Below are 57,671 nucleotides of genomic sequence, written 5' to 3' on the forward strand. Positions count from 1 at the left end.
AACACCCACGAAGCCACCCGCATCATCGAGGACTTCAAAACAACGCTCGGAAACGAAAACTACGAAACCCTCCTAAACCTCCTCGAAAAAATACTCAAAACAAAAACCTAAACTAAAAACGTGGCAGATTTGTCAGCTACACAGCCGGCTCCAACAGCTTTTTGGACATCATCATGTGCACCCCTTTTTCGCGATTTACTGTCTGCGTGATCCGCAAATCCCCGGCAAGCGAACACAACATGTAAGCTTCTTCTCGGCTTATACCTGCCCGTTCAGACACCAGCGAGATCATTCGGCGCAAGGCAATTTCAACGCACCTGTCCAGATCGGCATGCATCCCCATCGTAAGCAGATGCTCAACTGTCTCTGCCTGGGGATAGGTCAGGTCGAGATCACGGCGGACGGTCAGGCGAAAGCGTCCCTGCAACCCCGTTTCAATCGCAGTGACACAGACCTCACCATCGCCTTGCGCCCCGTGCCCGTCGCCGCAGGAAAAGAGCGCCCCTTCGTTGAAAACAGGCAAATACAAGGTCGTTCCGGCAACCAGTTCCTTGTTGTCGAGATTTCCTCCGTGGGCGCGCGGCTCAATCGTCGAGATGCGGCCCCAGCCCGGCGGAGGAGCAACAGCCATCACGCCAAAGAATGGGGCAAGCGGTAACCTCAAACCCCAGGGCATAACGGCTTCGTTACGGGCGGCATCCAATGGGATCGTGGTCGCATGTGTTTCCGGGAAATCCTGCGGCAATGTCCCCACAAGCGGGCGTATGACATTGTACCCCCAGTCCTGACGCAATTGCACATCAAGGATGTCAACCTGCAAGACGTCTCCCGGCATGGCACCGGCAACAGCAACCGGACCGGTCAGAAGATGCCCCGGCATCGCGGGCACGCCGGACGCATGAATTTCAAGCAGTTCGGGCGGCACATGGTATCCAGCACCCGGCAGGACCTGCGGTGCTCCTGAAACCGTGTTGATGGTAACTTCCTGCCCGCTCTCGATTGTCATCACCGGTGTGAGCGCCGCGTCGAAAAAGCCCCAATGGCAAGTCGCAGGACTGGCTTCGATGATCATGCCGGCATCCTTTCTTCGACAAGACTGACCCAGTAAGAGCATCCCGTCGGGATCACCTCATCGTTGAAATCATATGCCGGATGATGCAGTCCCGGCCCTTCGCCAATTCCAAGCTGGATGTAAGCGCCTGGACAGGCTTGCAACATATAGGCGAAATCCTCGCCACCGGTCGTGCGCGGCGCGTCCGTGATGCAGGTGCCCGCCACGGTTCGTGCGGCGGCCACACAATGCGCCGTTTCTGCCGCGTGATTGGCCATGACAGGATAGGGCTCTTCGTCAAAACCCAATTCGGTCTCAGCGCCGTAACTTGCGGCAGTAAGCTCTGCAACACTTCTGATCCTTTCGAGCGTCTGGGCGCGCACATCCATATCGAAACTGCGTACCGTTCCACGCAAAACGACATGTTCCGGGATCACGTTGAAAGCTTCGGATTCAGTGCGAAACGACGTTACCGAAACGACCAGTGGCTGCTGCGGATCGGTGTTGCGCGAGACGACGGACTGCAACGCCATGACGATAGCAGAGGCTGCCAAGGTCGTGTCGATAGTGTTATTGGGGCGCGCGGCATGCCCGCCTTTGCCGCGAACGTTTATATGAAAGCTGTCAACGGCTGCGTAAAAAGCACCGGGCCGGATGGCGAATTCGCCAAACGGCAGCAGGGGCGAATTATGCAAACCGTAAATTTCGGAGATGCCGAATTTCTCAATCAGACCATCCCTGATCATCGCTTCGGCCCCTGCCCCGCCTTCTTCCGCAGGCTGGAACACCACCGCCACGGTACCATCAAAATTGCGCGTCTCTGCCAGGTATTGCGCGGCCCCAAGCAGCATCGCCGTATGCCCATCATGTCCACACGCGTGCATCTTGCCGGGGATCGTTGAAGCGTGATCGGCACCTGTGGCCTCAAGGATTGGCAGCGCGTCCATATCGGCCCTCAAGCCGATCACCTTGCCCGATGCCGTTCGCTTGCCATGGATCAGCCCGACGACACCCGTTTGGCCAAGGCCGGTAACAACCTCATCACACCCAAACGCGCGCAATTTTTCCGCCACGATCCCGGAGGTGCGCGGCAGATCGTATTGCAGCTCCGGGTTTTGATGCAGATCACGGCGCCAGGCGGTAATATCGGCGTGCAGCTCGGCAAAACGGTTTCGAATGGGCATGACGGGGGCTCCTGTAGACTTGGTGCAGTTAAAACGGTGATTTCATGCGATGCGCGGATCAAGCACATCCCGCAGGACATCGCCAAAGATGTTCAGGGCTAAGACCGTTATGGCGACAGCCGCGCCGGGCACAAGCGCTGTCCAGGGCGCGATATCCAGGTAGTCGCGGCTGGCCTGTATCATGAGGCCCCAGCTGGCATCGGGCGGTTGCGTTCCCAGCCCGAGAAACGACAGCCCCGCTTCGGCGAGGATGGCAAAAGCAAGGCTGATCGTCGCCTGCACAATGATCGGCGGCATGATGTTTGGCAGTATATGGCGCAGGATCATCTTGGTATGGGAGGTGCCCAGTGACCGCGCGGCTTCGACGTAAGGCATTTGCGCCACGCGCAGCGCCTCCCCCCGGATGATCCGCGCCAGATAGGGCGTGAATGCTATCCCGATGGCGATGATCGTGTTGGTCAGGTTCGGCCCCAACACAGCGGAGATGGTCAGCGCCAAAAGCAGCGCAGGAAAGGCCAGCAGAGTATCGACAAGACGCATCAGCACGTTGTCAATCCAGCCGCCAAAATATCCCGAAATGACACCAAGCGGCAGGCCGATCACGAGGCTCATGAGCACTGCCGTCCCGGCGATCATTATGGAGGTTTGCGCGCCCAGCAGCATCCGGTACATCAGATCGCGACCCAATTGGTCGGTGCCGAGGGGGTGCGCAAATGTCGGCCCTGAAAGCCGGGCGCGCATATCCATCTGCGTCGCCCAGGTCTCGGGGACCAACAAAGGCGCAAAAAGCGCTGTGGCAATCACCAGCAGCAGGATGCTGCCGCCAAATACACCCTTGCCGGTCAGAAATCGTATCATGATAGTTTGATCCTCGGATCAACCAGCACGTAGAGCAGATCGACGATCAGATTGGTCAGCATCACCACCGCGGCAATCACGAAGACAGTGCTCTGGATCAGCGGAATGTCACGATTCAGCAGGGCCTGATAGGTCAGCCATCCCATTCCGGTGAAGTTGAACAGGCTTTCGATCACGATAATCGACCCAAAAAGGTAGCCCACCTGCAACCCGGCAACGGTCATCACCGGCCCGATGGCATTGGCCAGTGCGCAGCGCCAGATGACGGTGCGTTCGCGCAGCCCTTTGGCGCGGGCCATACGAATAAAATCCTGACCCAGCACAGACATCATGGTCGAACGGGTCATCCGGGTCAGATGCGCCATCAAGCCCAGACCAAGCGCCAGAGAGGGCAGGAAGGCATGACGCACGGCCCCGAGGAAATCATCCGCGGGATGCACGAAACCCGAAGACGGCAACCATCCCAGATAGCGCGCAAAGAGCAGTATCAACATGATGCCAAAGAAGAAATCCGGCAAGCTGACGCCAAAGAGTGCCGTGGTAGAAGCGGTATTGTCCTGCCATTTGTCACGATGAACAGCCGCCCACACACCCAAGGGGACCGCACAGGTCAGCGCGATCGTCATCGACATGACCACAATCAGGGACGACGCCACGACCTTATCCGCGATCAGCGGACCAATGGCCTCCTTGAACACCAGTGAATTGCCCCAGTCCCCGGTCAGTAATCCGCCAATCCAACGTCCGTATTGCAAGATCAGCGGATCGTTGAGCCCAAGACTTTCGCGCAGACCAGCCAAAGCTTCTGGGTTCGATTGCGTCCCCATGATCACCATCGCCACGTCACCGGGCAAGATGTTGGTGACCATGAAAGTGATCAACGAGATCAGCAGAAGTGTCAGCGCCACTGACAGCAATCTGTTGACAAGGTAGGTCATGGGCCCCTCCGAAAAGTTGGCTCCGGGGAGCGGCAAGCCCCCCGGAGCCTGGGTATCAGGACTTCAGCCAGACCTTGTGGAAATTCATCTCTGAACCATTCGGCTGCACCACTGTATCCAAACCCATGACGTTTGGCTGCGCGCCAATGGTACCATTGCGGAACCACAAGATCACATCGAGCGTATTTTCGTTGATGTATTTCTGCACGTCTTTGTAGATCGCCATGCGCGCGCCATTGTCCACGGTCACGCGCGCCTTTTCGAGCATTTCGTCCAGTGCCGGCTCCGAGATCTTGCGATAATTGAACCCGCCCGTGGAATGGTAAAGCGAATAGTAGAGGAAATCCGGCTCCCAAAGGGTGAAGAAGTTCATCATCGTCACCTGGAAATCCTTGTCCACCCAGACCTGACTGAGCCAATCGGACCATGTGAGCTGCTCAATTGTCATGTCGACACCCCCGGCACGGAACCACTCCAGCATAATCTGCGCGCTATCCACGTGGTAGGGATAGTTGGTGGTGACCTTGAAGACGATTTTCAGGTCGCCCGGGCCATAACCGGCCTCTTGCAACAAGGCCTTCGCCTTCTCGAAATCCTGCGGACGTTGACTGATCGCGTCATTGTAGGACGCAGATGTCGGGAAGCTCGGCGACGCGGATGTCGAACCTTGACCCCATAGTGCGCCCAGCATCAGGGTTTCCTTGTCGATCATCAGATCGAAGGCTTCGCGCACGCGCGCGTCCTTGAAGGGCTCAAAAGTATGATTGAAGTTCACGAAATCCCAATTGAGCGGGAACCAAGCGACAGTCTGGAAATCATCATTGCCTTGGAATTCGCTCATCCGGTCAAGCGGGATGTCATTGATCATGTGCAATTCGCCGGTACGCAAACCGGTCAGGCGCACTGTGGGCTCTGTGATTTCGCGCGAGATGACCTTGTCGAGATAGGCTGGCCCCCCGAAATAGTCGTCAAAGCGCTCCAGCTCCACCTCGTTACCAAATTCGCGCCGGACGAATTTGAAAGGGCCTGCGCCAATCGGTGTCTCGCCCTGTATGTCACCGGTGCCAGCGGGCATCACCACCCCGGCACCGTTTTCAGCAAGGCGCGACAGGAAGGGTGCATTAACCGATCCTAATGTCACTACGACGGTCAGGTCATCCGGTGTCTCGATGCTTTTCACGGCATTGAAAACCTCGAAATTCACCGCCCCGGTCTCGGGGTTCATAACCCGCTCGAAAGAATACTTCACATCAGCCGAGGTCATCTTTGACCCGTTGTGAAACACCACATCGTCACGAAGCGTGAAAGTATATGTCAGCCCGTCGTCAGATTGCGCAAAACTCGCGGCGAGATTGGGGATGATGTTGAAATCCGCATCCGCTGACACAATGCTCTCATGGACATTCTGCAACAGACGCCCAGTGGAGGCCGTCCCGGTCTGGTGCATATCGAGGTTCTGGGTTGTCTCCGAATGCCCCCAGATCAGCGTGCCACCGCGCACCGGTTCCTCCGCCGCAACCGCAAGGGGGGCACCAGTCATAACAACCGCCCCCATGATCGCTGTTGTGGATTTCAAAAATTCTCTGCGTTTCATCTTGTTGTCTCCATGTCAGGCGCAGGGTCTGCGCGGTTTGCAAGTAAAACGGCCTGCTTTCTGCAGGTCTTCTTTATTCGGGAAAATTCGGGCGCTCCGCAGCCACGCCAAGAGCCGCCTCCAGCGCCATGCCAAGGTTTAAAACTGGCCCCTCGTCGAACAGCTGCCCCCATAGGGATATCCCCTGCGGCACGCGGAAGGAACGTACGCCTTCCGCTTCACCAGTGGTCAGCTTGCCCGCGCCCAAAGATGCAGCCGAACGGGTGGCGATCTGCTCAAATCCTGCGCGCAAATGAAGACAGGGGTGCCCGGTGAAATTGCTCGCTACCAACATCGGTCCGGTCATAAATGGGCCGATCAGTGCATCGACCTCGCCCATCATTTCACCCACAGCCTGCATGACTCGGTACCGCAAGCGATCAAGGTTCACATGATCAACCGCAGACAGGAAACGCGCCTTGCGCATGGTGTTGGGCCAGGCACCGTCATCCTGCCATTTGAGCGTGTCATCGGCGTCCGTGAGTGTCAGCTCTTCGAAAGCGGCTGCCGCTTCGGCATAGACCACATTCATCAAAGCACCATAGGGTAGATCTTCCAGGCTCACCTCTTTGACCTCGATGCCCAGTGTCTTAGCTGCTTCCAGCGCAGCCCGGTCGATATCGGTTGCGCCTTCTTCGAAGGCTTCGGGCAGGTATCCTAGTTTCATGCCGTCAATGCCGCGCGCGGCATCAAAGACGAAAGGCGCATCTATCGATCCGCGATCCGTGGCGTCGTGGCCATTTAACGCCGCCAAAACCACGGCGGTGTCCTCTACCGACCGGCAAATCGGCCCGACCTTGTCCAGTGACCAACAGAGCGCCATGGCACCTGTCCGACTGACCCGCCCGAACGTCGGCCGCAGCCCGGTTGTGCCACAACGTTGTGACGGCGAGGTAATCGAACCGAGCGTTTCAGTGCCAATGGAAAATCCACACAGGCCCGCTGCCGTTGCAGAGGCAGACCCCGCGCTCGATCCGCTCGATCCTTCGTTCAGGTTCCAGGGGTTGCGGGTCCAGCCATCGTACCACAGGTCGTTATAGGCCAAAGCGCCAAGCGTGGTTTTGCCCAGCAGCACCGCGCCTGCCGCCCGCATCATCCGGGTGACCATAGCATCCGCGTCTGGCACACGGTCGCGGAATGGTTCCGCCCCCCAGCCTGTTGTTATGCCTTTTGTATCGAAGAGATCTTTGAGGCCATAGGGGATGCCGTGCAAGGGGCCAAGAGACACACCCGCCCGTGTGAGACTGTCCATCGCATCGGCCTCCGCAAGGGCAAGCTCGGCGGTAACGGTGGCAAAACACTCCAGCTTCGGGTTGAGCGCCGATATCCGCGCAAGGTAAATCTCTGTCAACCGGCGCGAGGTGATCTGTCCGCTTGCAACCCAATGAGAAAGACTGGTCAACGGCGCAAAGGCAATGTGCTCTTCCTCCTGGGGTAAACCGTCGGAGACGATCGACAGTCGAAGGTCACTGGCCCCATGCGGCATCGCGAACCCGGGCAAGCGTGGATCGAAACGACTTGCCATCGGTGTCGCATTGTCCAGCGCCACCTCTCGTCGGGCTTGCGCAGACAACAACTGTCCCTCCAGGTTGTCCAGCATCTGCGCACGTTCTTCTGTCGTGTAACTGACGCCCAGCAGTTTTTCAGCCGCTGCAATGTCAGAGGGCGATATCTCGTTTGTCATGTCTCTGTCTCCGCTGCGAAGAAGGTGTTTCCTTCGGTCTTGACGGCTCTGTCTATCTCTCCGGCAAGGGCCTTGAAACGCGTCTCCAGATGATCCCGCATGGCCTGCCGCGCCGCATCTGCGTGTCCCAGACCAATGGCGTCAATGATGGCCAGATGTTCAGAATGGGTGACTTCCAGCGACGCCCCGTCCCGAGCCCGAGCCCGGATCGTCACCCAATCAGGATTGGAACGTATTTTGTCGAGCAACGCATAGGCCGTCAGCAGCGGGCGGTTACGGGCACATTGTGCGATCAGGCGGTGCAATGCGCCATCCCATAGTTCGGTCGCCTGTGCATCTGTCGCTTCGAACTGACGCTGTGCCAGATGCCGCAGCCGCGCCACTTCATCCGACAACATCCGCACCGCGCACAATGCGGCCAGTTCCGGCTCAATGCACAAACGCGCCTCCATCACTTCCAGTGCATTCGTCTCACCGGTAATTTTTGCTGCCAGATCGCCCATGGGGTCCGCGGGCTGGCCAATGAAGGTGCCTTTCCCCTGACGACGCCACACCAAGCCTTCTGCTTCCAAGGCATCAAGGGCCTGACGCACATGTCTGCGACCGACGTCGAATCTTTCCGACAGTGCCCGTTCGGTTGGCAACTGACCATCGGCCCGCCATTCACCCGACTTGATCAGCGCCAAGAGCTGGCTCCGTACTTGCATCGATGTCTTGTTCAGCACCGTTTCGCCCTCACTTACCCAAATTCCACCGCATGTGATCTGCTGCCTCTGCCTTCCGCTTTGCGACGCGCCTCAGCCATCGCAATTTCTTCGTCAATCTGATGGCGCGTCGGCGTGCCGGAAAATTGCGCCCTGTCCGGCATCGCATTGGCGAAATGAACGAAGCGTTCTTGCGCGACATCCCAGAGTCGAGAAAGCTCGTTCAAAGGGTCGGCGTGGTCGTCCACGCGCAAGTCAAGCCAGGCATGGGACTGGCCACGGTGTATGACGAGCCCCGCCGCCTGACGACCACGCTTGTCTCCGCCTGCTGCTTCTCCGGCTTGCATTGCACCGATTAAACGTGCGGCAAAAGGCAAATCTGCGCCCGCCAGATAAGCGGCCGACGTGGCTTCAATCACGTCCGGACCCGCCAACATGTTCCCCGCAACCGAATGCTTTACTCCCAAAAGGTGGCCGGCCCAGTCTATGCATTCCGAACCTGTATGAGCCGCAAATTCCCCGTATTTATCCATCATGTGAGCTTGCCGAATGGCCTGTCCCCTGTCTCGACGCACAAAGTCGGTCAGAACTCCGGTTGAGGCCTCACCAACCGACAGGCGCAAGCGTCCTTCTGTACCCCAAAGCGGGTTGCAAAACGCTTGGGTGGCCACGGCGGTTTCGGCATCCAAATAGGGAACAACGGCACCGCAGGCGAAAAACTTGCTCGCCACGATCACTCCGATGCTGCCATCGACATCCTTTGCAATCAGCGACCAGGTCATCGACCCACCGCATAAGCCTGCATCAGACGCGGTGTTGCCGCCGCGCGCAGAAGGCCATCCTTTTCACGCATTGCCGCAGTCATACGGCCCACCGTCCAGGGTTCAGCGACGGTCACGCTATGCCCGCGCGCCCTGAGTTCCGCGATCACCTTTTCACCAACATTCGGTTCAATCATCATCTCACCCGTGCGCACCTCTCGGGGAAAGAAGGAGCCTTGAAAATGCATCGAGTGGAATAGCGGGGCATCCATGCATTCCTGCAAGCCCAGGCCGAAATGCACCAACCGCAAAAACCAGATAAGTTGCCATTGGTCCTGCTGATCGCCACCGGGCGTTCCAAAGACCAACCGCGCGCCATCCTTTTCCGCAAGACTGGGCGTGAGGGTCGTACGCGGTCGTCGGCCGGGGGCCAGCGAGGTTGGCAGACCCTCTTCCAGCCAGAACATCTGCGCCCGTGAATTGAGTGCAAATCCCAAACCCGGAATTACCGGACTGCTTTGCAGCCATCCCCCGGAGGGCGTCGCGGCGACCATGTTCCCCCACCGGTCGATCACATCCAAATGCACGGTATCGCCGCGTTTTTCGGTCAAGTGGGACATCGTGGGTTCCTGCGCAGCCACGGCGCCTACGTTGAAATCCCGCTGACTGCGTTCGATATAGGCATCCGCGAGATGCTCAAATCCCGGAACGCGCCCGGGGCGTTGCTCCAGCGACGCCCTACTGGTGATCAATTTGCGCCGTGAAGCATTGTATTCATCGCTGAGCAACACATCCATCGGGATGTCACTTTGCGCGGGATCGCCATAGTAGGCCTCGCGATCTGCATATGCGAGTTTCATTGCTTCGATAACCGTATGGGTGAAATCCGCGCCCGTCGGATTCATCTTGGAGAGATCAAAACCTTTGAGGATCGCCAGCGCCTGCAGCATGACCGGTCCCTGGCTCCAGGCATGTGCCTTGTGCAACCTCCAGCCATGGTAGTCGTAGCTGAGCGTTTCTTCGTAGCTTGCCCGCCAATCGGCCATGTCATCCGGTGCCAGAACGGCAGAATGCGGCGCGTGGGAGACATCCATCACATGCGCGTCCTTGAGATAATCAAAGATCGCCTCAGCCACGAAACCTTCGCGCCATTGACGCCGCGCCTCGTCGATTTGAGCTTCGCGCGTCGCGCCTTCGGAAGCGGCCAGCCGGTCATAGGTATCGGCCAGATCGGGGTTGGCGAACAACGCATGGGGCTCCGGCGCTGCGCCGCCGGGCGTCCAGACTTCCGCAGAACTGGGCCATTCCCTCGCAAAGAAATCCGCAAGCCCCGCGATGGTATGCGCGACGCGTGGCAACACCGGATGCCCATTGCGCGCATAGTCAATTGCAGGCTGCATCACGTCACGCAGGGACATGGTCCCGTGATCACGCAACATCAACATCCAGCCATCAAAGGCACCGGGCACCACCGTTGCCAAAAGACCGGAGCCCGGCACCAGGGTCAGCCCCTGCTGCCTGTAGCTCTCGACCGTTGCCGCCGCCGGGGCCACCCCCTGCGCGCACAGCACTTCTGTCTGACCGGTTTTTGCGGAATGGAAAATCGCAGGCATGTCGCCAGCAGGCCCGTTCAGATGCGGCTCGACCACCTGCAAGGTCAACGCGCAGGCAACGGCCGCATCAAACGCGTTACCCCCCTTTTCAAGGATCGACATCCCGACGGCGGATGCGATCCAATGGGTCGATGTCGCCACGCCAAACGTCCCTCTGATCTCGGGTCTTGTGGTAAAATCGGACATATCTACTCCAGACTGATCAGTGTTCTCGGGGATCGAGCGCATCGCGCAAACCATCCCCAAGGAGGTTGAACCCCAGGACCACAAGAAAAATGGATACCCCCGGCCACATGGCCATCCAGGGGGCTTGATTCAGGAAGTTTTTCGCCGTGTTCAGCATCGATCCCCAACTGGGTGCCGGGGGTTGCTGGCCCAGACCCAGAAACGATAGCGAGGCCTCCGCTATGATCGCGGTTGCGATGGTCAACGTGGCCTGCACCAAGATTGGTGGCAGCACGTTGGGCAGAATATAGCGGCTGAGAATGCGGTAGGTGGGCAGACCAATGGCGCGGGCGCTGTCCACATAATCTTCGGATTTGATGTTGATCACCTGACCGCGTGTCAGCCGAATGAAAATAGGGGTTGCCGAAATACCGATGGCAATCATGGCATTGGTGAGAGAAGGACCGAGAAAGGCGGCAAGAGCAATGGCGAGGATCAGAAAAGGGGCGGCCAGCAAGGCTTCGGTACAGCGCGATATTACAGCATCCGTCCAGCCACCGAAATAACCCGCCACAAGCCCTAAAGGCACACCCATCATCACCGCAATACCGACCGAAACCACACCTGCCAGCAATGATGCCTGCGCCCCCCAGATCATCCGTGCCAAGACATCACGCCCGATCTCATCCGTGCCCATCCAGTGATCCCAGCTGGGCGCCTTGCGCACCGCCCCCCAATCGGTTGCGGCGGGGTCTGGAATGGGAAGAATGGGTGCCGCAAGTGCAATCAGCACGAAAAACGCGACCAGCACACCGCCCAGCAACGCGCTGCCATGCCCGCGGAACTTCTTCCAGACGCGGTTCTCAGGCGGCGCTGTCAACACCGGGTCGGGGGCAATGTCGGGCACGGCTGTGTCCTTCATTTCACTGCCCCCTCAAACGCGGGTTCAGGACAAAATACATCATGTCTGCCAGCAGATTCATAAAGATGAAGCCCACGGCTGTAACGAGAACGATGCCCTGCACCACCGCGTAGTCACGATTGAAAACCGCGTCGACGACGAGTTTGCCAAACCCTGGTATGGTGAAAATCTGCTCAGTCAGGACGGCGCCTGCAATCAGCTCACCAAAGAGCAATGCGGTCAGGGTAACGATCGGGGTCAAAGCATTGCGGAAACTGTGTTTCAGGATCACCACGCGTTCCGACAAGCCTTTGGCGCGCGCCGTGCGCACATAGTCGGCGCTCAATACCCCCAGCATCGCAGAGCGTGTGTGTCGCATCAATGTCGCGGCAAGTGCCGTGCCCAGGACGAACGCCGGCATCACCATCGTACGCAGCGATTGCCAGAAATCTTCGGACAGCGGGACATAACCAGATGCAGGCAGGAGTTGCCATTTCACCGACACCAGCAAAATCAGCATGATCCCCAACCAGAAATTCGGGATCGACAGGCCTGACAGTGCCACCACATTGGCGACGTAATCTGTCACCGTCCCCTTTTTGACGGCCGACAGAATGCCGGCAGGGATACCGATGACCAGCGCGAAGATCATCGACATAACGGCGAGCTGAATCGTAACGGGCAGCTTCTCTGCCATCAGCTCGGTCACCGGTTGATTGGTGCGCAGGGACGTGCCCAGATCCCCCTGAAGCGCATTACCGATCCACGCCAGATATTGCACCGGGATAGGGTCGTTAAGACGGTACTTCTCACGCAAGAACTCCAGCACTTCCGGATCACGTTCTTCGCCCGCAAGTACCAGCAAGGGGTCGCCGGGCAGCAGTTTCTGCAAGGCAAATACGAAGATCGAGATCAGAATGATGGTCGGCAGTGCGATCAGCACGCGCCGCATCAGGAAATGCAGCATGAAAGGCCCCTCAGGCAAAGGTGAAACCGCGCCACCAACCGGGGCGGCGCGGTCCGTGGGATCACTCTTCCCAGGTCACATTTTCCAAGCGGATCATACCGTCGGGATAGGGCGTGTAGCCCTTCATCTTGCTGTTATAGGCCCAGATCCAGTTCTGGTGGTAGAGGAACAGGCGTGGCAGCTCGTCGAGCATAATGACTTTCGCCTCGTCATAGAGCGCCTTGCGCTCCTCCGTGGACGGTGCCACACGCGCAGCGTTCATCAGTTCATCCATCTTCGGGTCGGAGAATTTACTGTCGTTGATGCCGCCTCCGGTGGTGACGAACTGGTGGTTGTTACCATCCGGATCGACACGTCCCGACCAACCGATCTGACTGGCGGTGTAGTCACCTGCGGATTGATCAGCGAGCAAGGTCGCGAACTCCTTGGAGGTCAGAGAGATATTGATCCCGGCTTCAGCGGCCATCGCCTGTACCACCTGCATCACTTGCAGCGGCACGGTTGTGTTGGGCACCTGAACTTCCAGATCAATGCCGCCTTCGAACCCAGCTTCGGCCAACAGTCCCTTTGCCTTTTCGACATCACGGGACTGCAACGGCAGGTCCTGGTTGTACCAGGGCGATGTGGGTGGGAAAGCCTGGTTGCCCGGCGCAAACGCCCCTTCGAACACAACCTGATTCAAGGCCTCCCGGTCGATGGCGTAGCTGAGGGCCTGACGCAGACGCTTGTCATTACCCCAAGGGTTGTCGCCTTTTTCACCGTTGTCGATATTGAAGGTTATGCCCTGATATCCCAAGGATACCGCACTATCCACGACGATATTCTGGTCCGCCTCGGCTTGTGCCAGATCGGTCGCGGCCAGCCGTTCCAGCATGTCGATATCACCAGACTGCAGGTTTGCCAGCCGCACGGTTGTGTCCGGGATCGGCAAGAAAGTGACACTGTCAAAATGGATTGTACCGGCATTCCAATAGTCATCGAATTTCTTCAGGACGATCTTGTCTTGCGCCACCCGTTCCTCGAAAGCAAAAGGACCGGAACACACCGGATTTAGTCCAAAGTCCGCACCGGCGGCAGCCGCCGCTGTAGGTGATACCATCATCCCTGCCCGGTCAGCCAATTGCGCAATCAGCGTGGCATCCGGCCCCGCGAGCGTCAGGACGATCTCGTGTTCCCCAGTCACTTCGGTTGCGGTGATGGATTTCAACTCTGACTTGCGGCGCGATTCATCCAATGTCTGTGACCGCTCGATGTTGGCGGCAACAGCTTCTGCATTGAACGGTGTACCATCATGGAAAACCACCCCATCGCGCAGTTGCATGGTGACCTGCGTGCCATCAGATGACGTCTCCCATGAGGTCGCCAGTTGCGGAATGATCTCTAGGTCGGGTGTGATATCCACCAGCTTATCGCAGAGCGACGCGTAGACGATGCGCCCGACAAAAGTGCGCGACTGGTCAGGATCGAGCACATCGGCATCTGATTGCAGAGCAATCCGCAAGTCCTTGGCAAAGCCTGGCGCCGCACTGAGCGCGGTCGCGCCCATTACGGCCGTAATGATCGCAGTCTTGACGTGTTTCATCGGTCAGTTCCTCTCTGGTGGTTCTTGATTTTGGTGAATGACTGTGCCGCCGGTGGTGGCTGCCTTGTAAAGCGCGAAACGGGCTTCGACCGCATCCGTCTTGGGGCGCGACGTTGTGGGTTTACGAGCCGCCGCGATGTCCTGCCAGAAGTGGCACGAAACCTGATGCAATTGACCTTCCAATTTTGGACTTTCTTGCTTGCACTGCGCCCGGGCATACGGGCAACGGGTATGAAAACGGCATCCTGACGGCGGGTCTGATGGGCTGGGCATCTCTCCCAGAACGGCAAGCGCCTGGTGCTGTGACGGCACATCCATGGAAGGGATCGCAGATAAAAGAGCCTGAGTATAAGGATGCAATGGCGTGGCAAATACTTCTTCGGCAGTGCCCATTTCGACAATCCGGCCAAGATACATCACCGCCACGCGATCGCTCATGTGCCGGATCACGCCCAAATCATGTGCGATGATCACCAGCGTCAGACCAAGGTCGCGGCTGAGGTCGCCCAGCAGATTGATCACTTGTGCCTGCACCGAGACGTCGAGCGCCGAGACCGGCTCGTCTCCGATAATCAGTTTCGGACCGGCTGCCAACGCGCGCGCGATGCCGATGCGCTGACGCTGGCCTCCGCTGAACTCGTGCGGATACCGTCCCGCATGCTCCGGGCGCAGACCGACTTTGCGCAACAGCTCGGCCACTTTTTCGCGGCGTTCTTCTGCGCTGAGTTCAGGTGCGTGCACTTCCAGCGGCTCACCCACCAATTTGCCCACACTCATCCGCGGATTGAGCGATGAAAACGGGTCTTGAAAGATGAATTGCATCTGCCCGCGCAGAGCTTTGAGTGCGCCGCCGCTTGCATGCGATACATCCACTCCGTCAAAGGAAACACGACCAGCCGTGGGCTCCAGCAAGCGCATCAAAAGGCGCGCCAGGGTGGATTTGCCGCAACCTGATTCCCCAACAATGGCGAATGTCTCCCCGCGCCGGATTTGCAGCGACACACCATCCACGGCCTGAACCGGCGACTTGTGCGATAACCATCCGCTACCAGCCCCAAAATGCTTGACCACCTCATCGGCCTCAAGGATCACCGGCGCGGTCATGTGCTCACCTTTACATGCGTTTCCAGCGGCGCAAAATGGCAGGCCACCTCGTGTTCTGAAGCGACATCCCTAAGCTTGGGGCGTTGCGCACACGCCGCCGTTGCAAAAGCGCATCGCGTTCGGAAACGGCATCCCTCAGGCATGTTCGAAATCGTGGGCACCGTGCCGGGCACAATCGCCAATCGCTCGCCGGGTCTGTCTAACCTTGGCATCGCGCTCATGAGGCCAATGGTGTAGGGATGTTGCGGGTTGTTGAATATCTCCGCCACTGGCCCCTGCTCTACGACCTGGCCGCCATACATGACCGCCACGGTATCCGCGACTTCAGCAACCACACCCAAATCATGTGTAATCATCAACGTACCCATTCCGGTCTCGTCACGCAGATCACGGATCAGATCGAGAATTTGCGCCTGAATGGTCACGTCAAGAGCAGTCGTTGGCTCATCAGCGATCAGGATCTGTGGATCATTGGCCAACGCCATTGCAATCATGACGCGTTGCCTCATACCACCGGACAATTGGTGCGGATAGGCACGCAACCGCTGTTTTGGATTAGCAATGCCGACACGTTGCAGCATAACCTCTGCGCGCCCCAAAGCTTCGGTTCGACTGTTCCCACGATGACGCTGCACAGCCTCGGCAATCTGATCACCAATGCGAAAGCTTGGGTTTAACGAGGTCATCGGTTCCTGAAAGATCATCGCAATCTCTCGGCCTCGCACTTCGGTCGGCAAGCAATCCGTCGCCAAATCCCAGTCTTGTGCCAAAAAGGACAGTTTTCCAGAAGAAACCTGCGTGGCTTTGCCAGGTAGAAGCCCCATGATCGCCATCGAAGTCACGCTTTTTCCGCAACCCGATTCTCCGACCACGCACAGGACTTCGCCTTGCCGAACACGCAGGCTTACGGAATGGACAACATCGTTTGTTTGACCCTTGAAGCGCAATGTAAGATCTTTCAGGGTTAACAACGCATCAGCCGATGCCAAATCTTGTGATTTCGCCGTCCCCGAAACCGGCATTTAATCACTCCCCACAAGCGCATTGATTCGTCCAAGTTGAACCAATCATAAATTGGTTCTTCGATTTTAGCGAGAAATTTACGCAATTGCTTGGCAACATCAAAAATCGACAATATTCCAACGTGCCGATCTGCGGCCCCGCCCCAAGCACCTAAACACCCCGGGATGAAACATGGTGTACCAAGTAGCTCCCGGTAACCTGACGTTTCAGAGGCCGACGTGGTTCTGGCCCTCAATGACAATCCCGGTGTAGCGAGAATTGCTGGCAAATGCATATTCGAGCGCAGAGGTCTCGGTGATCGAGATCCCCATGTGAGTCACATAGCCTGGAAAAAGTTTTCTCAATTTGGAACCAAGTTGTTGGTTGATCGAAGTTGATTGGAAACAATTTCACACGAAGATGTATCACGAATGACGGCGAGAGCCATCGCACTGAAAGCGCACTAATGACGTCGGTCTTGGAAATACAACTGTTCCCGGGGGACATTCTCTATCGCGAGGGCGATGGTAATGATTGCGCCTATGTTATCGAGTCTGGCGAGGTCATTCTTTACCGTGGGAGTTCAGGAGAGCGGACGGATGTTGAAAGGCGTGGCGCGGGCTCGATCGTTGGTGAGCTTTCAATTCTGACCGGGCAACCACGCGCCGTCACGGTCGAAGCACTGACGCAGTGCACGGTTTATCAAATATCGGCCGATCGTATTCAAAGCCGCTTTGAAAAAATTGACCCGATTCTGCGCGCTTGCATAGATACTTCCATTAACTTCACCGCCACATTTGCCAAACAGACCACCAACTCGTCAGAAAGTGTCGCCACGGCGGAGAGCACGTTGCGCAATTCCGCCGAGCTTATTGAACAGTTCCGGCTGGAGACAGATATCGCAAAGGGGCTAGAGAACCGAGAATTCGTCATGGTTTTCCAGCCAATTGTGCGCCTCGCGGACGGCAACATTATGGGCTTTGAAGCACTCATGCGCTGGCAGCACCCAAAATTGGGTAACGTTCCCCCGGAGCGTTTCATTGAAGTTGCAGAGGCGACGGGTTCCATCAAGCTTCTCACGGAATTTGCCATCATGGAAACCTGCGCCGCGATGCAGCGTTTTAAAGCACTTGAGGGCGTTTCAGAACAACTTTACGCATCGGTAAACGTTTCAGGGCAAGACATAGGCAGAAAGGGCTTTGTCGAGTTTCTGGCGTTCGTCTTAGAGGCGAACGATATACAACCAAAGTACATTAAACTCGAAGTGACGGAAACGGCATTGATCCCAGATTTGGAAGCCGCAGACCGGAATTTCAAACACCTTCAAGCGTTGGGTTGCGGTATTTCGATTGATGATTTCGGTACTGGGTATTCCAATTTAGCCTATTTGAAATCCTTACCGATCACATCATTGAAAATTGATCGCGCGTTTACAGAAGATGCGCGTACAAATTCCGTGTCACGGAGCATCGTTAGACTACTGGTCCTGCTTGGAAAGGACTTGGGCGTAGATATCATCGCCGAGGGCATGGAGACCAAACGCGGTGTCGAAATCATACATGATCTCGGATGCAGCTATGCCCAGGGGTTCTATTTTTACAAACCGATGCGCGAAGCTGAATTCGCGCTGTCGCTGGCAGGAGCACAACCAGACCGGGGCGTCGCCTGATCAGATTTTAGTCGATATTATTTGCATTTCTAGACGTGCAGTATCGTGATCAAAGCTGTCGCTGTGTCTTCAAGTTGGATAGTTCGTTTTGACACAAAGCGGCATTTGGCAGGCAGATCAGCTGCCAAGCAAGTTTCACTGGTAAACTCTCAATCCAATATGACGATACGATCAGCAAATTCATGAATGCGTTTGGACTACGAATAAGCACATGTCGCGTAGGGAATTGCGATGGAGCTGCCGCACCATTCTGGTTCCCTACTTTGCGCCGAGATATTCAGCCAGCAGATCGAACACCAATCGAATTCTGAGGTTTGTCTTCAGCTCCCGGTGCGCGACAAGCCAGGATTCTATCTTTAGAGGTTCGAAGTCCGGATAGGGATTCATAAGTTCGGGATAAGCCGCACCGACATCGATCGGCAAAATTCCGATCCCCAACCCTTTGCGTATGAGTTCTAGCGACATAGTCACACTTGCGGTGGAATAGTTGAAATTTGCAACGGTCAGATTGAGGCCCCGCGATGCCATCATCCCGAGCAGGCGCTCTGGATACTCACACCCAACGAATTGCAGCTTGGCAATATCCGAGGAATGTGACGGGCGACCAACCGCATCGAGATATTCTGACGACGCAAAAAGATGCGCGGTTGTGTCCCTCAGGCGTTTGGCGAAAAGGTTTTCATCCTGCGGGCGCGCATGCCGGATCGCAATATCCGCTTCGCGCCGCCGCAGGTCACTCATCTCATTGGACGCGATAATTTCGATCTGAAGGTCTGGCGCGGTTTCTTGAAGTTTCCTGAGAATCTCCGGCAGGTAGAACGTTGCCATTCCATTCGTGCAGGCTATAGCCACATGTCCCGTCACCGCTTCGGATTGCCCTGTTGCCGCGATGGAAATCCGGTTTGCAGCCTCACCCATGCTTTGGAAATGCTCAAGCAATTGCGTCCCGGCCTGGGTCAGCAAGAGCGCTCGCGCAGTCCTTTCGAATAATGTCACACCGAGGGTGTTTTCGAGACTGGCGACCTGTCGGCTGAGCGTAGGCTGAGTGAGCCCAAGCGCCCTCGCGGCAGCGGACAGCGACCCTTCCTCGGCGGTGGCGAGAAACGCCCGCGCCTGGTTCCAGTCAAAAGCTGATCTTTGCCACTCCATGATTTTCGCATATCAGAACTACATAAATATGCAATTTTATAATACCATCGGGCAAAGTAGATGGGTGTGAGATAGACGCATCAATCAAGGAACTAGCCCATATGCATATCCGCAGGCAATCGGATGACGCGGTGATTGATCCATCAAATCAGCAGACAATTCCCATGACCAATTATCGGTTTGGCTCATGGCAGGTTACCATCAATCGGCAACCGAGAGCCAAAGAGGACCTGGCCAGACAATACGATGCAGCCTCCCGCAATTGGCAGCAAAAGATACGGCGGTACGGGCTTGCGGCAGCATACCGAAGATCGCTGATGGCATCCGACGCAGTGACCGCACTTGGAAAAGTTGGATCGCAGGCGCGGGTGTTGGATTGCGGCGTCGGAAGCGGAGCGCTTTCGACTGCACTTAGCAGCATTCTCTCCCAATCCCTCAACTTCTGCGGCATCGATCTCTCAGCTGAGATGCTGGCCCGGGCTGATATTGAGATGCGGCAGGCGGGTTTGGCACCAGACCTGAGACAGGCAGATATTCTGTCGATACCTTATAGCGATGCCACCTTTGATGTCGTGATGGCCGCTCACGTGCTCGAGCACTTGCCGAATCCTCAACTCGCTTTGAACGAGATGATCCGCGTACTCAAGCCGGGCGGCATGCTCTTCGTGTGTCTGGTGCGGCGATCCGGCTTCGGCGCACTCATCCAGATGCGATGGCGAACATGGGCGATCACAGAACGGCAAGGCGTCGCTTGGCTACGCGCATGCGATCTGGAAAACATCGGTTGCCAGCCCATCCGCTTGGGGTCCTGCGCGGGCCAAGCCAGCACCGCATTCTGGGCGCGTCGACCGAGCGGACTGGGACAGCCTCCTGAAACCGCGTCGGCAACAGAGAAGCACGAGGGCGACGCTTGAAAATTCTGAGAAAATCCGAGTGGGCTATCCTTGTCCTCCTCCTCGTCTATTCGTTCATACCAACCTTTGGCGGCTTGTTCCGCGTGCTCGAATTGGCAGGCGGGCCGGCAATCGCCCCAGCAAACCCGCGGGCATCCTCAATGCCCCTCCCCATCGTTCTGCACATTCTTGGCAGTTTCTTGTATTGTCTTCTTGGCGCAATCCAGTTCCTGCCAAGGATCAGGCGGAAATATCCTGCAGCCCACCGCATTTTTGGCCGAATTGTTGCGACGGCTGGCTGTCTTTCTGCCGGAAGCGGATTGTGGATGACCCATTTCTACAGCTTTCCGATCAGCCTTCAGGGGAACTTGCTGTATTGGGCTCGGATCACCCTGGGCTTTCTGATGATCTTCTTCATCGTTTGGTCCATTCTCGCCATCAGGTCGCGGAATACCTCTAGGCACAGCGCCTTTATGCTGCGCGCCTATGCAATTGCTCAGGGTGCGTCTACGCAAACCTTCATCGGCATTGGATGGCTGATCTTTTTCGGGACCGAGGCGACAGGCCCGTTGCGCGACGCCATTATGGTCTTCGCATGGGTAGTTAATCTGCTGATCGCCGAGGTTTTCATTTGGACGATGCTGACGCCAAAACAGCGGTCGGCAGCGCCTGCCTCGGACGAGAAATCAGCCAGAACTGGGCAATAAGATGATCGGCTATGTGACAATTGGGACGACTGATCTGGACAGGGCGATCAAGTTTTACGACACGTTGCTGGCGACGATTGGCATCCAAAGACTATGGCAGCATGGGGACATGGCGGCATGGGGACTGTCACGCGCCGAGGCCGCGTTGTGTTTGGCGCGCCCGTTTAACGGCCGGGCAGCAAGCGTTGGAAACGGCGTCATGGTGGCATTCAAAGTCGACACCGCTAAGCAAGTCGATGCTTTTCACGCCAAGGGTGTTTTACTCGGCGGCAAGAATGAAGGCCGCCCAGGGCCACGCGGCGAGCATGGTGTTTACGCCGGCTATTTTCGGGACTTGGACGGGAACAAACTGAATGCGTACGTCCCTGAGCAAAGAAACTCAAATTGACCTAGCAATATCATTGACCCTTGCTCACATCTTAGAGATGCGGAGCGATGTTGCCATTCGCTACGGTTGCCTTAATCTCCGCATCGCGACCCGAGCTAGCACTCCGGACCGCGGAGGTTGTATCAGAACGTCAAATGCGCGTCATTCTCTGCACAAGGCTATCCCAATGTCCTCCACATCGCCAACACTGCATCTGCTGTGCGGAAGAATTGCTTCAGGAAAATCAACGCTGGCTACACGACTTGGCAACGCCGAAAGAACAATCATCATTGGTGAAGACAATTGGTTGCGCGCGCTCTACTCAGAAGAGATGTCTTCGATATCCGATTATCGGCGTTGCACAGTAAAACTTCGGAAAATCATTGGTCCTCACGTGGCATCGTTGCTAAACGCCGGGGTCTCGGTCGTTTTGGATTTCCAAGCGAACACCATCGAAGCACGCAGCTGGATGCGGAGAATACTTGATCAGACAGATGCGGCTCACAAGCTTCATGTACTCGACGTTCCCAATGATATCTGCATTGAAAGACTGCTCGCTCGTAACATGCATGGCGATCATCCGTTTACTGTCACTGAGGAACAGTTCTGGCAGATTTCCAAGCACTTTGTTGCGCCATCTTCAGATGAAGGGTTCAACATAGAGCGGCACGAATCTAGCTACTACTCTCGATGAGAAGCACACATTAACGATTGAGCGCAGCAACTGGGCTGGCTGGCAAACAGCGTCGTTGGAGAAATCACTAATTCGTCACAGATTTTGCATTCCTCAGATCACTACAAACTGCCTCATCATCCCACAATCCTCATGCTCCAAGATGTGGCAATGATACATGTAGGGCGTGTTTGCCTTCGCCTCATAGTCGAACTGAACCAGCAAATCAGGCCAAGTTTCTTCTACATGAACCATAGCTTTCAACCCATTAGCATAACGAGGCGGTTCGGCACCGTCTTGGCAAATAATGCGGAACCAACATCCGTGGATGTGGAATGGATGCAGCATATCATCGACCGAAATCCGCCCGATCTCGGTGTTGCCTTGTTCACGCCTTCGTCAATGCGATCCAGGTGCATGGGCCACCTTTGAAAGCAGTTTCTGTGACAGGTGAGCGCATGTTTAAGACCTAATGCGATCGGACACGTTTGTATTCTTGGGACCAAGTATCGATGACGGTCTGTGTTTATGGTGTGGAACCATTCGGTATTCAGAACTTCGCGGCGCAATGTGCCGTAAAAGCGTTCGTCGCAACCATTCTACTATAGCGATCCCGGGTATACTGGGTCGGCTTGATCCCCACCTTTCTCAGCCAATCTTGCAGTGCTGCCACGATGAACTCTGAACTATTGTCCGAACGAGCGCATTCTGGTTTCCCACGTTACAAAAGCAAAGAGTAGAGCGTCCAAGAAGTCTGCGCTATTCATCTTCGACTTGACCGCGACGCATAGCGTCTCGCGGGCGTATTCATCAAGCAACGTCAGCATCTAATACGGGCGTTCGTTGCCAAGCTTGTCGTGAACAAAGTCAACGCTCCATATGTGATTGACCGACCATCCTTCAATGCGCAGTAGCACTGTGAGTTTGCCGTAGCGCCCATATTGTTTGGCCGACCGGATCAGCGCGAGGCGCAAAGCTTCATCATCCTTGGGGGCAACTCGATATATTTGCGTATTCCGCGCCATGCCCGTCATCCGGCACGTACGGCGTTCGAAAGCCGCCAGCTTTTGTCGGATATACACCACGGCCAGACGAAGCTGCTTTGTCCTCAGGCCTTAGGCTTCAAATAATCGAGGCATTCCTTGAGGATCAGCTTATCCAATTCTAAATCGGCAACGATCCATTTCAATCAATCATTCTCCTTCTACAATCCCTTCAAGCTGGCTATCTCGGATCGCCACATCCCAACAAACCGTTTGTGCTAAGCTTAATGGGTCGCATCGCTCATTCCGCCGTCGTACAAGCAGTCACCACATCCGAACCAGAGGCAAGTCTCAACTCAATCTCACTCAAAAGCCGAAGAATTTCTTCATCCGAATACCGTTTCTGCGCCATCAACTCCATCTCCAAAACTAAGACCAATTTGTCACGGTCTTAGGGGCTAAAACAGCCATCTCAACGGACTATGAACTCAGCATGTAATGCGCCAGCCGCCTTTATGCTCTTGAGAATATCGATCATGTCGCGAGGTGAAACACCAAGGGCATTTAGGCCTGCAATAACCTCGGACAATGACGTGCCACTGGGAATCTCTGCCAAACCTATTCCTGGTTCTTCCTCGATTTCCGCATTGGTCCGCGGCACAACTACCGTCTCTCCGTCAGCAAATGGGTTTGGTTGCACTGCTATCGGTGCTTCTTGAATTCTGAGGGTAAGATTGCCTTGAGATACCGCGACTCGCGAAATCCGTACATCCTCCCCCATCACAATTGTTCCTGATCTCTGATCAACGACAACTCTTGCTTTTCGCTCAGGTTGAACGGATATATTCTCTATCCTTCCCAAAGCGTGTGCCACGGAGGCCATTCTTGTTTGTGGAATGTCGAGACGTACCGTCCCGGAATCCAGCATGAACGCCACTGGGCGGCCAAAATCTGAATTGATGGCCTGTTCGATTCTCGCAGCCGTTGTGAAATCAGCATCACGCAGCGCCAAACGCAAATTTGTCAAACTAGCCAAATCGAATTCGATTTCTCGTTCGACTCTAGCTCCAGAGGGAATCACCCCCGAGGTCGGAACTCCTTGCGTTACATTCGCACCATCGCCTTCGGCGACCGCACCCCCGGCTATGATCGTACCTTGGGCGACAGCGTAAATTTGGCCATCAGCTGCATTCAATGGGGTCATAATCAAAGTGCCGCCTAAGAGGCTGTTTGCATCACCTATTGCAGAAACGGTGACATCTATTTGTCCACCTCCTCGAGCAAATGGTGGCAACGCGGCGGTTACAAGAACAGCGGCGACATTCTTTGGCCTGAACTGTTCGCCAGCAACATTCACACCGAGCCTTTCAAGGATATTCGACATGATTTCTTCGGTGAATGGCGCATTTCGCAACCCGTCGCCGGTCCCGTTCAATCCCACGACCAACCCATAGCCTACCAGATCATTGCCTCGAACGCCGTCAAACTCAACAAGGTCCTTTATTCTAACCGGACCAGCGGAAGCCGAATCTACCATTGCGCATATCAATAAGATCGCCGCGACAAATTTTTTCATAGGAAATTCACCAAAGATAGCTGAGAGCTTCTTACAGTTACAGAGTAAAGGCTTTGCAAATGGAATTGTACGCTTTCCAATTCAGTCGCAGTTTCAAATGGATCGGCTGCCAATAAGGCATTTCTTGCAAACTCCAGGCTGGTTTCTTCGGCCTGATTCCGTGCGGAGATCATCCCGATCCGCTCCTCAGTGAAGCCGATGTTTGCGCGCAGGCTAGTAATGCTATCTTGGTTTGATTGAAGGCCAATCCCAGTGATCCCAAACAGTTCAGATTGTTGGGTAACTGTTAGTGCGAGCGCCGGATCATCTGCAATCGCTGCAACCGTCGTGTGGAGCAGCAATTCCTTCAGTGCATCGTCGTTCGCTCTTACATCTAGGTTCACGCGTTCGGTGTCAGATAGGACAAATGGCGCGAGGGCCGTCGCAGATCCTGCGTAAGATACCGTGTCAAAGCCGGCGGGGTCTGAAAACCAGGTTTCAGCAGCGTTTACAATGTCCTCAGGCGTCGTTTGCCCGGTAACAACGGCGAGAACTTGAGCGATGAGCGTGTCTGCGTCAGGCAGGGGGGCTTGATCTGTGGTGGTGCCGGAAAACAAGCTGCGTCCCGCAATGTCATCATTAAGAGAATTGATTATACCCTGCAATTGGGTTCGGGCATTGTCGGAGGGATTTCCCGCAATGACGCCGATGGGCCCACCGCTGGCAAGCAACAGATCGAGCCCTAGGGCCCCGCCAAAATCCTGTACACGTTCCAGCGCGTCTTGCATCGCACCAGTGTAATATGTCGCCTCGGAGTTCGCGACAGAATAGCCTTCCAACACCTCGAGCGATCTTTCCAGCCCGGTCAAGTAGTTATGGTTGCCGTCAAGAACCTCTCTGACATCGGAGACCTTGCCGCTCGACAATTCATCGGTCAGTCTCGTGAGATCTTGTCTCAACGCAACGCTCCGGCGCTGGAGCATGAAAGATTGTGCCAAGTCGCCTAGTGAAATCGTGCTCATAGCTTACAACCTCAATATAGTTTGCATCATTTCGTCAGCTGCTTCGATCATTCGAGCGTTGGCCGCGTAGGTTTGCTCAACGAGCAGAAGGCGCTGCAACTCCTGATCGGTATCAACACCCTCTGCGAGAACCAGTTGGGTCAACTCGTTAAACTGTGTGGACGTAAAACTCAGACTTTGATCAGCTTGTGCGCGATCGGCGCCTAACTGAGATGTCAAGGTCGCTGCAAGATTGATTGCCGAAAAAGCCCCGGCTCCAAAGTCACCGGATGCTGGCACTTTGTTGGCGTTCAAGGCGGTCGTCAGCCCTTGCAGCAATCGCGAGTCACCCACATCACCCTGCACCAAAGCATTGATACCATCCCTGATACGCCACGCTTCGCCGCCCTGCCGTTCATCAATCGCTGCATTGATGGACAGGCGGGCGGAAATGCCGACCTCGTTCAGCGGATCAAAAGCAGCACCGGCGTCTGTGAAAATGCCTGCGTCCCCTACAGCCAGAGTTGCGTCTACTGCGGGATCTTGAAACCGTTCGATCAGATCTCGCGAAAGGGCATCTAGTTGGGTTTGTGCGTCCGTCCCCAGTTCATCCCTGATCTCAAACTGAGCACCCAGCGAGCCTCCACCTAGGGTGCCACGTTCGCTATCGGTCCGAACGCTGAACCCATTGATCGTCAGGCCTGACAACTGGCCTCCCGCAAGGGTCATGTAGGGTGTGACCTGATTGACGGGCGTGAATTCGATCTCGGCAATGCCGCCATCCAAAAGGATCGCACCCCCGGTGGAGTAAAGCGCAATCTGCCCGTTGTCGCGAGAAATCTGACGCACAGGGACAATTGCACTGATTTCGTCAACCAAAGCCTGTCTGTTGTCCTGTAGCGCCGATGTATCACCGCCCAGAGCCAGGGTCTTGGTGATCTGAATGTTCAGTTCCTTCACCCCACCCAGCGCGGAACTCAGCCGATCAACTTGTATCCCGATATTTCGATCTGCTTCGCTGCGAGCTTCCTGCACATTATCTGATGCCGAAGAGATGAGGGTCGCAAGATCGCGGGCCGCATTTACGACGCTGCCTAGTCTCTCGGGTGCGTCTGGGCGACTTGTAGCCGTGACAAGACTGCTTTCAAATTGTGCCAAACGTGCCGATAGCGAGTTGGGGTCATCTGGGGTGCCCAACGCATCTTCGTGACTGGTCAGAAACCGTGCTCTGTCAGAAGAGTTGGAAAAAGCTGCTTCCGCAAGACCACGGTCAACCAAAAGCGCGGGGTCAACATTTCGAACAATGCCATCAATGCTCACGCCGCCAATCTGAGACGACGACAAGGCAACAGACCGAACGCCATAACCAGGTGTCATAGCGTTCGCGATATTGGCGGAAATCGTCTCAGAACTGCGCCCCGCGGCGCGCAGCCCTGTCATTGCGTTTGATAGTGCCCCTGAAATAGACATGTCAGGCCCTCGTTACTTGCGAAAAGAGATTATCGTTTGATGTTGGTGGTTTCCTGCAACATCTCGTCAACCGTTTGGATGACCTTGGCATTAGAAGAGTAAGCGCGCTGGGTCTTGATCATGTCGGTCAACTCCCCGGCGACATCCGTGGTAGATTCCTCTCTTGCGAAAGAAGCGATATCGCCAGTTGGCCCATCACCGGCATCCCACAGGAAGAAGGCACCGCTTTGCCGTGAGGGCAAATATGTCTGACTATCGAAGGTTTGAAGCCCATTCGGATTTGCGACGTTGACGAGCGGAATTTGATAGACCGTACGAATTTCACCGGTGTCAAAGCTCGCACGGACAAAGCCGTTCGGGTCTACGTCCAGACCAATAAAGTTGCCAATCGCGGAGCCATCCTTGGTCACGGAAATTGGCGCAAAATTATATGACAGTTGCGATAAACCTTCGGTGTCGCCAATCGTACCAATGTCAACGGAGATTGGACCCGCGGCCACGTTGACCGTCACCTGACCGGTTGCGGCATCATACGCGGGGCTGGCACCTACTGGTGCCGTTGTCGCAATTGGCGTCACCGTTGCGAGCGTACCACCACCTGTACGCGCATCGGTAAATGTGAGCGTGTACCGGCCAATCTGGTCTCCGCCCTGCGCGGAATCAGTCATTGTCATGGTCCACTCGTTTGTGGCGGGGTCGCCCGCCGCCGCGGGCGCGGTCGGTTCAAAAGTGATGCTGATGCTTTGGGATGTCCCCAGATTGTCAAAATACTCTACGGATAACTGTTCCGTAAGCGCCGCGGCTCCGAACTCTGTCTCTGTGGCGGGCAGGTTCACCCCAAGGCTCATCGAAAGAGTGGGATTACCTGCGAGTTGGCTTGTATTGATCCTGATGGGTTCAAGGCCGTCTGCGGAATCACGAGGATAGTTTGGAATTGTACCATCCGCAGCAGCGGGCCACCCCATCAGGACAAGTCCGGACTGAGATGTCAGATATCCTTCGGCATCTGTACGGAATGATCCGGTTGTGGACAGGAACATGGGCGCATCAGCGCCGGCAGTCTGTACTTGTGCCGCTTGTGCGACCGGCAACATGCCTTTGCCGCGAACGGCAAGGTCAGTCGAATTTGACGTCGAAATCAGGGTGCCGCGCTGATCAATCAACCGCTGTGAGGCAGCCCTGACGCCACCGGCAGCATAGGAGCCGCCACCGGATGACAACACCATGGATTCGAAATCTGTTTCCACCCGCTTATAGCCAAAGGTTGAGGAATTAGCGATGTTGTCCGAGATTGACGCCAGTCGCTGAGCATTTGTTTGAAGTCCTGCAACGCCTGCATTGAGCGAAGATGAAATTGTCATGGGCACGCCTTTCTGATGTGATCATCCATTGACCACCCAGATAGACACCCGGACTTAACACGGCGCTAACAGATAAAATGCGCCCTATTTATGCCCCAATTCACCGAAGCAGGATGATTTCCACCCGATTGTTGCGCGTTGCCAGGGGATTGCGGTGCACCAGCTCACGGTCAGCATGGCCGGTGACACGCTGAACACGGTCGGAATTCAAACCGTTCTTCTGCAGCAGCGTCCGGGTCCGAGAAGCCCGTTGTGAAGACATGTCCCAGACGAGGTTCTGCGCCAGCACTACGGGCTTTGATCGAACATGGCCCCCGATTGCGACATCGTTGGTGACGCTTCTGCTGACGTCAGCAACCAAGGCCACAAGCGTTTCCATCAATTCGGTCGGATTGTCGGTCTCGTCTTCGAACAGCGGCAACCCATCAAGGGCGAACAGCTCGATGACTAAACCTTCATCGGTGATCCGGGTGACGATGTGTTTGAGCAGATTTTTCATGACGGTCGTTTCACCGCCTCGGCCCAGAAGCTCGTCAATCGCTTTTTGAAGCTCTTCGGCGGATTGATCCTGCTCTCCGTCATCGGACGCAGTGCCGGCTTCGCCGCGCGATTGTTCCTTCTGGGCAGCGTGTTTGGTCGTGGCACCTAAGCCATTCTGCGGAAGGGTTTCTTCCGAGAATATACTATCACCCGAAAAGGAACCGTCGCCCCCGCCGGAGACGCGATTTATCGGAATGGTCGGCGAAAAGTAATCCGCCAACCCCTGACGTTGTTGCTCGGTCGTTGCATTCAACAGCCACATCATCATGAAAAAAGCCATCATTGCGGTCACGAAGTCCGCATATGCGACCTTCCAGGCACCACCATGGTGGCCACCGGCAATTATCTTTTTTCGTTTGATGATGACTGGTGCCAGATTGCTCTGCGCGCCCATATCTCCACCACTCTCATATTCACCCAAGCCAAGTCATACCGTGAAAGGTCTTTCCACGAGCTTAACGGATCACGGGAATGTTTGCTTGCGTCGCCGGGCCCGTTGGGGGCAGATACGCCAATGGAGGCGCAGATGCCGGTCACCGACAGCCCATATTCCTGGATCAGATTGCTTCTGACACTGGTGATCGCAATGATCGCCAACGTCGGCATGTGGGCAATCATCGTGATCATGCCAGCTGTGGAAGCTGAATTCGGAGCGGGTCGTGCATTGGCGTCAATGCCCTATACCCTCACGATGATTGGCTTTGCGATCGGCAATTTCGCGATTGGCAAGGCGATTGACCGATACGGTGTGACGGTGGCACTAACCGGTGCTGCAAGCGGGATCGCCCTGGGGTTTGGGCTGGCGACGCTCAGCCAGTCCATCTGGGTTCTTTCCGCCGCTCAGCTGCTGATCGGCTTTTCGTCAGCTGTCGGGTTTGGCCCGCTCATCGCCGACATATCCCACTGGTTTGTACGCAGGCGTGGGATCGCCGTGGCGCTTGTCGCAAGTGGGAATTACCTTTCAGGGGCGATCTGGCCAATGGCGCTGGCAGGAATGCTTGAAGCGACAGGCTGGCGCAGCGTCTACGTGTTTTTGGCAGTTATCACATTGATCGGTGTGATCCCCCTGTCCTTCGCATTGCGGCGAAAACTGCCACAAGAAGCGCAGGTCGCGGCGCAAACACAATCCCTTCAGAATGCACAATCCTCTGGGCTGTCACCGCGCGCATTGCAATACATCCTCGGGCTGGCCGGAATCGGCTGCTGCGTTGCGATGTCGATGCCGCAGGTTCACATCGTATCCTACTGCGTTGATTTGGGATATGGCCCTGCAGTCGGAGCCGAGATGCTCGCCCTGATGTTGTTGGGAGGCGTTGGGTCCCGCATTGTCTCGGGCCTCGTTGCCGATCAACTGGGGGGTGTCAAAACCCTGCTCATTGGATCGGCACTGCAATGCATTGCCCTGTTTTTATACCTGCCGTCAGGCGGGCTCGTGTCCCTTTATGTCGTCAGTCTGATCTTTGGGCTGAGCCAGGGCGGGATCGTCCCCAGCTATGCATTGATCGTGCGCGAATACATGCCCGCCAAGGAAGCTGGAGCGCGTGTGGGGTTTGTGATGATGGCCACGATCATGGGTATGGCCTTGGGCGGATGGATGTCTGGGTGGATTTATGACGTCAGCGGCTCGTATCAGCTCGCCTTCATCAACGGCATCTTATGGAATGGCCTGAACATTGCGATCATGCTTTGGCTGCTGTCACGCAGCAAGCCGCGCGCGCCTTCTGTGATGCACGCCTAGCTTCAGGAACCCGCACGGGCCTTGGCCAACATCATCTGCTTTTGCCGTTCCCGAAACCTGTTCTTGTCACTCTCGGTGGTTTCATTGAAACAACGATGACAGCTCACACCGGCTTCATATTCCGGGCGCTTCACGTCTTCGGGCAGGATCGGACGGCGGCACCCATGACACAATGAATGCGGCCCCTCGCGCAACCCATGTTCCACGCTGACGCGGTTGTCGAAGACAAAACACGCGCCATTCCATTTGGTTTCGTCCTCTGGCACCTCTTCAAGATATTTCAATATGCCGCCCTTGAGGTGATAGACGTCTTCGACACCCTGACCCAGCAGGTAGTTCGTTGATTTTTCACAACGAATACCCCCGGTGCAGAACATCGCGATTTTCTTGTTGTGAAAGCGCTCCTTGTTTGCCTCCCACCAGGCAGGAAATTCACCGAAACTTTCGGTTTTGGGATCGACCGCGCCGTCAAAGGTGCCAATGGCGACTTCATAGTCATTGCGCGTGTCAATAACCGCCACGTCCGGCGCCGAGATAAGGTCATTCCAGTCCTTGGCCTCAACATAGTGGCCGACGCGCGCGCGCGGATCGACGTCCGGCTTGCCCATTGTCACGATCTCGCGTTTGACACGGACTTTCATTTTCCCAAAGGGGGCGTCCTGGCTTGTGGCTTCTTTCCATTCCAGATCTGCGCAGCCGGGCAAGGCACGCAAATACCGGATGACGGTATCGATGCCCGCCCGTGGGCCAGCGATCGTTCCGTTGATACCTTCACAGGCCAGCAGCAGCGTGCCCTGCACATTCTGGGCCCTGCAAAGCTCCTTGAGCGCCGGTTGCAGCGCCCCGGGGTCTTCGAAACGGGTGAAGTGATATAATGCGGCAATCGTGTACATGGCCGCTCAGATAATCTTCTGGCGCGGTGCAGGCAAGAGGTCAGTCGCGCGATGGAGTGAACCGACCATTGACGCCGCACAATGCGCCCCTTACCCAAAAGGGTGGATAAAGGAGTGGACGACATGACCCAGGCTCTGATCGTGATTGATGTGCAAAAAGATTTTTGCCCGGGTGGCGCTCTGGCGGTGCCTGAAGGGGATCGTATTGTCAGTGAAATCAACGCCCTGATGGGAGCAGCAGAGGTGGTGATCCTGACACAGGATTGGCATCCCGCCGGACACTCCTCCTTTGCAAGCTCTCATGAGGGCAAAGCGCCTTACGATATGATCGAGATGCCCTATGGGCCACAGGTTCTCTGGCCGGACCATTGCATTCAGGGCAGCATCGGCGCGCAGTTTCATCCCAAGTTACAGGCGGACCGCGCTGATCTGATCATCCGAAAGGGGTTCAACCCCGCCATAGACAGCTATTCCGCCTTTTTCGAGAACGACCGCGACACACCCACCGGGCTGGAAGGATATCTGCGCACCCGTGGGATCGATACTTTGGTCATGGTCGGGCTGGCGCTGGATTTCTGTGTTAATTTCTCGGCCGTCGATGCGGCAAAGCTGGGCTTCAAAGTGACCGTTCGCGAAAGGTTGTGCCGGGCCATTGATCTGAATGGCTCATTGGATGCCGCGCGCGATAGCATGGTGGCAGAAGGTGTTACCCTGGAGGCCGCCAATGGTTGATATCGCCACCCGTGTCTGGAACCACAAATGGAAGATCGACCCGATCGTCAGATCGCTGATTGACACCGATTTCTACAAGCTTCTGATGTGCCAGTCGGTGTTTCGGAACAAGCGTACAACGAAAGTCACCTTCAGCCTGATCAATCGCTCCAAGGACGTGCCGCTGGCCGAACTTATTGATGAAGGCGAATTGCGCGAACAGCTTGATCACATCCGGTCGCTGTCGCTGTCGCGCGGGGAGAGCACATGGCTCCGCGGGAACACGTTCTACGGCAAACGCCAGATGTTCCGACCAGATTTCATGGAGTGGTTCGAGAACTTGCGCCTTCCACCCTACCATCTAGAGCGCAAGGGGGACCAGTACGAGCTGACTTTCGAAGGAGACTGGCCCGAGGTGATGCTGTGGGAAATCCCCGCTCTTGCAGTCTTAATGGAGTTGCGTGGCCGCTCCGTACTCAACCGTATGGGAAAATTCGAACTGCAGGTTCTATATGCGCGCGCGATGACGCGCGTGTGGGAAAAGATCGAAAACATGCGGGACATTCCAGGATTGTCCATTGCGGATTTTGGAACGCGCCGCCGCCACAGCTATCTTTGGCAGGACTGGTGCGTCCAGGCGATGCGAGAAGGCCTGGGCAGCGCTTTTACCGGAACCTCAAACTGTAAGATCGCGATGACACGGGAGCTTGAAGCGATTGGTACGAACGCGCATGAATTGCCAATGGTCTATGCCGCGCTGGCCGAAACAGACGCGGAACTGGCGCAGGCTCCTTACGACGTTCTGTCGGACTGGCATGATGAACATGAGGGGAATCTGCGGATCATCCTACCTGATACATTCGGCACAAAGGGTTTTCTGGACAAGGCGCCAGATTGGCTGGCGGGCTGGACCGGTATCCGCGTGGACAGCGGCGACCCGGCGACAGCGGCGGAAACGGCAATCGCCTGGTGGAAGGCGCGTGGCGAAGACCCCAGCAACAAGCGCATTATCTTCAGCGACGGATTGGACGTGGATAAGATAAGAGCGCTCCACAGTCGTTTTGCCGATCAGGTCAACGTCTCATTTGGCTGGGGTACTTTGCTGACCAACGATTTCAGAAAGCTGGTCCCAGATGATCGGCTCGCACCCTTCTCACTTGTTTGCAAGGCGGTTGAGGCCAATGGCGCGCCAACGGTAAAACTCTCGGATAATCCCAACAAAGCCATGGGGCCGATTGCGGAAATAGACCGCTACAAGCGTGTGTTTGGGGTTGGTGATCAAATCGCGCAGGAAGTGATCGTTTAAAGAGCGTCGGCAATCCAGTTAGAAAATTTGTTGTTCGGCCATGCGAACGACACACGTATCGCTGCAACTGGATTTCAGTAGCCCCTAACCGGATCCACGATATTTTTGAGAGGCTCACCCTTTTGCCATCTCGTCAGGTTCTCACAAAACAGGTTCATAGACGCCGCATCCCACTCAGCGAAAACACTGGAGCAATGAGGGGATATCAATATGTTTGGCAATTCCCAAAACGCGCTGTCAGCTGGCAGGGGTTCGGTTTCAAACACATCCAGCGCCGCTCCGCCTATTTTCCCCTGTCGCAATGCATCTAGTAGATCCTTTGAATTGATGACGCCGCCGCGGGAGACATCGACAAGAACCACGCCCGGTTTCATAACGTCGAACAAGCTTGCATCAACGAGGTTCCGGGTGCTGGCCACCAGCGGTGTGCTGACAAGGACGTAGTCGGCCTGCTGGCACAATCGGGGCAATTCGCCGGGCGCGTGCACCTCATCGACATTTGGCACCGGCGCGGGTCGCGCACGTGTTCCCATGGTCTTCATCCCAAAGGCTTTTCCAAGCCGAGCGATGGCGCTACCTGTATGCCCTAACCCGATGATCAAAAGCGTCTTTCCCCGCAGGGGCGACATTAGGCGGGACGCCCAGACACGCCTCTCCTTGTCTCTTTGCAGCCCTGAAATATCCAGCGAGAAGTGCAGAAAGCTACCGAACGCATATTCCGCCATCATCTCAGCGGCGACCCCCGCCGCGTTCGTGACCGTGGTTTTCGCGGAATCCCAATGCCCAAGGTGGTCAATGCCTGATCCGCCCACAGCAATCCAATCTGGTCCGCCGGGCCCCAGCAATGCGTCTGCCGGATAGGTCGATGTACTGTCAAAACGGATGCTGTAAACGGCATCGGGGCTTTCCGTCTCAATCATCGCGGGTAAGTCAGTATATGTTTGGCAGGCAGAGATATGAATGTCAGGATGCGCGTCTCTCAACTGCGCGACAAGAGCTTCCGTCTCTTGCGCATGAACGATAACTTTCATCATCTCTTCCTATTCCGACCGGGTTCTTAAAGCTGCGTTCTGCATATCGAATAATTGACCAAATCCTGACCTCGCAGGAGTCAGGTTGAGTTGGCTCAATGCCTGAAACATGATTGCTTGATTGGACGTGACCACAGGCTTCCCCGTCTCAGTTTCCAACGCTTCGATCACTTCAACGGCGCGCATATCCGTACAGGACAGGACAATCGCCTTCGCCTTTTTGCTGTCCGCTTGCAACCCGAGATCAAAAACTTCTTCAGGCGACATGTTGCCCTGCCCCGCGTTATCCAGCGTTCCGGCAACGTCGGCCCGCGACACAGTCTCGATCCCGCAACTTTGAAGGAACGCAATCGCCTGATCATTCAATACGGGAACGTATGGAGAGGCAAATGCAATACGCTCCGCTTCTAGCGCCTGCAAGGCGTGAACCAGGGCACCTGCGGCGGTTATCGTTCGAGCGTTGCCTTCGGACGCTATTTGAGCCGACAGTGCGGCGTCAAAATCCCGTCCATGTGCCATGGTCGCTGAGGTGCATCCATAGATCACGATATCTGGCTCGACACCGGCCAGTAACCTTATGGGCTCGTCCATATTCATCGCACCTAAGCCCGCCATCTGTCGGGAATCAGGCACTTCGTTTGCGTCATACCCACCTAACCGGGTGACGTGAACCGAGACATCTGCGGGGCACATCATCATCAAATCGGGTTCCAGATTGGTATTTGTGAAAGGCACGAACACACCCAGCCGCGCCCGTGATCGCTGGACCGTTCTCATATGGTATCTCCTTGATGACGCAGCGACTTCAAGATATTTATCACCCCCTGCATATGGTGTTCCGAGGAAATCGTCGCCCGCAGGCAATCCGGCAAACCGTATCCGCTCATCCCGCGCAAAATGAACCCACCGTCGTATAGCCTTTGCTGCGCGAAGGCAGCTTTCTCTGCCGATGCAAAGGGAATCAGAATGAAGTTTGCGCAGCTTGGCGGTGGCGCGTAACCAAGCTGCATCAGGGATACTTGGAAGCGGTCGCGAATTTCTGACGTAAGTCGCGTTGTTTCGCGCATGTAAGCGTCGTCAAGAACCGCGGCGGTTGCGGCGGCCTGACTGGCCGAGTTGATATTGTTGGGATTAAGCACCTTGCGCAGATGGGCGCAAATAGGGGGACCGAAATACCCCCAACCAATGCGCATGGCTGCAAGACCATACGCCTTTGAGAAAGTGCGAAGCACCACCGTATTGCCGGTCTCAACCATGTCAAACGTTGGTGCGTCGAGCCCTTCGGTGAATTCCCCATAGGCTTCATCAATGACCAACAAGATGTCATGTGAAAGCGCCGCGCGCAGTGCGAGAAGGTCTCTGGTCGGTATCCGGGTGCCAGTCGGATTCCCCGGATTTGCCACAAACACAATGCGCGTTTGCGCGGTGACACTCTCAATCAAGCTCCGAATGTTCACGGTAAAGGCCGCTTCTTTAGCTTTCAGGAGACGTGACCCAACGCGCGCCACAGCCGTTTCGAAGAAGGCATAAGAGTACTCCGAAGCCAATGCATGATGTTCACCATCCAAAAAGCACTGCGCAAGAGCAGCGATAAGCTCCATGGATCCTGCACCACACAGGATATTATCAGCGGTTAAACCATGGCGTGATGCAAGTGCCGAACGAAGTTTGTTCCAATCAGGATCCGGGTATGCCGCACCATTCGATAGCGTATAGTTAGCGGCGGCGACCGCCAGAGGCGACGGCGCGCGTAGGCTCTCGTTTTGCGCCAGTGAAACAAGTCTCGCGTCCTCCGCGTCGGTAACAGCAGCCAATGCATAGAGGTCCATTTCTGCGACATGGCGAAGCGGCTGGATCATTCGGCTCTCTCCTGACCCGCTTCGCAGCGCTGCTGATGCTTCACACCGCTCACTAACTCATCTTCCAGATCGCGGCGCAACGCGTCTGTCGCTCGTAACGAAGGCGGGCCAAATCCACCCCCGCCTGGTGTCTGGAAAATCAACGTCTCTCCGGCCGGAATGACGAATTGCCCCTTTCCGCCCAGAATGCTGTTCGCTTTCTTGAGCGAAATGTGGCCCGCAGCCCCGTCACCACCCCCGCTCCGACCTCGGGCGGCATTGTTAATCCGTTCCACCGACAGAAACAGCAATATGTCCTCGTCACCAGCAGCGCAAAGCTCAATATCCTGACCCAAGCCGCCTCGAAATTTACCAGCGCCACCGCTGTCCGGACGCAGCATGCGTTTTTTGATGATGACAGGGGCTGCCGCCTCGGTGGTCTCTACCTGACTGCCCCAAACACCGCTTGGAAACGCCGTGGCAGACAACCCATCTTTGCCGGGCCTTGCCCCGGTGCCCCCATTATAAACAAGCTCCAGCGCGAACTCCTTGTCTGCACTGCCGGAAGTGGATGGCATGCTTCGAATTGGCAGATCATACATGCAGGAGGCTCCTTCGGCCGGAACGCTATCGGGCAGGGCCTGGGCCAGGCATCCAAACACCAGATCAGGGGTCATTTGCCCCAAGGTATGCCGCATGGCGACCGGGGCCGGCGGCTGGGCATTGAGAATACAGTTCTCCGGCGCGACCACCTGAAACGGATCAAGCGAGCCAGCATTGTTTGGAATATCCGGGCCGATGATGCAGCGTAACGCAAAAACCGAATATGCGGTCGCGTAGTTCAAAGGCACGTTGATCCCTTTTGCAGAGCATGCATCGGTGCCCGCGAAATCCAGCAATACGCCACCCGGTGATATCGTCAATGTTGCGTGCAATTCGATCGGGCATTCGTACCCATCAACTGTCAGGCTGTTCCGATACGTGCCACGCGGAACATCGGCGATTGCCGAAAGCGTGCCTGCGCGGGAAGTGTCGATTATGTAGTCTGCCAATACCTCAAGGTCCGCGATACCGAATTCAGCCATCATTTTCACCAACCGGTCGGCACCTGTTTCGCAACAGGCGATCAAAGCATATATATCGCCTTCATTGGCAATCGGTTCGCGAGAATTTGCCTTGATAATGGACATCAACAAGCTGTTGATCTCTCCCCTTTCCACCAGCTTGCACGGCGGTATCAACAGCCCTTCATCAAAGATATCTGCCCCCTCCGGCCCCATCCCAAGACCACCCAGATCCACCAGATGCGAGGTACATGCGGAAAATCCGACAACCGTCCCGTTCGAAAATGCGGGCATCATCAACAGGAAATCATTCAAATGACCCGAAGCGATCCATGGATCGTTGGTCATGTAAATGTCGCCCGGCTGCATCTGGTCAGCGTCGAACAAGCTGCACAGGGTCTTCACCGCTTCGGCCATCGTGTTGATATGTCCGGGTGTTCCCGTCACGGCCTGCGCCAACATCCGACCATGGATGTCAAAAATACCCGCGGAAATGTCGCCACATTCGCGAACGATCGGACTGAACGCCGCGCGTATAAGCGCCTGACCCTGCTCTTCAACAACCGCGAGGAGACGATTCCACATGACCTGCAGCCGGGTTCTTGACAGTGCACTCATAGATTATCCTCCTGCTTCATTACGAGCCGAATGTTGCCAAACGCATCCAGTCTGGCTTCAAAATCCGCACTCACCAGGGTCGTGGTCTGAGGCTCCGTTATAAGCGCAGGCCCCGCGATATTGTCACCAGCAACCAGCATTGCCCGCTCGACGACCTGCGCTGTAGCCTCCCGTCCGGTCAGGTCACAAATGATCTGACGTGTATAAATATTTTTGGAATGTTTACTCACCACTGGAGCTGCCTTGGGATTTGAAGAAGGCAGCGTTGAAACGCTGAGACCCCAGTTAAGCACTTCGATAATCATTCCCGGCACAGCACGGGAAAACTGGCGCGCATAGTTGGCCTCGAAAGTCTTCGCCAGCCCTGGGATATCGTTCAGGTCGAATTGACGGTCGGGCAAATCAACCTCTATTTCATGGCCTTGTCCCTTGTAGCGCATGAAAGCCGTTCGCCTGCGGGTTTGTGGCTGACCTGGTGCCCCCTGCGCGACGATGATTTCAGCTTCGACAAGCATCGCATCGAAAAGCGCATTGATCCCAACAACGTCGAACTGATCCAAGGTCGTGTAACGACTGCGAACGGTTTCAAAGCTTACGGGCGCAAACAGAAATCCAACCGCTGAACCAACCCCGGGATCGGGTGGCACCAAAATTTCCTTCACGCCTGCGCGCCGGGCCACGCGTGTCGCATGTAGCGGCCCATTGCCGCCCAGTACGATCATCGTGCGGTCACCGAGATTCTTGCCAGATTCCACCGCATGCATGCGGGCAGCACTTGCCATGTTTTCGTCCACAATATCACTGATGCCGATGGCGGCCTGCGCCGGATCAATATCTTCGCCGTCACAAATTGAACTGCGCAAGGCCGCCTCGGCGGCCTCCGTTTCGAGCCCAATCTTCCCTTCCGCAAAATTCACGGGATCAAGGTAGCCAAGGAGGAGGTCAGCATCGGTCACCGTCGCATCAGTACCGCCATTTCCGAAAGCCGCCGGACCCGGGTCGCTACCCGCACTCTTGGGCCCGATCTGGAGGCGCCCCAGGGTATCAACAGATGCGATTGACCCGCCCCCAGCACCGATTTCAATCATTTCCAGAACCGGAATGCGAACCGGCATGCCACTGCCCTTTATGAACCTCTCGGCTCGCGCGATTTCGAACTTGCGGGCTGATTGAGGGCGGAAGCCGTCGATGAGGCAGAGCTTAGCCGTCGTGCCCCCCATATCGAAAGACACGACCCTCTCCAAATCGCATTCACGTGCCGCCCGCGCTGCGAGAATGGCGCCCCCCGCTGGCCCTGATTCAACAAGCCGGATCGGGAAACTCCGGCTCGTTTCCAGTGTTGTCATGCCGCCGCTGGCCGTCATCATCAAGATTGGGCACGCCAAGCCAATGGCGTTGAAATACCTTTCAAAATCAGAAAGGTAACTTCCCATAAGGGGCTGGATGTAGGCGTTTGCCACCGTCGTGCAAAGCCTGTCGAACTCTCGCGCTTCGGGGCTGACTTCGCTTGATAGCGAGACAACGAGGTCGGGCAACCGGGCCTTGATCATCCGGCGAAGCTGTTGTTCGTGTTGGGCATTTGCATAAGAATGGAGCAGGCAAATCGCTACTGCCTCCGTCCTTGATGCAATCAGCGCCTCTATCGCGGCATGAACGGATTCCTGATCAAGTTGGACCAAAACCTCGCCATCAACCGAAACCCGTTCAACAACCGTGAAACTACGCGACCGAGGAACCAGTAAATCCGGTTTGTCGATATTAATGTCATATTGGCTGTAGCGGCGTTCATACCCGATTTCGAGAATGTCGCGAAACCCGTCCGTCGTAATTGTGGAGACGCGCGCGCCGCGCCGCTCGATCAATGCGTTGGTGGCCAGGGTGGTCCCGTGCACAAAGCCGGTAACATCCTCCATGCGGTGACTTGAAGCACGCAACACCTGATGTGCGCCAGCAGCGGCACCCTGCGTCGGATTTTTCTGTGTTGTCGCGGTCTTGGCCGATCCGATCAATCGCCCGTCACCGTCAGCAAGAACGGTATCGGTAAAAGTACCACCAATATCTATGGCAAGACGTAGCGCGGATGGGGAGGTCATCTGGTATTCGCTCAAATGTCGTCAAAGCAGAAGGCACGCCATGCGGCATGCCGATGGCAGCAATTAGATGAGCGCTATACGACCAGATCGCAGCCTGTTGCGCGGCGGCCATCTGTGAGTTGGTTCATGTCAGAATACATGTAGAGTTCCGCGAAGACGATGCATCATCCTCCGCCGGAATCCAAATTCTGTCAATTGAATAACGCAGGTGGAATTGACCATCCACCTGCGCGGGCTTACTTCAACTTACCCGAAATTTACCATTGATTACGTTGCCGATTTTATCAGCATGGTCTCTGGGCGGGCGCACGGCCTGTTTGCGCGGATAAACATTTTCCGCGCCTTTGGGCACCAAAAGATGCAACACCTCTCGACGTCGGTGGATGCCAACGCCGGATTTCTTGGCAACTTTGTAAAGATTGATCAGAACGGTGGACTTGGACCAACCGGTCTCGGAAATAATCTGTTCGACCGATGACCCCTGACCCAATGCATCAATCAGAAAGGCAGCAACCGTGCCCTCATCTGGTAGAACCACGTCGGACTTGTGGCGTGCCGGTTTAACCAGAATTCGGTCCGAATTTCGGTGCGACAAGGCAGCAATGCGGCCTGATCGGGCAAGTTGTAAAGTCATTCAAGAAACTCCTCGGAGAAATCGTTAAAAACAAACAGCTGGCGCTACTTTTCGTGCTGCGAGGTCGATTGAAGGTTTGGCGAACCAACAGATACCTTCAAAGTCGCATTTTCGAGAGGTCAGATAGCGCCTGAAGACACTCTGTAACGGGCGTTTCCTTCTTTGCTTGCGCAATATGTTGTCTCTGAGGAACATCTAACCAAACTTCCTAATGACCCTGACAAGGGCGAACCAATGTTGGACCTCTTCGCCAAAACCCTGGCGCCAACCATGACAAAGTTATGCCACATTTCTACTCGATTTCAAAAAATATCCAAGACCGTCTCCGCATGGGAAACACTCGCCGCGTTTAGTGCGGATTAGTGGCAAACCCGATGGTTAACCACACACTTGATCCAACTCGAAACAGACTTCTACGCATTGATATCAATACGTAGTTTCATAAATCTACTTGTAGGAAACCGATCTTCTATCTTGGATAGAAAGCGGAGCTTGTTCGCCGAATCATCTTGGCGAAATTACTTGGAAGGCTCCGCTTTTTTGCGCGTGTTGCCTGAATCCGAATTGTGTTCGAAACATGACAATTCCGGTCAGCATCATAACTTGCAAATTTCTACAGTTTACATCTGCTTCGGGCGCGCATTGACGCTTTCAAGCATCGAGAGCAATTCCTCTTTCCAGTTGTCCTTGATGCGGCTTGCAAATTGCGAAAGTGGTCGATGAAGGGGTGTCAATATCGCGTATTCATACCGAACAGGTTTCTGCAGCGGCACAAAGGTGATCTGTCCCCGACCGATATCCAATTCCCTTTCCGTCACGACCGTCAAGGGGTCCACAATTGAGCAGCAATGCCCGGAACTGATGAAGGGCATCAAGGGTAAAAAAAACTGGCTTGCGTTTACGATATTAAACCTGGCACCCACGCTTTCGAACTCTCTGGCAAGCTTACGGGTCAAGGGCAGATTTGAGTGCAAGGACCCCATGGGTTCGTCGTCTAAATCCGAAATGGCGACCCTTGAATTTTGCGCGAGGGGATGGTCGCGATGCAGAGCACAGAAGCACTCTGCGCTGACAATATCGGGGTGATATTGCGGAGTCTTTCCAATCGGGGCGTCAAAATCAGCAAACCCAAAATCGATACTCTGCGTGCTAGCCAGTTCGCGGATTTGCGGTGAACTGCGCGACGAAAACGTGATCCGAATATCGGAGTTTTCAGACATGGTGTCACTGACAAACCTTGGGAAGATGAACGCTGAAGGTCCGGGCATCGCAGCGACGACCAGACTGCCCGAATGCGCGTTCCTCAGGCTTTTCATCGTTTCCGATACCGTAGACATTCTATCGAGAATTTCAGTGGCCTCAGCGAGCAGATACCGGGCCTCGGGAACAGGCAGCAGTCGCCGCCCGCTTCTTTCAAAAAGTTTGATATCAAGGCTCTTTTCGAGATTCTTGATTGCCAGCGTGATCGCTGGTTGCGTGCGGCCGAGCTTCTTGGCCGTTTGTGAAATGGAGCCAGACTCCATGACTTCACGAAACACATTGAGCTGAATGAAATTCATTTTTATGATATAAGAATAACTTTGCAAAAGTGAAATATATTAAATTTGTATTTATGTAATTTCTTCTTAGGCTGGTCTTCAGAACAAATCGGACCAACCGATTCTGAAGTTTATCAACCGGGAGAACGACATGAAATTTCTACAGACTCTGGCTGGGATCGCATTGGCTGGCGCATTTGCGCTTCCTGCTGCTGCACAGGATCCCACCTTTTTCCGCATTGGTACCGGTGGCGCGGGTGGCACCTATTTCCCCATCGGTGGTACAATCGCAAATGGCATTTCAGCGCCTCCGGGCTCCCGTGCTTGCGATGAAGGCGGGCAATGTGGTGTCCCTGGATTGATCGCAATCGCGCAATCCACCACAGCTTCTGTTTTCAACAACGCCGCGGTGCAGAATGGCGAACTTGAAGCCGGTCTTGCTGCGGCGGACGTGACGCGGTCGATGTATCTTGGCGAAGGAAAATTCGAAGGCAAACCACACCCTAAGCTGCGTATCGTTGCCAACCTCTTCCCGGAAGATTTGCACCTGGTTATGCCAAAGGGAAGCACCATTGCTGACCTTGGTGATCTGCAGGGCAAGCGCGTCGGGATCGCTCAGGCGGGATCAGGCACCCAGGTGGCGGTGCTGCAGATGTTGGATGCCTGGGGGGTCAATCGGGACAATATGGAAGAGGCCGAACTCAACAACAGCCAATCAGCCGAGCGTTTGGCGGATGGTCAGATTGACGCCTATTTCTACGCCGCCGGATGGCCGGTAGCCGCGATGGTGCAACTTGCATCGACCAAAGGTATGGCACTCCATTCGTTCAGCGAAGAAGACCTGGCAAAGATCAATGAGATCATTCCAGCCTATATCCCGTCGAAAATTCCGGCCGGCGTCTATGAGGGTGTTGATGAGGACATTCTGACCCCTGCGGTCTCTGCAATGCTGGTTGTTTCATCCGATCTGAGCGATGAATTGGTCTATGGTCTGACCAAGGCCTTGTGGAACGATAATACCCGCAAGCTTCTTGATAACGGGCATGCCAAGGGCAAACAGATCACCGCAGAGACGGCGCTGGATGGCGTATCCGCTCTGGGTGTGCCGCTGCATCCCGGCGCCGAGAAGTTCTACAAAGAAGCCGGATTGCTGAAGTAATTACCCGACCCTTCCTGGTCAAACGCGAAGCTGCTGTCCCCAAACCGGGGGCACAGCACTCTTGAAATGCATGCATATCACGGGAGATCATGCTCATGTCAGATCAATCTCAATCAGATCAACACGAGCTGACCGAAGCGGAACTGGCTGCAATCGAGGAAAAGTACGACGAGGGTTCGGCAACCCGCGCCGTCGGGCCAACCACTGGTCAGATACTCCGTGCGATATCACTGCTCTTTGCTCTTTATCACTTTATCACAGCCGGTTTCGGCCTGCCCGCCGATCATTGGCATATGGGGTGGCACCTTGCCGGTCTGTTCATACTGACATATGCGCTTTTCCCCATCATCGGGTCGAGAAGCCTGTTTGCCTACAAGGTCAGTGCGTTCCGAATAGGTAACATACCTCTCTATGACCTCGTCTTCATGGCGCTTGGCGTAGCCTCGGCACTCTATGTCGGCTTGGCCTGGCGCGGCATTCCTTCGCTGGGGATCGAGGAACAAACGTTCCGTATGGGCAACCCAAATAACTACGATGTCTTCTTTGGCGTTGTCATCATCCTGCTGGTGCTCGACATCGCGCGACGCACGCTGGGATGGGTGTTGCCTTTGATCATATGTGTGTTCATCTCTTACGCCTTGCTGGGCCAGTACTTTCCGGGACTTCTGAAACATCCCGGCGTTAATTTCAAAACCTTCGTGTCATCGATGTATTTTCCACAGGAAGGGATTTTTGGCGTGACCCTGTGGGTGGTCTCCACCATCGTTTTCCACTTCGTCCTCTTTGGGGTGATCGCGCAGCGGACCGGTCTGGGCCAGTTGTTCATCGACAATGCAACCATTCTTGCTGGTCGCTACACAGGTGGGCCTGCCAAGGTTTCTGTTGTGTCATCCGCGTTTTTTGGGACCATTTCAGGATCTTCGGTCGCCAACACCGTGTCGACCGGCGCGCTGACCATCCCAAATATGAAACGTCTCGGCTATCCGGGCCACTTCGCCGGCGGGGTTGAAGCTGCCTCCTCCGCCGGGGGTCAGATTACGCCACCGATTATGGGCGCTGCGGCCTTCATCATGGCCGAGTTCCTTGAGCTCCCCTACACGACGATCGTAATTGCTGCGATCTTTCCGGCGCTGCTGCACTATGTCGGCGTTTTTACGGTTGTGCATCTGATGGCTCGCAAACTGGACCTCAAAGGGCTCACAAAAGAACAACTGCCGAAACTCGCCGCCGTCTGGCGGGAAGGCTGGGCGAATATCGTGCCGCTGATCGGGCTGCTGGTTGTACTTTTCTCGGGGTACACGCCCTTCATGTCGGCCTTCTGTGGAATCTCTTTGGCCGTCGTTGCCGGCATGTCCCGTCTTAGGGAGCCTCCGACCCTGATCTATGCGGCTGCCTTCATTGCCTTTGTGCTGTGGAAATTCTCGGATGGCGGTTTCGACCTGACGATGACTGCAATCCTCTGCGCGAGTGCGGCTGTTGCCACCTTGAATCCACAAACTCGCATTCAGATACCGGAAATGGCAGCCTCCATGGAACTGGGTGTCAAATACGCACTGGCGGTTGGCGCGGCCTCAGCTGCCGTGGGCATTGTCGTTGGTGTGATCAACACCACCGGTATCGGGTTCCGTATTGGTTTCATGGTCACGCAGGGTGCGGGTAATCTGGCCTCTGATCTCTATGGTTTCATGTCGTTGGGCGGGTTGTTTGAACTCTTCACGGTTCAGGATCTTCAACTCTTCATCTCGCTTGTCTTCATCGCGATTGCCTGCATTCTGATGGGGGCGGGCATCCCGACAACGGCGCTCTACATCATGCTGGTTTCCGTGGCCCAACCGGCGCTTGCACAACTTGGCGTGCCCCCCATCGCCAGCCATATGTTTGTACTTTACTATGGTGTCGTGTCCGAGATCACGCCACCGGTCTGCACCTCGGCCTATGCGGCGGCGGCGATTGCCAATTCCAACCCCTTCAGGACCGGGCTGTCAGCGTTCTCTCTGGGGTTGGGCAAGGTTGTGGCCCCCATGGCATTTGTCTACGCGCCGGTGCTGCTGTTCGTGTCGTCAACCGGGTTTGACCTCTGGGAGTTCACATATACCGCAAGTTCCTGCATCGCCGGGGTGATCGCCTTGTCGACCTCTGTTGTCGGATATTGGCTGACGCCAATGGGCCGTGCCTCGCGCATTCTGATGGCTGTATCCGGGTTGATCTTTGTTGCGCCTTCCCTGACCGCTGATCTCATAGCGCTGATCATTGCCTCGCCCGTCATCCTGTCTCAGCTCATCGCCCGACGCAGCATGGCTGAATCAACCTGACAAGATGGACCAGCCGATCACGATCATCGGGGCCGGGATCGTCGGCATTTGCTGCGCGTTGTCGTTGCAGGAGCGCGGCCAGCGCGTACGTCTGATCGACCGGGGCGCGCCGGGGCAAGAGGCATCCTTTGGCAATGCCGGTGTGATTTCTCCATGGTCAATTGTGCCACAGGCGGTTCCGGGGATCTGGAGGGACATTCCCGGAATGCTGCTCAACCCATCCGGGCCGCTCACCGTACAACCGCGCTTTTGGGCGAAAATGATACCATGGGGACTGCGTTTTTTAAGCCACGCCAGTGAGAGGGCGACCCGTTCGACCGCTGACGCAATGGAAATCCTTTGCAACCCATCCGTCATGTTGTTCCGTCGGCATCTGGAAGGGACGGGACACGAAAATCTGGTAGCAGACAGCTACTATGTGCATGCTTTTCGCGATGCTTCAAAGGCGCGTCTGTCCGACCTCGGGTATGCCATACGGCGCGAGAAAGGGGCCGATATGGACCTGCTCGGGCCACAGGCGTTGCAGCAGTTGGAACCCGCCCTGTCGCCTGCATTCAAGGCGGCAATCATCATCAAGGGTCAGGCCCGCGCCCGGTCACCGGGTCGCATCGCCCAGGTGTTGGCGGAAAAGGTCGCGAAGCAGGGCGGAGAAGTCCTTCGAACAGAGATCACCGCGATCACTCGCGCCGAAACCGGCGGTTGGCTCCTGCAAAGAGTCGGCGAAGACATCCCGGCGCGGCAGGTGATCCTTTCGGCAGGTGTCTGGAGTGCTGAGTTGTTGAAACCACTTGGGCTATCTGTCCCGTTGCTGAGCGAACGCGGCTATCACGTTGAGTTCCCTAAAGCAGAGCTAAGCTTACAGAATTCAGTCATGGACGTGGATGCCAAGATTGTGGCTAGCGCCATGGAAGGGGGTATTCGGGTTGCCGGTTCGTCTGAATTTGCTGCGATAGATGCGCCGCCTAATCACCGCAAGAAAACCCTATTGGCGCGTCAGGCCAAAGCCATGCTGCCTGATCTTGATGCCTCAGACATGCGTTTTTGGCTAGGGCGTCGCCCGTCCTTCCCAGACAGCCTGCCTGCTTTGGGAAAAATTGAGCAGGCGCCGGGCCTCTTTGCGGCTTTCGGCCATTCCCACTACGGGTTGATGATGGCGCCAAAAACCGGTGAGCTAGTGGCGGATATCGTCACGGATGTGGTCCCCAACCTCGATCTCGCTCCCTTCGATCCGCAGCGCTTTTAGCAACAACAAACTTCAGGAGTGAATTGTGACGATACATCCGGGTGGGCAGAACATCTGCGGGGCGACGATTGGCGTCCTGTGTCTTGAAAGCTATTTCCCAAAACCGCCGGGCCACATCAAGAACCCTTCCAGCCTGTCGTTCCCGGTTCTTTACGAGATGATCCAAGGTGTGACGGTTCCGGATTTGCTGAACAATCCCAGCTTGGATTTGCTGCAACCGTTCCTTGATGGCGCCAAGCGTTTGGAGCGCAATGGCGTGCGTGCGATCACCGGCAGTTGTGGATTTCTCGCACTCTTCCAGAAAGAGCTTAGCGCAGCCGTTGATGTGCCGGTGTTCTCCTCCAGTCTGATCCAGGTTCCATTGGCCTTCCAGATGGCCAGTGGGTCGGCACCCGTCGGGATACTGACGGCGGATGCCAATGCCTTGACCCCCGATCATCTTAGGGCCGTCGGGGCCGAGCATATCCCGGTGGTCGTTCAGGGATTGGAGGAAAGCGACGAGTTTGCGGCTGTGATACTGCGAAATGAACGAACCTCAATGGATTTGGCCAAAGTGGAGCGAGAGGTTCTGGATGCCGCGCAAGCCCTGATCCGCAAATCGCCCAAGATGAAATCACTCGTGCTGGAATGCACGGATTTACCGCCCTATGCGGCGCGCATCCAGGAGACGCTCAAGCTGCCGGTTTTTGACCTCACAACGCTCGCGGAAATGGCTCACAACGTGGTCACAAGACACCGCTACACTGGGCTGATGCCCTGGTAACACAGGCACCGCGATGTCACGAGCGCCCCGGGGGAACCGGGGCGCTCCTTGACTGTGGGTCGCCTGCAATCACCCAGGCTGGAAGCAGAATGCCAACGGATAGGTTTCGCGCCGAACTGTTGTGCCAAAGGTATTGTTCGGCGCATTAAATCCTCCGACGATCGTCCGATCCCAGGCAGTGACTTCAACTGCATATCCGCATTCAATGGGAGGTTGCCCGCCCGTCGCTGCAATATGAGCCTGGGTGATGTTGAACTCAGACAAAAGCACGTTTGTCGCATTGCCCGGAACGGTTCCTCCCAGGCTGATTTCAGCACGATCCGAACCGTCGTTGTCAAACACGGCATCCAGCGGCTGAACGATGCCGCCACCGTCACGGTCATTTGGTGCAATGGGATGCCAGCCAACCGCGTTACCGCCTGCCCAACGCAGGGTGTAGCGCCAGAAATGCTGATCTCGCGCGCGCCCTAGCAGATCAAGAATGACATCGCCAGATCCAGCGGTGACATCGCAATCGTTGACCTGAGCATCAGATCCTGAAGCAACCGCAAGGTTCATCGACATGTCGCCGGTCAGTGGCATGTCTTTGCTGTTGGGCAGCTTGTAATTGTTGTTGTCAATCCGGACAGTCTTAGGTGCAGAGACCGAGAAAGGTACGGCGCTGCCAATCTCTCGCATGACAAGCCGGAATCGCACCGTCACCGGTGGACTGCCTGCTTCGACAGTGGTCGCAACCGTACTGGAATTCCAAACCGCAAGGCTTGCGTCTTCCCCACATTCGTCAAAACGCCTGTAGTCCGCCAGATTGAACCACCCGTTGCTGTCAGGCTGATATAGCTGGCGAGGGTTGGTGACGGAGGGCACGCAATCAATGATCACAGAAGGGTTGCCATCAAGTTGGCGTCGCCAGTTTGTTGGCACCGCAAGTGTGTTGGGGTCGCCAATGGCCGGAAAGCCGGAACCATCATCAATTTCAACGCGAAACTCATACTGCGGCAGGATCGGGCACTCCAACCACGTGGGCATGGCACCCTGAATGCGCAAAGACCCGCCAAAAGGCCGATCGCTCAGGCCAGGTGTCTGCGCCAGGCCGCCGCTGATGTTGGTGATGTCGATGTTGCTGATCCGCGTGATAGAGGGGGCACCACAAGCGATTTCCCCGGCTGTCTGATGTAGCGCATCGAGGCCCAGATCAAACGTCGCAGGAAGCAGGGATTTCAACAGGACTTCATTGCGGAACCGCAAGGTAGGCCCGGGTTGCAGCGCATCGCCATCCGTCAAGATGCCATCGGCCCGCATGTCGATTTCCGTCGACATCAACTCGGTTGGTCCGCCGGTCTGAGGATCGACACCAAACGTGTAGGCATCCAATCCGAAATCAACCCCCTTGGACGGAATGCCCGCAGGTAGCGAGGGAAGAAGCGTCTGATTGGACCGGAAGATCGTGCCGCTCAATACCGATAGCAAATCACCATCTATGAAGCGCGGGCTCTTCACTGTTGGCGCCGTACCCTCGGTCGAGAAGAGTATGTCGATCTCAAAAGCACTCAGCAGTTCGAGAATTATCTCCGGTTGCTGCTGAATCTCACGACGCGGAACGCCGTCCAGCTTTGCGATGAATTCACGCCACCCCTCCGGACGCCCCAACAGGCTCACTGCATCAAGTCCAATGTCGTGACGCAAATCAAATCGCTGCGTCAGGGCTGAATTGGGAATAACCAATCCAGTTGTAAAAATCAGATCACCTGCGCCAAACTGACCATTGGGATCGTCCAGTTCGGTTGAAAAGGCGATCACCTCCCGGTTACGATCGACGGCGGCCACCGCATCCAGCCCAAAATCCACACGCGGGATATCGAACCGCTCCAGAAGCTCTCTGTTTCGACGGCAGATCGTTGTTGTCCCGCCGTTAAATGCCAGAAGGTCACCATCCGAAACAATGGGGTTGCCATCGGGACCTTCAGATTGCTGCATGGTGAAGTCTTCAGAGGTCGAGAGCAACAAACCCTCGCACCCCGCGCTTTGCGCATGCGCGGTTGGTGCGGCAGCGATAGAAAGCGTCAGGCAAACCAATATCGTTGGCGCAATACGCCTTGAAAATATATTCATGACAAAGTCTCCGAGCGAAATAAGTTTTTTGAAATAGAGACAGAATTCTACCACAGATTGCGCGATTTTTCAATTCATCGACAATTCCCGCGCCCTCTGTTGGCAGCACGAGAGTACCCTCGGCCACTGGACTGATGTCGGTCCCGGCGGGGCTAATTCTCGAACATCCGGTTGATCGTTTTACCTTTTTCCTGGCTCTGCATCTGGCCGGAAAACATAGATCGCTTGGCATTTTGACCAGTCAGAAAGTCGATCGCACGTTTGGTTCTCAGGGCAAAAATTCACGTCAACCCCCAAGCAATTGGGCACATCAGGCCACAAAGGATTCTGGCGTGCCGCGCCGTTATCAAGCACACTGAGTCGTGAGGGATTTTCAGTTATGGGGCAAAAGCGATATCGTTCGCGTCTTCCGTGACACGGTGAAGCCACTCCGGCTCGAGGCGGCCCTTGCCGAAATACAGCACCGAACCCAGCTTGCCCGACAGGCTACCCAGCCCTTGAGTGTCCCGAAGAATTTCTGCCGGGAGCGAGGTAGCACGGGCGAGCGCGCGCCGCATTTCTTCTCCAACCTCCTCGGTGAGGATAGAAATAGCCCGCGCCATCTCCAAATCGGCTCCCGCCAACGTCCCATCCGCGAGCGTCAACCGACCGTCTTTCCGGAAAACCCTGCGGCCATTGATCGTAAAACCACTGATCGCTGAACCGGCTGTCGCCATGGCATCGGTAACCAGAAAAACCCGATCAGACACGGCCTTTGCAGCAAGGGCATTACGCATCGTCGTTGGGTGGACATGGATGCCATCAGCAATAAGACCGGCATAAACGTCGTCGCGGGCAAGCGTTGCCCCCACAAGACCAGGTTCGCGATTCCCCATCTGGCTCATCGCGTTGAAAAGATGAGTGACGCATTTAACGCCCGCATCAAAGGCGGCCATACAGGTATCGTGATCCGCATCCGTGTGTCCCAGCGAAAGTATTACCCCCGCATCGGTCAGTTCTTCCATCTGCGCCACGGTTGTGTTTTCGGGCGCAACGGTGACCATCACATTCGGTACTTGCTCCGCCGTTTCAATCAGCAGCCGCAAGTCTTGATCTTCCATGGGGCGGATGAGGTCGGGGTCATGCGCACCTTTTCGGCGTACCGACAGATGCGGCCCTTCCAGATGGATGCCCGCAATCCCCGGGACGCCTTCCGCGATGGCCTGTTTGACGGCCCTGATGGCCGCTTTCGTGCGTTCTGGCGTGTCAGTGATTAGCGTCGGGAGCAAGGCTGCGGTCCCGATGCCGGAATGGGCTTCCGCAATCGTCCTGAGCGCATCAACGGACTGGTCATCATTGAACATGACCCCGCCCCCGCCATTGACCTGTAAATCGACAAACCCCGGCGCGATCATGCCACCATCAAGCTTTTGCAGCTTGCACCCGGGCGGCAACGCATAATGCGGGCACAACGATGTGGCCCCTTGCTTGTCTACAACAAGGGCATGGTTTTCATGCAGGTTATGACCGTCATGAATCTGTGCACCAACATATGCCTTGACGACATCGTTCATACCGTTTCAGTCACTTTCTTGAGGTGACGCGGGGCGTCAGGGTTGATCCCGCGAGAAGCTGCAACCCGCTCGACCATCGCATAGAAACTGGCGATCAACGCGATTGGGTCGGTTAGCGGGTGATCGGTGCGCACGGTCTGCAGCTGCGTTGCCTGCGCGACCTTTCCACTTGTTGCGAACACCTTGGCACCTTTAAAGGCCATTTCATCTGCCACGGTGGCCAAGGCCTGTTCCGCCTCATCCCGGGCTGCCAGTGCAACAACCGGAAAGCCACCGTCTACGATTGAAACCGGGCCATGCAGGACTTCCGCGGAAGAGTAGGACTCAGCATGAAGTTGGCAGGTTTCTTTGAACTTCAACGCCGCTTCATTTGAGACCGCATATGCAGGTCCTCGACCGAGGCAGAATATGGAATTCCGATTACCAATTGCCGCTCGGGCTTCTGGCCAGTCGATCTGCACGGCTTGCTGGAGCTTCGAAGGCAAATTTTGTATGGATCGACGTAAGGCGTCATCCTCTGCCCATTCCGCTAACAGCCAAATTCCCACTACAGCCGAATTCACGAAGGTTTTTGTGGCCGCCACACTCAGTTCAGGCCCCGCGTGCAGGTTCAAGGTATGATCGGCGACCTGCGCCAAGGGGCTGGTTGGGTCGTTGGTCATGGCAATAGACAACGCGCCACCAGACCGGGCCATGCGCGCCATTTCAACGATATCAGGGCTCTTCCCGGATTGAGACACTGACAGGCAAGCACTGCCTTCCAGATTCAGTCTTTTGCCGTAGATCGAAGCAATTGAAGGCCCAATGGAAGCAATGGGCGTTCCCAAAAGGAGTTCGGATGCATATTTGAGATAGGTCGCCACATGGTCCGAAGAGCCACGCGCCACACTCACCAAATAGGCAGGGTTCTGAGACCGAAGCGCATCGGATGCCCGCGCGATCTCGTCACGACCGTTTTTCAGCAGCCGTTCAACAGCAACCGGGATTTCCAGAACTTCCCGCCGCATTTGCGTTTGAGGATTTGTCATTGTGCAGACCTATTCTTTAGCAAGGCGAAGCTCAGCCACAAAATTGTAGGTGTCTCCGCGGTAGATCGATTGGGTGAATTCGACGACGCGACCGTCGGCGAGATAGGAAGTACGTTCGATTCGCAGCCCTGCTTCACCGGGTGAAACCTCGAGCAGGTTGGCGTTATCTTCAGCAAGATTTATCGCGGAAATCTTCTGCAACGCCCGGATCGGACGCAACCCCGCCTTCTCAAGAACTTCATACAGTGAAGTCTCGACAATCAGTGGGTTTGGCAGCATTTCCGTCGATAGCGAGGCCCGTTCAATTGCCATGGGCTTATTGTCAGCGGTACGCAGGCGCGCAATACGGGACACGGATGCGTCAGCAGTGAGCGCCAGCGCCAGTACCTCATCCGGTGACGGCATGAAGACACCGCGTTCCAGCCAGATGCTGGTGGATGCCATCCCGCGCCGGGACATGTCTTCGCTGAAAGATGTCAACCGCGACAAGGATTGTTCAAATTTGGGCGTGTCAGAGGCAACAAAGGAGCCCGACCCCTGCTTTTGAACGATAACCCCGTCCTCCGCGAGCGCCTGAATGGCTTTTCGGACGGTGACGCGGGACAGATTCGTAATGGCGGCAAGTTCACGCTCAGGAGGCAGGGAACTGCCGGCTTTCAGAATGCCCTGATCGACACCCTCGCTGAGCCGTTGGCGCAGTTGAAGGTAGCGGGGTCCGCCGTCTGATTGCAGCCACCCATTGGGCGAGAGAAATTCCGGGATGCTCATCATGCGTCCTCCTGCAACGAGTTTGCCGCCGCTCGTGCCAAGGAAAATGCACCGTCCAATGCAGTGCCTTTTGAAGCGACGCGACCGGTCAAGCATTCATCGGGGAGATACGCGGCGTAATGGGGGCCGACGCCACCAGAAAGGCACATCATGTCTCCAGGCCGGAAGCCCAGTGCATCCAAACAACGGGTGAGATAATCCGCTCCTTTGCGCATAATGGCGCTCCCCCAAGGGTCGCCGTTGTTCGCCGCAGAAACGATCATCGGCGCAAGCGCGCCATAGTCTCCGGGTTTGGCCGACATGCTAAATGCCACAATCGCATTGGGGTCGTTTTCAAACCGGGCAAATAATGCTCGGGTCAACTCGGTATGTTCAGACAGACCGTCATGACAAAGGAGCGTTTGCTCCAGTGATGCCCGACCGAGCCACGCGCCTGATCCTTGGTCGGCGACGTGAAACCCCCAACCACCTATGTAACTGAACGTGCCGGATCGGTTTGCGGCAGAGATTGTTCCTGTCCCAACAGATAGCAGGTACCCGTCTTCGCCCCCCAATGCCCCGCTTACCGCAGTCGGTCGGTCATCTGTAACGAGAGATTTCTCAAATGGCAGTGCCATTGCGATTCGCTGAGCATCTTTCTGCGTCATCACACCGGCCAGACCAAGGTGGGCCACGGCATTCTTCAATGCAGATTTCGGAATACCAGCTTTTTTGGCCGCAGCGTTCACTGCGATCAGAATATTTCTTATTGCCAGATCTGGGTCTGTCGCCGCATTCGCCCTGCCACCCTGCGCTTGCGCAAGGACGCCGTCAGCAAGCGTACCCACAGCGGTTCGGCACCCCGTACCGCCGCCATCTACGCCAACAAGGAATGTATGGGCTGAATGAGACATGCAATACCTTTATAATACCTATTCCTGAAATAAAAGACCTTTTTACCTAAATATGTCAATATTGGTTATGTTTTCACAATATTTTTCGAAGGTGTTAAAAAATGGTAGACAAAAGGTATTTAAAAGGTATTAGATTGCAGAGAGGAGATTCGAATGCTGCTGCCAACAACAGAATGCCTGCCTGATCATGAAGTCGTGGACGCGCTTCCTGCGCTTAAGGCCGCGGATGCCCTGCTTGATGGCCAAGTGGCGGCATTGTCGGCTGTACGCGCAGCGACACCAGACATATTGCGGGCAGCCGAGGCGATGGCCGAAGCAGTCCGGTCCGACAAAAGAATTACATATGCCGCTGCCGGGAGCTCCGGACTGATGGCGCTAGCTGATGCCTGCGAGTTGCCGGGTACATTTGGCGTATCAACAAAATCTGTAAATATTCACATGGCGGGTGGGATACCGGCTGATGGCCATATGCCTGGACACACCGAAGATGATGATGGTGCCGCCGATGTTATCGCTGAGACGCTTCTCGATGGCGATGTGGTCATTGTGCTCAGCGCCAGCGGCACAACGCCCTATGCTCTCGCGGTGGCCGAGGCCGCCCGACACAAGGGCGCCAAGGTGATTGCGATTGCAAACAACCAGGGCTCAAAGCTGCTTGATCTCGCGCATATTCCGATTTGCTTGGCCACACCGCCAGAGGTCATCGCTGGATCTACGCGCCTCGGAGCGGGGACAGCGCAAAAGGTTGCGCTCAACATGATGTCATCGCTCATGGGGATCCGGCTCGGCCACGTCTATCAGGGGCAGATGGTCAATGTCGTTGCCGATAACGCGAAATTAGAAAACCGCTCAGCAAGCATGGTGATGAACATTGCAAATGTGAACCGAGAGGCTGCGCAGTCAGCCCTGAAAGCGGTCCAAGGGAATACCAAGCTGGCAATTCTGATTGCTGCGGGGTGCTCGCCTGAAAAGGCGGAGGATATGTTGAATGCTCATGACGGGCATTTGGCGGAATGTATGAATATCCTGAATTCAAACCAAGACAAGACTGTCAAAAAGGGAGAAAACCATGACTAAATCAACACTGATCGGTGCCATGCTGGCAACAACAGTGCTCGCGGGGGCTGCTGCTGCGGAAGATGTGACGCTGACCATTGAGAGCTGGCGCAACGATGACCTGGCCATCTGGCAGGACAAGATCATTCCGGCATTCGAGGTCGCGCACCCTGGGATCAAATTGAACTTCACACCTTCCGCGCCTGCGGAATACAACGCCGTGCTGAACTCGAAACTGGATGCGGGATCGGCAGGCGACATTATCACATGCCGTCCTTTCGATGCGTCATTGGCCCTGTTTGAAGCAGGCCACCTAGCTGACATCAGCGGCCTTGAGGGCATGGCCAGTTTCTCACCGGTGGCAAAATCAGGTTGGAGCACAGATGATGCGTCCATCCAGTATTGTGTGCCCATGGCCTCGGTGATCCACGGATTTATCTACAACAAGGACGCCTTTGCTGAACTGGGCATCGAAGAGCCCAAGACCGAAGCTGAGTTCTTTGCAGCCCTCGACAAGATCAAAGAGGACGGCACCTACATCCCGATGGCGATGGGCACCAATGACCAGTGGGAGGCCGCGACGATGGGATACAACAACATCGGGCCGAACTACTGGAAAGGCGAAGAAGGCCGCCTGGCATTGCTGGCCGGAGACCAGAAACTGACGGATGAGGCCTGGGTTGCTCCTTACCGCCAGCTTGCAAAATGGGGTAACTATCTGGGCGATGGCTACGAGGCACAAACCTACCCGGACAGCCAGAACATCTTCACGTTGGGCCGCGCCGCTGTCTATCCGACAGGGTCGTGGGAAATCTCCGGCTTCAACGGCTTGGCGGATTTTGAGATGGGCGCATTCTACCCACCTGTCCAAAATGCCGGAGATACTTGCTATATCTCGGACCACACCGACATCGGGATCGGCATGAACGCCGCAACACCTAACCCCGAAGCGGCCAAGACGTTCCTCAACTGGGTGGGTTCGTCAGAATTTGCCACGATCTTTGCCAATGCGCTGCCGGGGTTCTTCCCGCTGTCTGATGCACCTGTCACGTTGGAGGATCCCTTGGCACAGGAATTTATTTCCTGGCGAGCCGAATGTGAAAGCACCATCCGGTCCACCTATCAGGTCCTGTCGCGTGGCACGCCAAACCTTGAGAACGAGACATGGAACGCCTCCGTGGCTGTGATCAAAGGCGAGGAGAGCCCGGAAGATGCGGGCAAGCGCCTGCAAGAAGGTCTTTCCAGCTGGTACGACCCGCAGAAATAACGCCCAATAAAACGACCACTGCTCCGGGACTCCCTCCTCCCTTGGTCCCGGGGCAGCAAATGGAGACCATCCGGCTCCAAATCATGACCACCTTTGAATCACCCGCTTGCCCGGTCCGTTGAAGCAGAGACTTCAACGGTCTCGGCAAGCGCATACCGAAACCGCGTCGCAAGATAGGAACCGCTCATGTCTGATCCGCATTCAAAGCCAAAGTTCAGATGGCATATCGTCGTGTTTCTGGCGCCTGCTGTGCTGGTCTACACAGCGGTGATGATTTACCCGCTGTTCAATACCCTGCGCCTGTCGCTTTTCACCGAAGTGGACCAAGCCCGCGTCTACGTCGGCTTGCAGAACTTCAGGACGCTTTTTGGTGATACCGTCTGGTCCACCCAATTCTGGAACGCCTTGGGCAATAATTTCTGGTTTTTTGTCATTCACATGCTGGTGCAAAACCCCATAGGGATCGCGCTTGCAGCCATCCTCAGCCATCCAAAGCTGCGTTTCGCAAGCTTCTACCGTTCCGCTATTTTCATCCCGACCATCCTGAGCTTTGTGATCGTCGGGTTTGCCTGGAAGCTGATCCTGTCGCCCATCTGGGGCATCGCACCCGGCATGCTGGATGCGGTTGGGCTGAAGTCGCTATATGCCCCTTGGCTGGGCAAGGAAGCCTACGCCCTGACAACCTTATCGCTGGTATCCGTCTGGCAGTTCGTTGGCATTCCAATGATGCTGATCTACGCCGCGCTGCTGTCCATTCCCGAAGAAATCCTCGAAGCTGCCGAAGTTGAGGGGATCACCGGTCTGGCGGCTTTCTGGAAGATCAAACTGCCGTTGATCCTGCCCTCAATCGGCATCATCTCGATCCTGACTTTTGTAGCCAACTTCAACGCGTTTGACCTGATTTATGCAGCCCAGGGTGCATTGGCGGGCCCGGATTTCAGCACTGATATCCTCGGCACCTTCATGTACCGCACGTTCTTCGGGTTCCAGCTACAACTTGGCGACCCCCACATGGGCTCGACCATCGCTTCCGCCATGTTTGCCATCATCCTGGTCGGTGTGTGCCTGTACCTCTTCGGTATTCAGTCGCGCATGCGTCGCTATCAGTTCTGAGGAGAACGGACATGAACGCCGCACGCAAGAATCCTTTCAACACCTACGCCGCCCATGGCGCGTTGATCCTCTATACGCTGATTGCTCTGTTTCCGGTCTTTGTGATCGTGATCAACAGCTTCAAGACCCGCAAGGCGATTTTTCGCGAACCTCTGGCCCTGCCAAACAGCGACAGTTTTTCGTTGATCGGTTACGAGACCGTTCTGAAACAGGGGGATTTCTTCCTCTACTTCCAGAACTCAATGATTGTCACCGTGGGATCGCTTTTTTTCATCCTGCTCTTTGGCGCCATGGCCGCCTTTGCGTTGGCAGAGTATCGCTTCAAGGGCAACATGATCATGGGCCTTTATCTGGCGCTGGGAATCATGATCCCGATCCGCATCGGCACCGTCGCCATTCTCGAAATGATGGTGCAGACCGGGTTGGTC

At 55.8% G+C, this 57,671-nt stretch carries 52 protein-coding genes (1 of these 52 running past the window's edge); 17 read left to right on the forward strand and 35 right to left on the reverse strand.

The window, feature by feature from the left end:
* Positions 1-136 precede the first annotated feature (136 nt).
* The 14 genes from ACOTTU_RS18560 to ACOTTU_RS18625 form a co-directional block, all read right to left on the reverse strand.
* Positions 137-1,072 (reverse strand): acetamidase/formamidase family protein, encoded by a 936-nt coding sequence (locus ACOTTU_RS18560; RefSeq protein WP_425660105.1) that lies wholly within the window; start codon positions 1,070-1,072, stop codon positions 137-139.
* Positions 1,069-2,235, reverse strand: coding sequence for a M20 aminoacylase family protein (locus ACOTTU_RS18565; RefSeq protein WP_425660106.1), 1,167 nt, complete (start codon positions 2,233-2,235; stop codon positions 1,069-1,071). Before ACOTTU_RS18565 ends, ACOTTU_RS18560 begins: the two co-directional genes overlap by 4 nt.
* Before the next feature lie 42 nt (positions 2,236-2,277).
* Positions 2,278-3,093 (reverse strand): ABC transporter permease, encoded by an 816-nt coding sequence (locus tag ACOTTU_RS18570; protein WP_425660107.1) that lies wholly within the window; start codon positions 3,091-3,093, stop codon positions 2,278-2,280.
* The gene (locus ACOTTU_RS18575; protein WP_425660108.1) at positions 3,090-4,031 is read right to left on the reverse strand and encodes an ABC transporter permease; all 942 of its coding nucleotides are present in this window, start codon (positions 4,029-4,031) and stop codon (positions 3,090-3,092) included. The genes ACOTTU_RS18570 and ACOTTU_RS18575 overlap by 4 nt, the downstream gene beginning before the upstream one ends.
* A gap of 55 nt (positions 4,032-4,086) precedes the next feature.
* Positions 4,087-5,625, reverse strand: a complete 1,539-nt coding sequence (locus ACOTTU_RS18580; protein WP_425660109.1) for an ABC transporter substrate-binding protein — start codon at positions 5,623-5,625, stop codon at positions 4,087-4,089.
* A gap of 73 nt (positions 5,626-5,698) precedes the next feature.
* Complete coding sequence (locus ACOTTU_RS18585; RefSeq protein WP_425660110.1) at positions 5,699-7,348, reverse strand: amidase; 1,650 nt, start codon at positions 7,346-7,348, stop codon at positions 5,699-5,701.
* Positions 7,345-8,055 (reverse strand): FadR/GntR family transcriptional regulator, encoded by a 711-nt coding sequence (locus tag ACOTTU_RS18590; protein WP_298921881.1) that lies wholly within the window; start codon positions 8,053-8,055, stop codon positions 7,345-7,347. Before ACOTTU_RS18590 ends, ACOTTU_RS18585 begins: the two co-directional genes overlap by 4 nt.
* A 32-nt stretch (positions 8,056-8,087) precedes the next feature.
* Positions 8,088-8,834 (reverse strand): DUF1028 domain-containing protein, encoded by a 747-nt coding sequence (locus tag ACOTTU_RS18595; RefSeq protein ID WP_425660111.1) that lies wholly within the window; start codon positions 8,832-8,834, stop codon positions 8,088-8,090.
* Positions 8,831-10,612, reverse strand: a complete 1,782-nt coding sequence (locus tag ACOTTU_RS18600) for a gamma-glutamyltransferase family protein (RefSeq protein ID WP_425660112.1) — start codon at positions 10,610-10,612, stop codon at positions 8,831-8,833. Before ACOTTU_RS18600 ends, ACOTTU_RS18595 begins: the two co-directional genes overlap by 4 nt.
* 16 nt (positions 10,613-10,628) lie before the next feature.
* Positions 10,629-11,513, reverse strand: a complete 885-nt coding sequence (locus tag ACOTTU_RS18605) for an ABC transporter permease (RefSeq protein ID WP_425660113.1) — start codon at positions 11,511-11,513, stop codon at positions 10,629-10,631.
* Position 11,514: 1 nt separating this feature from the next.
* A complete protein-coding gene (locus ACOTTU_RS18610; protein ID WP_425660114.1) occupies positions 11,515-12,459 on the reverse strand; it encodes an ABC transporter permease in 945 nt (314 codons plus the stop codon).
* A gap of 61 nt (positions 12,460-12,520) precedes the next feature.
* The gene (locus tag ACOTTU_RS18615) at positions 12,521-14,041 is read right to left on the reverse strand and encodes an ABC transporter substrate-binding protein (protein WP_425660115.1); all 1,521 of its coding nucleotides are present in this window, start codon (positions 14,039-14,041) and stop codon (positions 12,521-12,523) included.
* Positions 14,042-14,044: 3 nt separating this feature from the next.
* Entirely contained in the window at positions 14,045-15,145 is a 1,101-nt protein-coding gene (locus tag ACOTTU_RS18620) for an ABC transporter ATP-binding protein (RefSeq protein ID WP_425660116.1), read from the reverse strand.
* Positions 15,142-16,167 carry an ABC transporter ATP-binding protein gene (locus ACOTTU_RS18625; RefSeq protein ID WP_425660117.1) on the reverse strand — a complete coding sequence of 342 codons (1,026 nt, stop codon included), beginning with the start codon at positions 16,165-16,167 and terminating at the stop codon, positions 15,142-15,144. The genes ACOTTU_RS18620 and ACOTTU_RS18625 overlap by 4 nt, the downstream gene beginning before the upstream one ends.
* Positions 16,168-16,613: 446 nt before the next feature.
* Between ACOTTU_RS18625 and ACOTTU_RS18630 the strand changes: the two genes are divergently transcribed.
* Positions 16,614-17,816 carry an EAL domain-containing protein gene (locus ACOTTU_RS18630; protein WP_425660118.1) on the forward strand — a complete coding sequence of 401 codons (1,203 nt, stop codon included), beginning with the start codon at positions 16,614-16,616 and terminating at the stop codon, positions 17,814-17,816.
* 258 nt (positions 17,817-18,074) lie between these two features.
* Here the strand turns inward: ACOTTU_RS18630 and ACOTTU_RS18635 are convergent, their stop codons facing one another.
* A complete protein-coding gene (locus ACOTTU_RS18635) occupies positions 18,075-18,965 on the reverse strand; it encodes a LysR family transcriptional regulator (RefSeq protein ID WP_425660119.1) in 891 nt (296 codons plus the stop codon).
* A gap of 164 nt (positions 18,966-19,129) precedes the next feature.
* Here ACOTTU_RS18635 and ACOTTU_RS18640 point away from each other — a divergent pair, with 164 nt between their 5' ends.
* From ACOTTU_RS18640 to ACOTTU_RS18655, 4 genes are all read left to right on the forward strand, one after another.
* Positions 19,130-19,879 carry a class I SAM-dependent methyltransferase gene (locus tag ACOTTU_RS18640; RefSeq protein ID WP_425660250.1) on the forward strand — a complete coding sequence of 250 codons (750 nt, stop codon included), beginning with the start codon at positions 19,130-19,132 and terminating at the stop codon, positions 19,877-19,879.
* A 140-nt stretch (positions 19,880-20,019) separates the two neighbouring features.
* On the forward strand, positions 20,020-20,565 hold the full coding sequence (locus ACOTTU_RS18645; RefSeq protein ID WP_425660120.1) for a DUF2306 domain-containing protein: 546 nt from the start codon (positions 20,020-20,022) through the stop codon (positions 20,563-20,565).
* Position 20,566: 1 nt separating this feature from the next.
* Positions 20,567-20,953, forward strand: a complete 387-nt coding sequence (locus ACOTTU_RS18650) for a VOC family protein (RefSeq protein ID WP_425660121.1) — start codon at positions 20,567-20,569, stop codon at positions 20,951-20,953.
* 166 nt (positions 20,954-21,119) lie between these two features.
* Positions 21,120-21,626 (forward strand): AAA family ATPase, encoded by a 507-nt coding sequence (locus tag ACOTTU_RS18655; RefSeq protein ID WP_425660122.1) that lies wholly within the window; start codon positions 21,120-21,122, stop codon positions 21,624-21,626.
* Between the two features lie 93 nt (positions 21,627-21,719).
* On the opposite strand, the gene ACOTTU_RS18660 is transcribed toward ACOTTU_RS18655, so the two are convergent.
* The 7 genes from ACOTTU_RS18660 to ACOTTU_RS18690 all read right to left on the reverse strand — a co-directional run bounded on the left by ACOTTU_RS18660 (position 21,720) and on the right by ACOTTU_RS18690 (position 28,909).
* Entirely contained in the window at positions 21,720-21,953 is a 234-nt protein-coding gene (locus ACOTTU_RS18660) for a multicopper oxidase domain-containing protein (RefSeq protein WP_425660123.1), read from the reverse strand.
* Between the two features lie 479 nt (positions 21,954-22,432).
* Positions 22,433-22,690: a hypothetical protein gene (locus ACOTTU_RS18665; protein ID WP_425660124.1), complete on the reverse strand. Its 258-nt coding sequence runs from the start codon at positions 22,688-22,690 to the stop codon at positions 22,433-22,435.
* Positions 22,691-23,060: 370 nt separating this feature from the next.
* Positions 23,061-24,125 carry a flagellar basal body P-ring protein FlgI gene (locus ACOTTU_RS18670; protein WP_425660252.1) on the reverse strand — a complete coding sequence of 355 codons (1,065 nt, stop codon included), beginning with the start codon at positions 24,123-24,125 and terminating at the stop codon, positions 23,061-23,063.
* Between the two features lie 35 nt (positions 24,126-24,160).
* Positions 24,161-25,165 (reverse strand): flagellin, encoded by a 1,005-nt coding sequence (locus ACOTTU_RS18675; protein WP_425660125.1) that lies wholly within the window; start codon positions 25,163-25,165, stop codon positions 24,161-24,163.
* Between the two features lie 3 nt (positions 25,166-25,168).
* Complete coding sequence (flgK, locus tag ACOTTU_RS18680) at positions 25,169-26,614, reverse strand: flagellar hook-associated protein FlgK (protein ID WP_298921849.1); 1,446 nt, start codon at positions 26,612-26,614, stop codon at positions 25,169-25,171.
* A 29-nt stretch (positions 26,615-26,643) separates the two neighbouring features.
* A complete protein-coding gene (locus tag ACOTTU_RS18685) occupies positions 26,644-27,975 on the reverse strand; it encodes a flagellar hook protein FlgE (protein ID WP_298921848.1) in 1,332 nt (443 codons plus the stop codon).
* 100 nt (positions 27,976-28,075) lie between these two features.
* Positions 28,076-28,909, reverse strand: a complete 834-nt coding sequence (locus ACOTTU_RS18690; protein WP_425660254.1) for a flagellar motor protein MotB — start codon at positions 28,907-28,909, stop codon at positions 28,076-28,078.
* Between the two features lie 132 nt (positions 28,910-29,041).
* Between ACOTTU_RS18690 and ACOTTU_RS18695 the strand changes: the two genes are divergently transcribed.
* Complete coding sequence (locus ACOTTU_RS18695; protein WP_425660126.1) at positions 29,042-30,253, forward strand: MFS transporter; 1,212 nt, start codon at positions 29,042-29,044, stop codon at positions 30,251-30,253.
* A 2-nt stretch (positions 30,254-30,255) separates the two neighbouring features.
* On the opposite strand, the gene ACOTTU_RS18700 is transcribed toward ACOTTU_RS18695, so the two are convergent.
* Positions 30,256-31,146, reverse strand: coding sequence for a rhodanese-related sulfurtransferase (locus ACOTTU_RS18700; protein ID WP_425660127.1), 891 nt, complete (start codon positions 31,144-31,146; stop codon positions 30,256-30,258).
* Positions 31,147-31,269: 123 nt separating this feature from the next.
* On the opposite strand from ACOTTU_RS18700, the gene pncA reads away from it, so the two are divergent.
* On the forward strand, positions 31,270-31,878 hold the full coding sequence (pncA, locus tag ACOTTU_RS18705; protein WP_425660128.1) for a bifunctional nicotinamidase/pyrazinamidase: 609 nt from the start codon (positions 31,270-31,272) through the stop codon (positions 31,876-31,878).
* Positions 31,871-33,163 carry a nicotinate phosphoribosyltransferase gene (pncB, locus tag ACOTTU_RS18710; protein ID WP_425660129.1) on the forward strand — a complete coding sequence of 431 codons (1,293 nt, stop codon included), beginning with the start codon at positions 31,871-31,873 and terminating at the stop codon, positions 33,161-33,163. The genes pncA and pncB overlap by 8 nt, the downstream gene beginning before the upstream one ends.
* A 74-nt stretch (positions 33,164-33,237) precedes the next feature.
* On the opposite strand, the gene ACOTTU_RS18715 is transcribed toward pncB, so the two are convergent.
* The 7 genes from ACOTTU_RS18715 to ACOTTU_RS18745 all read right to left on the reverse strand — a co-directional run bounded on the left by ACOTTU_RS18715 (position 33,238) and on the right by ACOTTU_RS18745 (position 42,000).
* Positions 33,238-34,194, reverse strand: coding sequence for a D-2-hydroxyacid dehydrogenase (locus ACOTTU_RS18715; RefSeq protein ID WP_425660130.1), 957 nt, complete (start codon positions 34,192-34,194; stop codon positions 33,238-33,240).
* 9 nt (positions 34,195-34,203) lie between these two features.
* On the reverse strand, positions 34,204-34,971 hold the full coding sequence (locus ACOTTU_RS18720) for a maleate cis-trans isomerase family protein (protein WP_425660131.1): 768 nt from the start codon (positions 34,969-34,971) through the stop codon (positions 34,204-34,206).
* Entirely contained in the window at positions 34,968-36,053 is a 1,086-nt protein-coding gene (locus tag ACOTTU_RS18725; protein ID WP_425660132.1) for a pyridoxal phosphate-dependent aminotransferase, read from the reverse strand. Before ACOTTU_RS18725 ends, ACOTTU_RS18720 begins: the two co-directional genes overlap by 4 nt.
* Complete coding sequence (locus ACOTTU_RS18730) at positions 36,050-37,714, reverse strand: hydantoinase B/oxoprolinase family protein (RefSeq protein ID WP_425660133.1); 1,665 nt, start codon at positions 37,712-37,714, stop codon at positions 36,050-36,052. Before ACOTTU_RS18730 ends, ACOTTU_RS18725 begins: the two co-directional genes overlap by 4 nt.
* Entirely contained in the window at positions 37,711-39,807 is a 2,097-nt protein-coding gene (locus tag ACOTTU_RS18735; RefSeq protein ID WP_425660134.1) for a hydantoinase/oxoprolinase family protein, read from the reverse strand. Before ACOTTU_RS18735 ends, ACOTTU_RS18730 begins: the two co-directional genes overlap by 4 nt.
* A 241-nt stretch (positions 39,808-40,048) precedes the next feature.
* On the reverse strand, positions 40,049-40,441 hold the full coding sequence (locus tag ACOTTU_RS18740) for a hypothetical protein (protein ID WP_425660135.1): 393 nt from the start codon (positions 40,439-40,441) through the stop codon (positions 40,049-40,051).
* 620 nt (positions 40,442-41,061) lie between these two features.
* Positions 41,062-42,000 (reverse strand): LysR family transcriptional regulator, encoded by a 939-nt coding sequence (locus ACOTTU_RS18745; protein WP_425660136.1) that lies wholly within the window; start codon positions 41,998-42,000, stop codon positions 41,062-41,064.
* Between the two features lie 130 nt (positions 42,001-42,130).
* On the opposite strand from ACOTTU_RS18745, the gene ACOTTU_RS18750 reads away from it, so the two are divergent.
* The 4 genes from ACOTTU_RS18750 (at position 42,131) to ACOTTU_RS18765 (ending at position 47,456) form a co-directional block, all read left to right on the forward strand.
* Positions 42,131-43,138 (forward strand): TAXI family TRAP transporter solute-binding subunit, encoded by a 1,008-nt coding sequence (locus ACOTTU_RS18750; RefSeq protein ID WP_298921836.1) that lies wholly within the window; start codon positions 42,131-42,133, stop codon positions 43,136-43,138.
* A gap of 95 nt (positions 43,139-43,233) precedes the next feature.
* Positions 43,234-45,450, forward strand: a complete 2,217-nt coding sequence (locus ACOTTU_RS18755; protein WP_425660137.1) for a TRAP transporter permease — start codon at positions 43,234-43,236, stop codon at positions 45,448-45,450.
* 4 nt (positions 45,451-45,454) lie between these two features.
* Positions 45,455-46,693 (forward strand): NAD(P)/FAD-dependent oxidoreductase, encoded by a 1,239-nt coding sequence (locus ACOTTU_RS18760; RefSeq protein WP_425660138.1) that lies wholly within the window; start codon positions 45,455-45,457, stop codon positions 46,691-46,693.
* 25 nt (positions 46,694-46,718) lie between these two features.
* Positions 46,719-47,456 (forward strand): aspartate/glutamate racemase family protein, encoded by a 738-nt coding sequence (locus ACOTTU_RS18765; protein ID WP_425660139.1) that lies wholly within the window; start codon positions 46,719-46,721, stop codon positions 47,454-47,456.
* Between the two features lie 69 nt (positions 47,457-47,525).
* Here the strand turns inward: ACOTTU_RS18765 and ACOTTU_RS18770 are convergent, their stop codons facing one another.
* Entirely contained in the window at positions 47,526-49,565 is a 2,040-nt protein-coding gene (locus tag ACOTTU_RS18770) for a hypothetical protein (protein WP_425660140.1), read from the reverse strand.
* Between the two features lie 134 nt (positions 49,566-49,699).
* Between ACOTTU_RS18770 and ACOTTU_RS18775 the strand changes: the two genes are divergently transcribed.
* The gene (locus tag ACOTTU_RS18775) at positions 49,700-49,924 is read left to right on the forward strand and encodes a hypothetical protein (RefSeq protein ID WP_425660141.1); all 225 of its coding nucleotides are present in this window, start codon (positions 49,700-49,702) and stop codon (positions 49,922-49,924) included.
* An 18-nt stretch (positions 49,925-49,942) separates the two neighbouring features.
* Here ACOTTU_RS18775 and nagA read toward each other — a convergent pair whose 3' ends face one another.
* The 4 genes from nagA to ACOTTU_RS18795 are packed head-to-tail and all read right to left on the reverse strand — an operon-like array spanning position 49,943 to position 53,807.
* Positions 49,943-51,118, reverse strand: coding sequence for an N-acetylglucosamine-6-phosphate deacetylase (gene nagA, locus ACOTTU_RS18780; RefSeq protein WP_425660142.1), 1,176 nt, complete (start codon positions 51,116-51,118; stop codon positions 49,943-49,945).
* Entirely contained in the window at positions 51,115-52,146 is a 1,032-nt protein-coding gene (locus ACOTTU_RS18785; protein ID WP_425660143.1) for an SIS domain-containing protein, read from the reverse strand. The genes nagA and ACOTTU_RS18785 overlap by 4 nt, the downstream gene beginning before the upstream one ends.
* A gap of 9 nt (positions 52,147-52,155) precedes the next feature.
* A complete protein-coding gene (locus ACOTTU_RS18790; RefSeq protein WP_298921828.1) occupies positions 52,156-52,914 on the reverse strand; it encodes a GntR family transcriptional regulator in 759 nt (252 codons plus the stop codon).
* The gene (locus ACOTTU_RS18795) at positions 52,914-53,807 is read right to left on the reverse strand and encodes a BadF/BadG/BcrA/BcrD ATPase family protein (RefSeq protein WP_425660144.1); all 894 of its coding nucleotides are present in this window, start codon (positions 53,805-53,807) and stop codon (positions 52,914-52,916) included. Before ACOTTU_RS18795 ends, ACOTTU_RS18790 begins: the two co-directional genes overlap by 1 nt.
* Positions 53,808-53,960: 153 nt before the next feature.
* On the opposite strand from ACOTTU_RS18795, the gene ACOTTU_RS18800 reads away from it, so the two are divergent.
* The 4 genes from ACOTTU_RS18800 to ACOTTU_RS18815 form a co-directional block, all read left to right on the forward strand.
* Positions 53,961-54,884 (forward strand): N-acetylmuramic acid 6-phosphate etherase, encoded by a 924-nt coding sequence (locus ACOTTU_RS18800; protein ID WP_425660145.1) that lies wholly within the window; start codon positions 53,961-53,963, stop codon positions 54,882-54,884.
* On the forward strand, positions 54,877-56,130 hold the full coding sequence (locus tag ACOTTU_RS18805; RefSeq protein ID WP_425660146.1) for an ABC transporter substrate-binding protein: 1,254 nt from the start codon (positions 54,877-54,879) through the stop codon (positions 56,128-56,130). Before ACOTTU_RS18800 ends, ACOTTU_RS18805 begins: the two co-directional genes overlap by 8 nt.
* A 186-nt stretch (positions 56,131-56,316) precedes the next feature.
* On the forward strand, positions 56,317-57,243 hold the full coding sequence (locus ACOTTU_RS18810; RefSeq protein ID WP_298921824.1) for a carbohydrate ABC transporter permease: 927 nt from the start codon (positions 56,317-56,319) through the stop codon (positions 57,241-57,243).
* Between the two features lie 11 nt (positions 57,244-57,254).
* A protein-coding gene (locus tag ACOTTU_RS18815) for a carbohydrate ABC transporter permease (protein ID WP_425660147.1) crosses the window boundary here: on the forward strand, positions 57,255-57,671 show its beginning. 423 nt of this gene lie beyond the right edge of the window; 417 of the gene's 840 nt are visible here — the first part of the coding sequence; the start codon lies at positions 57,255-57,257; its stop codon lies off the right edge, out of view.

Origin of the sequence: Roseobacter sp. EG26 (assembly GCF_049830555.1) — a bacterium.
In the GTDB taxonomy this organism is placed as follows: Bacteria; Pseudomonadota; Alphaproteobacteria; order Rhodobacterales; family Rhodobacteraceae; genus Roseobacter.

Bases quoted from the DNA above. Each gene is read 5' to 3' on its own strand.
- ACOTTU_RS18560 (WP_425660105.1), bottom strand. From the start codon at position 1,072: ATGATCATCGAAGCCAGTCCTGCGACTTGCCATTGGGGCTTTTTCGAC.
- ACOTTU_RS18565 (WP_425660106.1), bottom strand. From the start codon at position 2,235: ATGCCCATTCGAAACCGTTTTGCCGAGCTGCACGCCGATATTACCGCC.
- ACOTTU_RS18570 (WP_425660107.1), bottom strand. From the start codon at position 3,093: ATGATACGATTTCTGACCGGCAAGGGTGTATTTGGCGGCAGCATCCTG.
- ACOTTU_RS18575 (WP_425660108.1), bottom strand. From the start codon at position 4,031: ATGACCTACCTTGTCAACAGATTGCTGTCAGTGGCGCTGACACTTCTG.
- ACOTTU_RS18580 (WP_425660109.1), bottom strand. From the start codon at position 5,625: ATGAAACGCAGAGAATTTTTGAAATCCACAACAGCGATCATGGGGGCG.
- ACOTTU_RS18585 (WP_425660110.1), bottom strand. From the start codon at position 7,348: ATGACAAACGAGATATCGCCCTCTGACATTGCAGCGGCTGAAAAACTG.
- ACOTTU_RS18590 (WP_298921881.1), bottom strand. From the start codon at position 8,055: ATGCAAGTACGGAGCCAGCTCTTGGCGCTGATCAAGTCGGGTGAATGG.
- ACOTTU_RS18595 (WP_425660111.1), bottom strand. From the start codon at position 8,834: ATGACCTGGTCGCTGATTGCAAAGGATGTCGATGGCAGCATCGGAGTG.
- ACOTTU_RS18600 (WP_425660112.1), bottom strand. From the start codon at position 10,612: ATGTCCGATTTTACCACAAGACCCGAGATCAGAGGGACGTTTGGCGTG.
- ACOTTU_RS18605 (WP_425660113.1), bottom strand. From the start codon at position 11,513: ATGAAGGACACAGCCGTGCCCGACATTGCCCCCGACCCGGTGTTGACA.
- ACOTTU_RS18610 (WP_425660114.1), bottom strand. From the start codon at position 12,459: ATGCTGCATTTCCTGATGCGGCGCGTGCTGATCGCACTGCCGACCATC.
- ACOTTU_RS18615 (WP_425660115.1), bottom strand. From the start codon at position 14,041: ATGAAACACGTCAAGACTGCGATCATTACGGCCGTAATGGGCGCGACC.
- ACOTTU_RS18620 (WP_425660116.1), bottom strand. From the start codon at position 15,145: ATGACCGCGCCGGTGATCCTTGAGGCCGATGAGGTGGTCAAGCATTTT.
- ACOTTU_RS18625 (WP_425660117.1), bottom strand. From the start codon at position 16,167: ATGCCGGTTTCGGGGACGGCGAAATCACAAGATTTGGCATCGGCTGAT.
- ACOTTU_RS18630 (WP_425660118.1), top strand. From the start codon at position 16,614: ATGACGTCGGTCTTGGAAATACAACTGTTCCCGGGGGACATTCTCTAT.
- ACOTTU_RS18635 (WP_425660119.1), bottom strand. From the start codon at position 18,965: ATGGAGTGGCAAAGATCAGCTTTTGACTGGAACCAGGCGCGGGCGTTT.
- ACOTTU_RS18640 (WP_425660250.1), top strand. From the start codon at position 19,130: ATGACCAATTATCGGTTTGGCTCATGGCAGGTTACCATCAATCGGCAA.
- ACOTTU_RS18645 (WP_425660120.1), top strand. From the start codon at position 20,020: ATGCCCCTCCCCATCGTTCTGCACATTCTTGGCAGTTTCTTGTATTGT.
- ACOTTU_RS18650 (WP_425660121.1), top strand. From the start codon at position 20,567: ATGATCGGCTATGTGACAATTGGGACGACTGATCTGGACAGGGCGATC.
- ACOTTU_RS18655 (WP_425660122.1), top strand. From the start codon at position 21,120: ATGTCCTCCACATCGCCAACACTGCATCTGCTGTGCGGAAGAATTGCT.
- ACOTTU_RS18660 (WP_425660123.1), bottom strand. From the start codon at position 21,953: ATGCTGCATCCATTCCACATCCACGGATGTTGGTTCCGCATTATTTGC.
- ACOTTU_RS18670 (WP_425660252.1), bottom strand. From the start codon at position 24,125: ATGGTAGATTCGGCTTCCGCTGGTCCGGTTAGAATAAAGGACCTTGTT.
- ACOTTU_RS18675 (WP_425660125.1), bottom strand. From the start codon at position 25,165: ATGAGCACGATTTCACTAGGCGACTTGGCACAATCTTTCATGCTCCAG.
- flgK (WP_298921849.1), bottom strand. From the start codon at position 26,614: ATGTCTATTTCAGGGGCACTATCAAACGCAATGACAGGGCTGCGCGCC.
- ACOTTU_RS18685 (WP_298921848.1), bottom strand. From the start codon at position 27,975: ATGACAATTTCATCTTCGCTCAATGCAGGCGTTGCAGGACTTCAAACA.
- ACOTTU_RS18690 (WP_425660254.1), bottom strand. From the start codon at position 28,909: ATGGGCGCGCAGAGCAATCTGGCACCAGTCATCATCAAACGAAAAAAG.
- ACOTTU_RS18695 (WP_425660126.1), top strand. From the start codon at position 29,042: ATGCCGGTCACCGACAGCCCATATTCCTGGATCAGATTGCTTCTGACA.
- ACOTTU_RS18700 (WP_425660127.1), bottom strand. From the start codon at position 31,146: ATGTACACGATTGCCGCATTATATCACTTCACCCGTTTCGAAGACCCC.
- pncA (WP_425660128.1), top strand. From the start codon at position 31,270: ATGACCCAGGCTCTGATCGTGATTGATGTGCAAAAAGATTTTTGCCCG.
- pncB (WP_425660129.1), top strand. From the start codon at position 31,871: ATGGTTGATATCGCCACCCGTGTCTGGAACCACAAATGGAAGATCGAC.
- ACOTTU_RS18715 (WP_425660130.1), bottom strand. From the start codon at position 34,194: ATGAAAGTTATCGTTCATGCGCAAGAGACGGAAGCTCTTGTCGCGCAG.
- ACOTTU_RS18720 (WP_425660131.1), bottom strand. From the start codon at position 34,971: ATGAGAACGGTCCAGCGATCACGGGCGCGGCTGGGTGTGTTCGTGCCT.
- ACOTTU_RS18725 (WP_425660132.1), bottom strand. From the start codon at position 36,053: ATGATCCAGCCGCTTCGCCATGTCGCAGAAATGGACCTCTATGCATTG.
- ACOTTU_RS18730 (WP_425660133.1), bottom strand. From the start codon at position 37,714: ATGAGTGCACTGTCAAGAACCCGGCTGCAGGTCATGTGGAATCGTCTC.
- ACOTTU_RS18735 (WP_425660134.1), bottom strand. From the start codon at position 39,807: ATGACCTCCCCATCCGCGCTACGTCTTGCCATAGATATTGGTGGTACT.
- ACOTTU_RS18740 (WP_425660135.1), bottom strand. From the start codon at position 40,441: ATGACTTTACAACTTGCCCGATCAGGCCGCATTGCTGCCTTGTCGCAC.
- ACOTTU_RS18745 (WP_425660136.1), bottom strand. From the start codon at position 42,000: ATGAATTTCATTCAGCTCAATGTGTTTCGTGAAGTCATGGAGTCTGGC.
- ACOTTU_RS18750 (WP_298921836.1), top strand. From the start codon at position 42,131: ATGAAATTTCTACAGACTCTGGCTGGGATCGCATTGGCTGGCGCATTT.
- ACOTTU_RS18755 (WP_425660137.1), top strand. From the start codon at position 43,234: ATGTCAGATCAATCTCAATCAGATCAACACGAGCTGACCGAAGCGGAA.
- ACOTTU_RS18760 (WP_425660138.1), top strand. From the start codon at position 45,455: ATGGACCAGCCGATCACGATCATCGGGGCCGGGATCGTCGGCATTTGC.
- ACOTTU_RS18770 (WP_425660140.1), bottom strand. From the start codon at position 49,565: ATGAATATATTTTCAAGGCGTATTGCGCCAACGATATTGGTTTGCCTG.
- ACOTTU_RS18775 (WP_425660141.1), top strand. From the start codon at position 49,700: ATGTCGGTCCCGGCGGGGCTAATTCTCGAACATCCGGTTGATCGTTTT.
- nagA (WP_425660142.1), bottom strand. From the start codon at position 51,118: ATGAACGATGTCGTCAAGGCATATGTTGGTGCACAGATTCATGACGGT.
- ACOTTU_RS18785 (WP_425660143.1), bottom strand. From the start codon at position 52,146: ATGACAAATCCTCAAACGCAAATGCGGCGGGAAGTTCTGGAAATCCCG.
- ACOTTU_RS18790 (WP_298921828.1), bottom strand. From the start codon at position 52,914: ATGAGCATCCCGGAATTTCTCTCGCCCAATGGGTGGCTGCAATCAGAC.
- ACOTTU_RS18795 (WP_425660144.1), bottom strand. From the start codon at position 53,807: ATGTCTCATTCAGCCCATACATTCCTTGTTGGCGTAGATGGCGGCGGT.
- ACOTTU_RS18800 (WP_425660145.1), top strand. From the start codon at position 53,961: ATGCTGCTGCCAACAACAGAATGCCTGCCTGATCATGAAGTCGTGGAC.
- ACOTTU_RS18805 (WP_425660146.1), top strand. From the start codon at position 54,877: ATGACTAAATCAACACTGATCGGTGCCATGCTGGCAACAACAGTGCTC.
- ACOTTU_RS18810 (WP_298921824.1), top strand. From the start codon at position 56,317: ATGTCTGATCCGCATTCAAAGCCAAAGTTCAGATGGCATATCGTCGTG.